47 protein-coding genes and 4 pseudogenes (1 of these 51 running past the window's edge) are annotated in these 57,671 nt (G+C 59.9%); 18 read left to right on the top strand and 33 right to left on the bottom strand.

Going from position 1 to position 57,671, the window contains the following annotated elements; genetic code table 11:
* Both C2E25_RS11130 and C2E25_RS11125 read right to left on the bottom strand, forming a co-directional pair.
* A protein-coding gene (locus tag C2E25_RS11130; protein ID WP_103115812.1) for a cytochrome c3 family protein crosses the window boundary here: on the bottom strand, positions 1 to 697 show its beginning. Its footprint begins 1,133 nt before the window's first position; 697 of the gene's 1,830 nt are visible here — the first part of the coding sequence; its start codon is at positions 695 to 697; its stop codon lies off the left edge, out of view.
* Between the two features lie 182 nt (positions 698 to 879).
* Positions 880 to 1,080, bottom strand: coding sequence for a hypothetical protein (locus C2E25_RS11125; protein ID WP_103115811.1), 201 nt, complete (start codon positions 1,078 to 1,080; stop codon positions 880 to 882).
* A gap of 152 nt (positions 1,081 to 1,232) precedes the next feature.
* Here C2E25_RS11125 and C2E25_RS11120 point away from each other — a divergent pair, with 152 nt between their 5' ends.
* Entirely contained in the window at positions 1,233 to 2,096 is an 864-nt protein-coding gene (locus tag C2E25_RS11120) for a DNA ligase (protein WP_103115810.1), read from the top strand.
* 41 nt (positions 2,097 to 2,137) lie between these two features.
* On the opposite strand, the gene C2E25_RS11115 is transcribed toward C2E25_RS11120, so the two are convergent.
* The 9 genes from C2E25_RS11115 to C2E25_RS11075 form a co-directional block, all read right to left on the bottom strand.
* Positions 2,138 to 3,550, bottom strand: coding sequence for a sigma-54 interaction domain-containing protein (locus tag C2E25_RS11115; protein ID WP_103115809.1), 1,413 nt, complete (start codon positions 3,548 to 3,550; stop codon positions 2,138 to 2,140).
* A gap of 240 nt (positions 3,551 to 3,790) precedes the next feature.
* Positions 3,791 to 4,510, bottom strand: coding sequence for an ABC transporter ATP-binding protein (locus C2E25_RS11110; RefSeq protein WP_103115808.1), 720 nt, complete (start codon positions 4,508 to 4,510; stop codon positions 3,791 to 3,793).
* The gene (locus C2E25_RS11105; protein ID WP_103115807.1) at positions 4,503 to 5,279 is read right to left on the bottom strand and encodes an ABC transporter ATP-binding protein; all 777 of its coding nucleotides are present in this window, start codon (positions 5,277 to 5,279) and stop codon (positions 4,503 to 4,505) included. The genes C2E25_RS11110 and C2E25_RS11105 overlap by 8 nt, the downstream gene beginning before the upstream one ends.
* Positions 5,269 to 6,225 carry a branched-chain amino acid ABC transporter permease gene (locus C2E25_RS11100; RefSeq protein WP_085011083.1) on the bottom strand — a complete coding sequence of 319 codons (957 nt, stop codon included), beginning with the start codon at positions 6,223 to 6,225 and terminating at the stop codon, positions 5,269 to 5,271. Before C2E25_RS11100 ends, C2E25_RS11105 begins: the two co-directional genes overlap by 11 nt.
* Positions 6,225 to 7,121: a branched-chain amino acid ABC transporter permease gene (locus tag C2E25_RS11095; protein WP_085011082.1), complete on the bottom strand. Its 897-nt coding sequence runs from the start codon at positions 7,119 to 7,121 to the stop codon at positions 6,225 to 6,227. Before C2E25_RS11095 ends, C2E25_RS11100 begins: the two co-directional genes overlap by 1 nt.
* Before the next feature lie 157 nt (positions 7,122 to 7,278).
* Complete coding sequence (locus C2E25_RS11090) at positions 7,279 to 8,406, bottom strand: branched-chain amino acid ABC transporter substrate-binding protein (protein WP_103115806.1); 1,128 nt, start codon at positions 8,404 to 8,406, stop codon at positions 7,279 to 7,281.
* A gap of 378 nt (positions 8,407 to 8,784) precedes the next feature.
* On the bottom strand, positions 8,785 to 9,693 hold the full coding sequence (locus C2E25_RS11085) for a proline dehydrogenase family protein (RefSeq protein WP_103115805.1): 909 nt from the start codon (positions 9,691 to 9,693) through the stop codon (positions 8,785 to 8,787).
* A gap of 185 nt (positions 9,694 to 9,878) precedes the next feature.
* A complete protein-coding gene (gene pruA, locus C2E25_RS11080) occupies positions 9,879 to 11,522 on the bottom strand; it encodes an L-glutamate gamma-semialdehyde dehydrogenase (protein WP_103115804.1) in 1,644 nt (547 codons plus the stop codon).
* A 358-nt stretch (positions 11,523 to 11,880) separates the two neighbouring features.
* Positions 11,881 to 13,302 (bottom strand): sigma-54 interaction domain-containing protein, encoded by a 1,422-nt coding sequence (locus C2E25_RS11075; protein ID WP_103115803.1) that lies wholly within the window; start codon positions 13,300 to 13,302, stop codon positions 11,881 to 11,883.
* A gap of 214 nt (positions 13,303 to 13,516) precedes the next feature.
* Between C2E25_RS11075 and C2E25_RS11070 the strand changes: the two genes are divergently transcribed.
* Positions 13,517 to 13,813, top strand: a complete 297-nt coding sequence (locus tag C2E25_RS11070; protein WP_103115802.1) for a hypothetical protein — start codon at positions 13,517 to 13,519, stop codon at positions 13,811 to 13,813.
* A 9-nt stretch (positions 13,814 to 13,822) separates the two neighbouring features.
* Here C2E25_RS11070 and proC read toward each other — a convergent pair whose 3' ends face one another.
* Positions 13,823 to 14,635 carry a pyrroline-5-carboxylate reductase gene (proC, locus tag C2E25_RS11065; RefSeq protein ID WP_103115801.1) on the bottom strand — a complete coding sequence of 271 codons (813 nt, stop codon included), beginning with the start codon at positions 14,633 to 14,635 and terminating at the stop codon, positions 13,823 to 13,825.
* 673 nt (positions 14,636 to 15,308) lie between these two features.
* Between proC and speE the strand changes: the two genes are divergently transcribed.
* Together speE and speA are read left to right on the top strand one after the other, a co-directional pair.
* On the top strand, positions 15,309 to 16,154 hold the full coding sequence (speE, locus tag C2E25_RS11060; RefSeq protein ID WP_103115800.1) for a polyamine aminopropyltransferase: 846 nt from the start codon (positions 15,309 to 15,311) through the stop codon (positions 16,152 to 16,154).
* A gap of 170 nt (positions 16,155 to 16,324) precedes the next feature.
* Complete coding sequence (speA, locus tag C2E25_RS11055) at positions 16,325 to 18,220, top strand: biosynthetic arginine decarboxylase (protein ID WP_103115799.1); 1,896 nt, start codon at positions 16,325 to 16,327, stop codon at positions 18,218 to 18,220.
* A gap of 83 nt (positions 18,221 to 18,303) precedes the next feature.
* Here the strand turns inward: speA and C2E25_RS11050 are convergent, their stop codons facing one another.
* From C2E25_RS11050 to C2E25_RS11035, 4 genes are all read right to left on the bottom strand, one after another.
* Positions 18,304 to 21,264 carry a hypothetical protein gene (locus tag C2E25_RS11050; RefSeq protein ID WP_103115798.1) on the bottom strand — a complete coding sequence of 987 codons (2,961 nt, stop codon included), beginning with the start codon at positions 21,262 to 21,264 and terminating at the stop codon, positions 18,304 to 18,306.
* 36 nt (positions 21,265 to 21,300) lie between these two features.
* Positions 21,301 to 22,125: a cytochrome C gene (locus C2E25_RS11045; RefSeq protein WP_103115797.1), complete on the bottom strand. Its 825-nt coding sequence runs from the start codon at positions 22,123 to 22,125 to the stop codon at positions 21,301 to 21,303.
* A gap of 16 nt (positions 22,126 to 22,141) precedes the next feature.
* A complete protein-coding gene (locus C2E25_RS11040; protein WP_146032951.1) occupies positions 22,142 to 23,350 on the bottom strand; it encodes a hypothetical protein in 1,209 nt (402 codons plus the stop codon).
* A gap of 520 nt (positions 23,351 to 23,870) precedes the next feature.
* Complete coding sequence (locus C2E25_RS11035; RefSeq protein WP_103115795.1) at positions 23,871 to 24,788, bottom strand: ExeA family protein; 918 nt, start codon at positions 24,786 to 24,788, stop codon at positions 23,871 to 23,873.
* A 140-nt stretch (positions 24,789 to 24,928) separates the two neighbouring features.
* On the opposite strand from C2E25_RS11035, the gene C2E25_RS11030 reads away from it, so the two are divergent.
* Positions 24,929 to 25,243, top strand: coding sequence for a cytochrome b5 domain-containing protein (locus tag C2E25_RS11030; protein WP_199177418.1), 315 nt, complete (start codon positions 24,929 to 24,931; stop codon positions 25,241 to 25,243).
* 21 nt (positions 25,244 to 25,264) lie between these two features.
* Here the strand turns inward: C2E25_RS11030 and C2E25_RS11025 are convergent, their stop codons facing one another.
* Positions 25,265 to 27,304 (bottom strand): GGDEF and EAL domain-containing protein, encoded by a 2,040-nt coding sequence (locus tag C2E25_RS11025; RefSeq protein ID WP_158247221.1) that lies wholly within the window; start codon positions 27,302 to 27,304, stop codon positions 25,265 to 25,267.
* Positions 27,305 to 27,415: 111 nt separating this feature from the next.
* Complete coding sequence (locus C2E25_RS11020; RefSeq protein WP_103115792.1) at positions 27,416 to 29,464, bottom strand: ATP-dependent helicase; 2,049 nt, start codon at positions 29,462 to 29,464, stop codon at positions 27,416 to 27,418.
* A 205-nt stretch (positions 29,465 to 29,669) separates the two neighbouring features.
* Here C2E25_RS11020 and C2E25_RS17975 point away from each other — a divergent pair, with 205 nt between their 5' ends.
* From C2E25_RS17975 to C2E25_RS11000, 5 genes are all read left to right on the top strand, one after another.
* Entirely contained in the window at positions 29,670 to 29,798 is a 129-nt protein-coding gene (locus tag C2E25_RS17975; RefSeq protein ID WP_269845107.1) for a hypothetical protein, read from the top strand.
* 287 nt (positions 29,799 to 30,085) lie between these two features.
* Positions 30,086 to 31,105, top strand: coding sequence for an amino acid ABC transporter substrate-binding protein (locus C2E25_RS11015; RefSeq protein ID WP_103115791.1), 1,020 nt, complete (start codon positions 30,086 to 30,088; stop codon positions 31,103 to 31,105).
* Positions 31,106 to 31,215: 110 nt separating this feature from the next.
* Positions 31,216 to 32,409, top strand: a complete 1,194-nt coding sequence (locus C2E25_RS11010) for an amino acid ABC transporter permease (protein WP_103115790.1) — start codon at positions 31,216 to 31,218, stop codon at positions 32,407 to 32,409.
* A 4-nt stretch (positions 32,410 to 32,413) separates the two neighbouring features.
* The gene (locus tag C2E25_RS11005; RefSeq protein ID WP_103115789.1) at positions 32,414 to 33,505 is read left to right on the top strand and encodes an amino acid ABC transporter permease; all 1,092 of its coding nucleotides are present in this window, start codon (positions 32,414 to 32,416) and stop codon (positions 33,503 to 33,505) included.
* Positions 33,506 to 33,525: 20 nt separating this feature from the next.
* Positions 33,526 to 34,296 (top strand): amino acid ABC transporter ATP-binding protein, encoded by a 771-nt coding sequence (locus C2E25_RS11000; protein WP_103115788.1) that lies wholly within the window; start codon positions 33,526 to 33,528, stop codon positions 34,294 to 34,296.
* Between the two features lie 150 nt (positions 34,297 to 34,446).
* Here the strand turns inward: C2E25_RS11000 and C2E25_RS10995 are convergent, their stop codons facing one another.
* From C2E25_RS10995 to C2E25_RS10960, 8 genes are all read right to left on the bottom strand, one after another.
* Positions 34,447 to 36,438, bottom strand: a complete 1,992-nt coding sequence (locus tag C2E25_RS10995) for a molybdopterin-containing oxidoreductase family protein (protein WP_103115787.1) — start codon at positions 36,436 to 36,438, stop codon at positions 34,447 to 34,449.
* 2 nt (positions 36,439 to 36,440) lie between these two features.
* Positions 36,441 to 36,788 carry a translation initiation factor Sui1 gene (locus tag C2E25_RS10990; RefSeq protein WP_103115786.1) on the bottom strand — a complete coding sequence of 116 codons (348 nt, stop codon included), beginning with the start codon at positions 36,786 to 36,788 and terminating at the stop codon, positions 36,441 to 36,443.
* Between the two features lie 25 nt (positions 36,789 to 36,813).
* Positions 36,814 to 37,974, bottom strand: a complete 1,161-nt coding sequence (locus C2E25_RS10985; protein WP_420094631.1) for a Wadjet anti-phage system protein JetD domain-containing protein — start codon at positions 37,972 to 37,974, stop codon at positions 36,814 to 36,816.
* A gap of 4 nt (positions 37,975 to 37,978) precedes the next feature.
* Positions 37,979 to 41,353: an ATP-binding protein gene (locus C2E25_RS10980; protein WP_103115784.1), complete on the bottom strand. Its 3,375-nt coding sequence runs from the start codon at positions 41,351 to 41,353 to the stop codon at positions 37,979 to 37,981.
* Positions 41,340 to 42,032, bottom strand: a complete 693-nt coding sequence (locus C2E25_RS10975) for a DUF4194 domain-containing protein (protein ID WP_103115783.1) — start codon at positions 42,030 to 42,032, stop codon at positions 41,340 to 41,342. The genes C2E25_RS10980 and C2E25_RS10975 overlap by 14 nt, the downstream gene beginning before the upstream one ends.
* Positions 42,019 to 43,479 (bottom strand): DUF3375 domain-containing protein, encoded by a 1,461-nt coding sequence (locus tag C2E25_RS10970; RefSeq protein WP_103115782.1) that lies wholly within the window; start codon positions 43,477 to 43,479, stop codon positions 42,019 to 42,021. Before C2E25_RS10970 ends, C2E25_RS10975 begins: the two co-directional genes overlap by 14 nt.
* A 104-nt stretch (positions 43,480 to 43,583) precedes the next feature.
* Complete coding sequence (locus C2E25_RS10965; protein ID WP_103115781.1) at positions 43,584 to 43,922, bottom strand: DUF86 domain-containing protein; 339 nt, start codon at positions 43,920 to 43,922, stop codon at positions 43,584 to 43,586.
* Positions 43,915 to 44,205, bottom strand: coding sequence for a nucleotidyltransferase family protein (locus C2E25_RS10960; RefSeq protein ID WP_103115780.1), 291 nt, complete (start codon positions 44,203 to 44,205; stop codon positions 43,915 to 43,917). The genes C2E25_RS10965 and C2E25_RS10960 overlap by 8 nt, the downstream gene beginning before the upstream one ends.
* A gap of 290 nt (positions 44,206 to 44,495) precedes the next feature.
* On the opposite strand from C2E25_RS10960, the gene C2E25_RS10955 reads away from it, so the two are divergent.
* The 4 genes from C2E25_RS10955 to C2E25_RS10940 are packed head-to-tail and all read left to right on the top strand — an operon-like array spanning position 44,496 to position 49,121.
* Positions 44,496 to 45,806, top strand: coding sequence for a TolC family protein (locus C2E25_RS10955; RefSeq protein WP_103115779.1), 1,311 nt, complete (start codon positions 44,496 to 44,498; stop codon positions 45,804 to 45,806).
* Positions 45,803 to 46,390: a TetR/AcrR family transcriptional regulator gene (locus tag C2E25_RS10950; RefSeq protein ID WP_103115778.1), complete on the top strand. Its 588-nt coding sequence runs from the start codon at positions 45,803 to 45,805 to the stop codon at positions 46,388 to 46,390. Before C2E25_RS10955 ends, C2E25_RS10950 begins: the two co-directional genes overlap by 4 nt.
* Positions 46,387 to 47,541: an HlyD family secretion protein gene (locus C2E25_RS10945; RefSeq protein WP_103115777.1), complete on the top strand. Its 1,155-nt coding sequence runs from the start codon at positions 46,387 to 46,389 to the stop codon at positions 47,539 to 47,541. The genes C2E25_RS10950 and C2E25_RS10945 overlap by 4 nt, the downstream gene beginning before the upstream one ends.
* 2 nt (positions 47,542 to 47,543) lie before the next feature.
* Positions 47,544 to 49,121: a DHA2 family efflux MFS transporter permease subunit gene (locus C2E25_RS10940; protein WP_103115776.1), complete on the top strand. Its 1,578-nt coding sequence runs from the start codon at positions 47,544 to 47,546 to the stop codon at positions 49,119 to 49,121.
* A gap of 7 nt (positions 49,122 to 49,128) precedes the next feature.
* On the opposite strand, the gene C2E25_RS10935 is transcribed toward C2E25_RS10940, so the two are convergent.
* The 4 genes and pseudogenes from C2E25_RS10935 to C2E25_RS10920 form a co-directional block, all read right to left on the bottom strand.
* Positions 49,129 to 49,767 carry a LysE family translocator gene (locus C2E25_RS10935; protein ID WP_103115775.1) on the bottom strand — a complete coding sequence of 213 codons (639 nt, stop codon included), beginning with the start codon at positions 49,765 to 49,767 and terminating at the stop codon, positions 49,129 to 49,131.
* A gap of 277 nt (positions 49,768 to 50,044) precedes the next feature.
* Positions 50,045 to 50,260, bottom strand: a pseudogene (locus tag C2E25_RS10930) (EamA family transporter); the annotation flags it as partial.
* Between the two features lie 4 nt (positions 50,261 to 50,264).
* A complete protein-coding gene (locus tag C2E25_RS10925) occupies positions 50,265 to 51,257 on the bottom strand; it encodes an IS1595 family transposase (protein ID WP_103115773.1) in 993 nt (330 codons plus the stop codon).
* 81 nt (positions 51,258 to 51,338) lie between these two features.
* Positions 51,339 to 52,067 (bottom strand): annotated as a pseudogene (locus C2E25_RS10920) (DMT family transporter); the annotation flags it as partial.
* A 160-nt stretch (positions 52,068 to 52,227) separates the two neighbouring features.
* Here C2E25_RS10920 and C2E25_RS10915 point away from each other — a divergent pair.
* Entirely contained in the window at positions 52,228 to 53,073 is an 846-nt protein-coding gene (locus tag C2E25_RS10915; protein ID WP_103115772.1) for a methylated-DNA--[protein]-cysteine S-methyltransferase, read from the top strand.
* Between the two features lie 80 nt (positions 53,074 to 53,153).
* Here C2E25_RS10915 and C2E25_RS18135 read toward each other — a convergent pair.
* The 3 genes and pseudogenes from C2E25_RS18135 to C2E25_RS10905 all read right to left on the bottom strand — a co-directional run.
* A pseudogene (locus C2E25_RS18135) lies at positions 53,154 to 53,315 on the bottom strand (EamA family transporter); the annotation flags it as partial.
* A gap of 79 nt (positions 53,316 to 53,394) precedes the next feature.
* A pseudogene (locus tag C2E25_RS18130) lies at positions 53,395 to 53,580 on the bottom strand (EamA family transporter); the annotation flags it as partial.
* Positions 53,581 to 53,612: 32 nt separating this feature from the next.
* A complete protein-coding gene (locus tag C2E25_RS10905; protein WP_103115771.1) occupies positions 53,613 to 54,602 on the bottom strand; it encodes a nucleoside recognition domain-containing protein in 990 nt (329 codons plus the stop codon).
* A 372-nt stretch (positions 54,603 to 54,974) separates the two neighbouring features.
* Between C2E25_RS10905 and C2E25_RS10900 the strand changes: the two genes are divergently transcribed.
* The 3 genes from C2E25_RS10900 to C2E25_RS10890 all read left to right on the top strand — a co-directional run bounded on the left by C2E25_RS10900 (position 54,975) and on the right by C2E25_RS10890 (position 57,507).
* Positions 54,975 to 56,246: a DEAD/DEAH box helicase gene (locus C2E25_RS10900; protein WP_103115770.1), complete on the top strand. Its 1,272-nt coding sequence runs from the start codon at positions 54,975 to 54,977 to the stop codon at positions 56,244 to 56,246.
* 354 nt (positions 56,247 to 56,600) lie between these two features.
* On the top strand, positions 56,601 to 57,005 hold the full coding sequence (locus C2E25_RS10895) for a hypothetical protein (protein ID WP_103115769.1): 405 nt from the start codon (positions 56,601 to 56,603) through the stop codon (positions 57,003 to 57,005).
* Positions 57,006 to 57,030: 25 nt separating this feature from the next.
* A complete protein-coding gene (locus C2E25_RS10890; protein ID WP_103115768.1) occupies positions 57,031 to 57,507 on the top strand; it encodes a YaiI/YqxD family protein in 477 nt (158 codons plus the stop codon).
* Positions 57,508 to 57,671: the final 164 nt, after the last annotated feature.

Below are 57,671 nucleotides of genomic sequence, written 5' to 3'. Positions count from 1 at the left end.
GGTGCGCGGTGTGGCAATCGGCGCAACCGGCCGCCCGGCGGGTGCTGCCGAGCCGGTAACTCTTGCCGTGATGGCTTGAGAGATAGCTGGCAACCACACCGAGCCGGACCCCGTTCCTGGTCATTTTTTCTTTATCTGCATGGCAGGGGATGCAGGTGTCAACATTGAAAGCCTGGGCCTGTTCGGGAGAGAAAGGGGAAACCGCTCTTACGTCGTGCAGACCGTGGCAGTCATGACAGGAGGCCGAATCGGCATTGCCGCGCGCGACGGCCCGTCCGTGAACCGACTGCCGATAATCCTCCCGGTCATGACAGCCGAGGCACAGCTCGACCGCTTTTTCCTTGTTCTCCCGCCAGGCATGGAGACCATGAACCGGGGCATGACACTCGCTGCAGCCGACTCCGGCAGCCTGATGCACACCGGATGCGTAAGCCTGCGCGATGTCCTTGTGACAACGGTTGCAATCGACCGTCGGACGATAATCAGCAGCAACGGGATGACTCTCCCCTCCGGCAGGAAAGCGATGACAGCTGGTGCAGCCATTGGGACCATGCACCGAAGCCGGAAAGTCCAACCGGAAACAGTTTTCAGAATGACAATCGAGGCAGGATTCAGACGCGGATGCCGGGACGGCCGACAACAGGAAGACGATGAAGAGCCCTGCCCATGGAAGCCATGGACAATGGATTGAGTTCATATCCTCTCCCCTTTCTTCGTGAACTGGCCACAAAAAAATTGTTGAAAATGCAACATTATTAATCTTTTATCATTTCTCCTGCTATTATCCAGAAATCGAACAACCAAGTGAGAGGGGAAGCAGGTTGAAAAAAAACAACCACCGGCGGGTGGTCATTGCATTGAAATGAAAAAGTATTGATATTACTGGAAGAATTTCGCCGCGATATACGCGGTAACCGGGTAAGCGATAATGACGGCGGTAATCAGGGCAACGATACCGAGAACCAGGAGCAGCAGCCCGAGCCAGACATTCTTGAGTACACCGAAAAAACCTGTCCAGTGCTGATGGAGAGAAGCGGAATCCCAATGATGGTCGTGCATCCAATGCGTTACGGATCTCATAAGCCCATCCCCTTTCATTTATTTACTTTCGTTAATGTTCTATAATTTTTAGCCAAAAAGTCAATTTGTTTCCGCATAAAAAATGTTACAATCACAACAACCAAACAGACTGTTCTACGGTTTTATGCCGTCAATCAGAACACCACCACGTCATGGAGGACGAAATGAGAGAAATGCGGAAGGAATCGCTACGGATCTGCCTATTGTTGACCTGTGTACTATTATTTGTGACAGACGTCCTGGCAGCGGAACCGATGCTGCCGCAGATCGACGACGGGACGGTCGCTGTGACCGGCTGGCTGATGAGTGAAAAACTTGACGGAGTGCGCGGCCGCTGGGATGGACACCGCCTGCTGTCGAAACACGGGACCGTCCTGCATCCCTCCCGGGAGTTCGTTCAGGGTCTGCCGCCCTTCCCGGTCGAAGGTGAGATCTGGGGCGGGCGCGACAGCTTCGAGCGGACAGCGGCCGTGGTCCGGCGGCAGCGACCCGACAACGACTGGCTCAAGCTCAAGTTCGCCATCTTTGACGTTCCGGAAGCTCCCGGCGGGTTCACCGAACGTATCGCCGCGGCCGTCGCGTGGTTCGCGGCTCACCCGACCCCCTACGCCTTCGTCATCCCGCAACAGACACTGCGCGACCGGGCGCAGCTGCGACAGGAGCTGCAGCGAATCGAAAAGCTCGGCGGCGAAGGGCTGATTGTCCGCAGGCCGGACGCGCCTTATGTCTCCGGCCGCAGCCCGGACATCCTCAAGGTCAAGAGTTACCGGGACGCCGAGGCGACGGTGATCGCCCGGCTGCCGGGAAAAGGCCGCAATGAAGGACGGCTCGGGGCACTGCTGGTCCGCCTGGAGGATGGGACAGAGTTCAGAATCGGCAGCGGCTTCAGCGACGCCGAGCGGGACAATCCACCGCCGGTCGGCGCGGTCATCACCTTCAAGTACTACGGGTTCTTCAAGTCCGGCGTTCCCCGCTTTCCCTCTTTTCTCCGTATTCGGGCGGATCAAGGGCTGTAATAAATCTGTTTACATCTCCGCGTCTCCACCCGAGGTGGATTTCACCCCCGTCCGAAGCGCGTCTTGATACCGTACTTCTCCAGTTTGCGGGCCACGCTCGACTGGCTGAGACCGAGCGCCGCGCCGATACTCTGCTGGTTCGGCAGGCGTTTCGCCGTCTCCAGCAGCACCTGCCGCTCGACACTGGCGCGAATCTGCGCCATGCTCATCTCGGCCGGCCAGCTGCCGAAACGGGCCGCGTCCTCCTCGCCCGCCCCGGCGATCACCGTCTGCGGAAGGTCGTTGACATCGATCAGCTCGGTGTCGGACATCACCACCAGCCGCTCGCAGATGTTCATCAGTTCCCGCACGTTGCCGGGATAGGAATAGGCGCACAGCAGGTCGAGAGCGGCGACGGTCAAGCGGCGGGGAACCGAGCTGCGATCAGCGAAGTGGTCGATACAGGTGCGGATAAGGGGGACCAGGCATTCCTGCCGCTCGCGCAGCGGGGGAACGGTCAGGGGAATGACGCTCAGCCGGTAGTAGAGATCGAGACGGAACGTACCGGCCGCGACCATCTGCTGCAGATCACGATGGGTGGCGGCAAGGATACGGACATCGAGCCGGCGGCTGCGGGTGCTGCCGAGGCGGGTCACCTGGCCGTCCTCCAGAAAGCGCAGCAGCTTGACCTGTGAGGCGGGCGGCAGCTCGGCGACCTCGTCGAGAAAAAGGATGCCGCCGTCGGCCTGCTCAAGATAACCCGGCCGGCTGCCGGCGGCGCCGGTGAAAGCGCCCTTCTCGCAACCGAACAACTCCGCTTCGATCAGGGTTTCAGGAATGGCGCCGCAGTTGAGTTTGATGATCGGCCTGTCGGCGCGGGCCGAATGCTGGTGGATCAAGTCGGCAATCAACCCCTTGCCGACCCCCGATTCACCGAGGATGAGGACGGTCGAATCGACCTCGCTGACTTTCAGCGCCTGGCGCAGGGCCCTGGCCATACAGGGGCTGCGGGCGATGATCGGCAGGGATTCGAGCTGTTGCTGCTGTAGTTCAACCACCTGCCGGCGAAAGCGGTCACCGAGCGCCTGCTGCTCTTCCAGTTGCCGCTGCAGACGATCAATCTCGGTGATATCACGTTCGCTGACCACCACCCGGATCAACTCCCCGGCGTCATCGAAAACCGGGGTGGCGGTCGAGATCAGCTTGCGGCCGAAACGGTTCTCCTGCAGCAGGCTGACCTGCTCACGTTTTTCAATCGCCTCCAGCGCCGCCGACGGCAGGATCACCAACCCCTCGGCGGCGACATCCATATAATCACGACCGACCAGCTGCTCGGCCGTGGCCTGGTTGATCCGCTCGGAGGCCGGGTTGACGCGCAGGATCACCCCCTGCCCGTCGCAGACGAACAGCCCGTCGGACGAGGAGTCGATAATCGCGTCATGCTCCCAGGTCAGTTCCTGAATCGAGCGGTCCATGGGCCCTCACAAGATCTCTGCCGCCAAGTCGCCAAGGGCGCCAAGAACACCAAGAAAACCCTTACCGGAGAGACGCTGAACAGGAGAGTCCGCAGAGAAACCCCGATGAGTTTATTTAGTCAAAGCGACACCAGAAGATTATCGCTCATCAAGAAGCAATAAGAATATCTCTCCGTCTCTGCGTTAAATTGCCTTTGCCTTTCTTGGCGCACTTGGCGGCTTGGCGGCCCAAAACCTGCCCTAATGCTTCTTCCCCAGGTACGCCTCCTGCACCTTGGGCGAGGCGAGCAGTTCTTCCGAAGTGCCGGCCAGAGCGATCTTGCCGACGTCGAGCACGTAGCCGCGGTCGGCGAGCTTGAGGGCCGCCTTGGCGTTCTGTTCGACCAGCAGCACCGTCACCCCCTTGCGAGAGATCTCCTTGATCTGCTGGAAGATCGCCTTGACCAGGATCGGCGCGATACCGAGGGAGGGCTCATCAAGCAGCAGCATTTCCGGATTACACATCAGCGCCCGACCGATGGCCAGCATCTGCTGCTCACCACCGGAGAGGGTGCCGGCGAGCTGCTTCTTGCGCTCCTTCAGGCGGGGGAAGAGTTCATAAACCCAGTCCAGGGTGTTGCGATCAACTTTCGAGCGGGTAAAGGCGCCAAGCAGCAGGTTCTCCTCAACGGTGAGGATACCGAACACCCGTCGGCCTTCGGGGGAATGACTGATGCCGAGCTTGACGATCTTGTGGGCGGGCAGGCTGGTCAGCTCATGCCCCTTGAACCTGATCGACCCGCTCTTCGCCTTGAGCAGCCGGCTGATGGTGCGCATGGTGGTGGTCTTGCCGGCGCCGTTGGCGCCGAGGATGGTGACGATCTCACCCTTGCGGACCTGCAGCGAGATCCCCTTGATCGCTGCGATGCTGCCGTAGGAAACCTCGAGGTCCTTGATTTCAAACAGGATATCGTCACTCATCGTCGTCCTCGCTTCCCAGGTATGCCTCGATGACGGCGGGATTCTGCTGGATGTCCGCCGGGGTTCCCTCGGCGATCTTCCTGCCGAAGTTGATCACCGTCAGGTAATCGGTAACCTCCATCACCATGTCCATGTCATGCTCGATCAGCAGTACGGTAACCCCCTTGTCACGGATCTTGAAAATAGTTTCCAGCAGCTCAAGGGTTTCCTTGTCATTCAGGCCCGCGGCCGGCTCGTCAAGAATCAGCAACGTCGGATCGACCGCCATCGCCCGCGCCATCTCGATACGGCGCTGAATTCCGTAGGGCAGGCTACCGGTCGGCGTGGCGGCGTATTGGCCGAGGTTGAAGAAATCGAGCTGTTCTTCAACCTTGCGCCAGTTCTCCAGTTCATCCCGCTTCGACCAGGGGGTATGGACGATACCGTGCCACCACTTCTGGCTGCTCTTGATGTGGCGGCCGCTCATGATGTTCTCGGCAACCGACATCTGGCTGAACAGGCGAATGGTCTGGAAGGTGCGGACAATGCCGCGATCGACGATCTGGTAGGGGGTCAGGCCGCGGATTTCTTCACCGCGCCACTGCACCGAGCCCTCTTCCGACTTGTAAATACCGGTGATGCAGTTGAAGACCGTGGTCTTGCCGGCGCCGTTGGGGCCGATGATGCCGTAAATCTGCCCCGATTCAACCTTGAAGCTCAGATCATCGACGGCGACCAGGCCCCCGAAGCGCTTGGTGACATTGCTCAGGATCAGCTCATTACGCGCCATGGGAACCATCCTTGATCAGAAACTTGGGAATTTTACCGAAGGTCGCCGGAACGATGCCGCGCGGCCGCAGGATCATCGACAAGATCATCGCGAAACCGAAGATGAAGAAGCGCCAGGTGGCGAACTCGCGAAAAATCTCCGGCAGCACGAACATGACGAAGACCCCGAGCAGCACGCCGGGAACCGAGGAACCGCCGACGATGACGATACTGAAAAAGAGTACCGACTGGATGAAGTCAAAGGCCTCCGGGCTGACCGCGGAGTACTGGGTGGCGTAGACAGTCCCGGCCAGACCGGCGATACCGGCGCCGAGGCCGAAAGCGAAAATCTTGTAGACCCGGGTATTGATGCCGATGCTCTCTGCTGCCAGCTGGTCCTCGCGCAGGTAGTGCAGGGCCCGGCCGGCCTTGCTCTTCTCCAGGTTGTGCATCACCCACAGGGTCGCCAGCAGCACGGCGAAGGCGAAGTAGTAGACCGCGACCTGACTGGTCAGCTGCCAGCCGAACAGGCTCATGGAATCAAGACCGAAGATGCCGTTCGGTCCGCCGGTGATGCCGCCGAGGTTGTTCTGCAGCACCTGGACGAAGACGATGTTGAAGCCGATGGTGGTCACCAGCAGGTAGTCGCCGCGCAGGTGGACAATGGGACCGGCGAGGATGATGCCGAACAGCGCCGGCAGCAGGATCGCCAGCGGAATGGTCGCCAGCAGCGACCAGCCGAACTGGTGATTGAGAATCGCCGTGGTGTAGGCTCCCATGCCGAAGAAGAGCGCCTGGCCCATGTTGAACATGCCGCTCTTGCCGAGCACGATATCCTGGGAGAGGGCGACCACGGAGAAGATCAGGAAGGTGATCGCCACCGCCTGCCAGCGTGAATTGAGCAGGTGCGGCAGCACCGCCATCACCCCGAGGAAAAGGGGGTATCCAAGTCGTTGCAGCTGTTTCATCAGACTTTCTCCGCAACCCGCTCGCCGAGAATCCCGGTCGGGCGGACAATCAGGATCACGATCAGCAGGATAAAGGTGAAGGCGTCGGCCCAGGTACTGGACACATAGCCGGCGATGAAGGCGTTGAACAGGCCGAGCAGCATACCGCCGAGCATCGCACCGGGAATGTTGCCGATACCGCCGATAATCGCCGCGACGAAGGCGTAGAGGCCGTACTGCCAGCCCATGTTGAAGGTGATGCCGCGGTAATAGAGACCGATGAACAGGCCGCCGACGGCGCCCAGCGAGGAGCCGATGATAAAGATCAGGGCGATGATGCGGTTGACGTTGATCCCCATCAGCCGGGCGGCATCCTGATCGATGGAAGACGCGCGGATCGCCGCCCCGATACGGGTTTTTTCAACGAACAGGTAAAGGGCGACCATCAGCACCAGCGACAGCACCAGAATGATGACCTGAATCAGGCTGATCACCACGCCACCGAAATCCCAGTAGACCTGCGGCACCAGTTCGGGAAAGATGCGCATCCGCGGCCCCCAGATCAGCATGATGCCGTTCTGGATCACCAGCGAGGCGCCGAGCGCCGAAACCACCGCCGAAAGGCGCGGCGCTTCGCGCAGCGGGCGATAGGCAACCCGCTCAAGAATAATGCCGATACAGGCCATGCAGACCGCCGACAACAGGAAAATGGCAATCACCGCCGGCAGTGAGGTCGCCTGCCCCATCACCTGGGTGTAGATGGTCAGGCCGACGAAGGCCGAGGCCGCGACCATGTCGCCGTGGGCGAAATTGATCAGCCGCATGACCCCGTAGACCATGGTGTAGCCGAGCGCCACCAGGGCGAACATGCTGCCGATGGTCAGGCCGTTGGCCAGCTGTTGCAGGAAAATATCCATGAAACCTCTCTCCTACTGGATAAAGCGAAATTCTTGTTCTGCCTTGCAGACGCCAGGAAAGGACGTAATGGTCCCGCTCTCGCGTCTGAGGGGCAGATGCGGGAAGGGAGGAACAGGAGGGGGAGTTCTCCCCCCCTCCTGCCTCGTTCAGACCATGTTACTTGACGTATTCGTAGGAGTAGCTGCCGTCGGCCTTGACCATCTTGACGACATAGGAACCGCCCTTGCGGTTGCCGTCCTTGGCGAAGGCGATCGGGCCGGTGATCCCCGGCAGGGGCTCTTTCAGGTTGTGCAGGTAGTCAGCGGCCTTCCGGGTATCGAAGCTCTTGTTCGCTTCCATGGCATGAATGATGGCGCGCATGCCGTCAATGTTCATCAGACCCCAGATGGAAGCCGGCATCATGCCGTACTTCTTCTGGTAATCGGCGATGAAGGACTTGGCGATATCGTAGGGGAGGACGTCCGGCGACGGCACGTTGATGATGTAGGCACCCTTGGCGGCGGAACCGGCCAGCTTGACGAAATCGGGATTGTCGTTGGCGTCACCGCCGATAAAATCGGCCTTGATACCGAGCGCCACCTGCTGGGAGCGAATCTGCCCGCCGTCCGAGTAGTAACCGGCGAAGAAGATCACATCCGGATTCTTGGCCTTGATGCTGGTCAGGACCGGAGTGAAATTCTGCGAGTCGGCCTTGATCTTGTCACGGGAGACGACGTTGCCGCCGAGCTTCTTGATTGCCGCTTCGGTAGCATTGGCCAGGCCGTCGGCGTAGGTCGAGAAATCGGACAGCACGACGATGCGCTTGTACTTCTTGACGTTGACCATGTAGTTGGCGGCGAATTCGGCCTCGGCGCTGTTCGGGAAGGAGTTGCGCAGGAAGGTCCAGTAGCCCTTCGCGGTCAGGCTGTCGGCGGTGCCGTCCGAGGTCTGCAGCACGCCGGCGTTGAAGTAGGTCTTCTGCGCGGCTTCGGCGCAGGTCGAAGTGTAGGAACCGATAACCATCTTGACGCCCTGGTTGACCAGGTCCTTGGCACAGATGGCGGCGGCCATGGCGGTGCCCTGATCGTCGCAGACAATCACTTCGATCTTCTTGCCCAGCACGCCACCCTTGGCGTTGATCTGTTCGGCCAGCAGCCTTACGCCGTTCTCGATTCCCTGGCCCTCATTGGCATAGCTGCCGGTGATCGGGGCCTGAACACCGACCTTGAGGGTGTCGGCGAGGGCGGGGGCAGCCACGAGACAGAAAGCCGCGGCGGCCAGCATCAGTTTGCTCAGTTTGTGCATTGTCTACCTCCACATAAAAAAGGGTTGGATGGTGACGGATCTCGATCCGCCACCCTTCGAGGGTTGAACCGCGCGCCGGTTCGAGCCGGCAATTTCATTAAATCAAACAACGGTTTGACAGATACTACACATTCCGGACGCTATTTCCAAGGTTCTGATTTTACCCCTTAACCACGGCACAAAACCTATTTGGGCCGCCAAGGCACCAAGACGCCAAGAAAAACCTTTAACGGAGAGACGCTGAGAAGGAGAGGCCGCCGAGAAAGGCATGAGACTGTTAGGGGGCTTTACAAGCCAAAAGATTTTCTCTCCCTCTCTGCTCCTCTGCGCCTCTCCGTTGAAAGCGATTTCCCCCTTCTCGGCAGCATGCCTGCTCTTTCAGATTTTCCGAATGCCCAGCATCTGCCGCAGGGCATGCTCGGCAATGCTCGGGTTCTCCTTCAGCCGCCGGCGTGAATAGGGCAGCCAAGATTCCCCGTAGGGGACGTAGACCCGCATCCGGTGACCGGCGTCGACAATGATCCGCCGTAATTCCTCATCCACCCCGAGCAGCATCTGAAACTCGTAGCGATCCGTTTCCAGGCCATGTTTTTCGATCAGCCGCAGAGCCTCGAACACCAGCTTTTCATCATGAGTGGCGATGCCGACGTAGCCCCCCGCCGCGAAGATCCGTTCCAGGCAGCGAGTGTAGTTGCGGTTGATGACATAGGGATCCTTCCAGGCCGCGGTGCGCGGCTCGTTGTAGATCCCCTTGCAGAGCCGGAAGTTCATCGGCGCGTCACTCAGCGCGATGATATCTGCCGGGGTGCGCCGCAGGTAGGACTGCAGCACCACGCCGACATGGCCGGGAAATTCCTCCCGCAGGGTGCGATAGAAGTCGAGGGTCGCGTCGGTGCAGGAGATATCCTCCATGTCGATGCGCACGAAACTGTTGAGGTCCGCGGCACGGGCGACGATCTCGCGGATATTGGCCAGCGCCTGGTCGCGGTCGAGCAGCAGGCCCATCTGGGTCGGCTTGAGCGACAGGTTGGCATCCAGGCCTTCGGCATCGATGGTCTGCAGAATTCGCAGGCATTCTTCCTTGAAACCGCGGGCCTGGTCAAGGTTGGTGATGAACTCGCCGAGGACGTCGATGGTCGCCATGATGCCCTGGCCGTTCAGCTCGCGGGCCACCCGCACGGCATCGTCAAGTTGCTCGCCGGCGATATAGCCGCGGGCGAAAAACCCGACCAGCGGCCCCGGAATATGCATGATGGTCTTGCTGACCAGCAGGTTAAAAAGAGACATGAGAAAAACCTGTAAAATCGGCTAAAGGCTATAAAGTCGGGCTAAGGGCAAAGGGCTAAGGGCAAAGGGCTAAGGGCAAAGGGCTAAGGGCCAAGGGCTAAAGCGTTTATCTTTCGCCTTTAGCCTTTCGCCGCTTCTTATTGTTTTAGCCTTTCGCCGCTCTTGCAGTTTCCCTCAGCCGCCTTTTATTCACTTTCCATAAACGGATAGTCCGGCCGGCTCGGCGGCACAAAGGTTTCCTTGATGGTGCGCGGCGAAACCCAGCGGATCAGGTTGAGGATGCTGCCGGCCTTGTCGTTGGTACCCGAAGCCCGGCCGCCGCCGAACGGCTGCTGACCGACCACCGCCCCGGTCGGCTTGTCGTTGATGTAGAAATTGCCGGCGGCGTTCTCCAGCTTCTCAAGCGCCAGGCTGGTCGCGGTACGCTGCTGCGAGAAGATCGCCCCGGTCAACGCGTAGGGCGAGGTGCGGTCACAGAGTTCGAGGGTCTGCTCATACTCGGCGTCAGGATAGACATAGATGGTCAGCACCGGGCCGAAAATCTCTTCGACCATGGTGGTGAAGTCGGGTTTGGCCGCCAGGATCACCGTCGGCTCGATGAAATAGCCCTTGCTGTCGTCGTAACCGCCGCCGGCGATGATGGCGGCATCGGCGGAGTCTTTGGCCAGATCGATGTAACGGGTGATGGTATCGAAGGCCGAACGGTCGATAACGGCGTTGACCAGGTTGCGAAAATCCCTGACATCACCCATTTTGATGCGGTCGATCTCCTCCTTGAGACGGCGCTCCACCTCGGGCCAGAGAGAGGCCGGGATATAGGCGCGCGAAGCGGCGGAACATTTCTGACCCTGGTACTCGAAGGCGCCGCGCACCAGGGCAGTGACCAGCCCGTCGACATCGGCCGAGGCGTGGGCGAAGACGAAATCCTTGCCGCCGGTTTCGCCGACGATGCGCGGATAGGACTTGTAACCGGCGATATTCTCGCCCACCTTGCGCCACATCGACTGGAAGACCGCGGTCGAACCGGTGAAATGAATGCCGGCCAGGTTCTCGTCGGCCAGGCAGACATCGCCGACGTCGGCGCCGCGGCCGGGAACGAAGTTGATCACCCCGTCCGGCAGTCCCGCCTCCTGCAGGATCTTCATGAACAGCCAGGGGGTGTAGACGCAGCTTGAAGCCGGTTTCCAGACCGCCACGTTGCCCATGATCACCGGGGCGGTCGGCAGGTTGCCGGCGATGGCGGTGAAATTGAAGGGGGTCACGGCGAAGACGAAACCCTCCAGCGGCCGATGCTGAACCATGTTCCACAGCCCGCGGGCGTTGATCATCGGCTGCTCTTCGTAGATCTGCTGGGCGTAGTAAACGTTGAAACGGAGGAAGTCAATCAACTCACAGGCGGCATCGATCTCCGCCTGGAAGGCGTTCTTGCTGGTCGAGAGCATCGACCCGGCGTTGATCTGGTAACGGTATTTGGTCGCCAGCAGGTCGGCGGCCTTGAGAAAGATCGCCGCCCGTTCTTCCCAGCGCATCCGCTGCCAACCTTCGCGGGCCTGAAGGGCGGCGGCGATCGCCTGCTTCACCTCTTCAGGACCGGCCTGGTGGTACTCGGCCAGCTGGTGACCGTGATCATGGGGCATGACCACCTTGCCCATGCGTCCGGTACGCACTTCACGTCCGCCGATGAGCAGCGGAATTTCGATCTTCTGAGCCGACATCTCCTCAAGGGCCTGTTTCAGACCGGCCCGCTCGGGGCTGCCGGGAGCGTAGTTGTAGACCGGTTCATTTTCGGGAACCGGAACCCTGATCACCGCGTTGTTGTACAGATGCATTTTGTCACCTCGATGGATGTGAGTTCTTTCGGGACAGACAGAATTCTCTGTCCCGGGCCAACAGCAAGGCGGATGCCAAATAGCGTTTTGCCCACCCAAACAGGTTGCAATCAACCTGCCCCTGCCGGGATCTACGCAAAAATCAGTTTAGCACTGTTTTTCAGCAGCTTAAGCAGGTCGAAAGATTAATATCGTCCGCTCCGGACGCGAAAAGGGAATATCCGGACAATGTCAAGTTAAAATCGTGGTTTAGATAAAAAATACGTTTTTTGAAAAAAAGCGCGGGGAACGGCCGGCCGAGACGGTTGACCGACAGAAGGAGATCATATTTTTATTCAATTATGAATAGCGGCCCGAATCAGGACAGGCCGTACCTTTTCAATTTGCGCGCCACGGTCGGCTGGCTGACGCGCAGCGCGGCAGCGATCTTGGCCTGGCTGCGATACCGGCGGGCTGTCCGTCCCAGCACCTCGCGCTCGGTGCTCTGCACGATCTGGTCAAGACTCATCTGAGCCGGCCAGACGAAGTCACCCTGGTCGGGCAGCGGTCCGCGTTCCTGCAGCACCGCCGGCAGATCCGGCAGATCAATCAGGTCGGTCTCGGTCATCACCACCAGTCGCTCGCAGATGTTCATCAGCTCCCGCACATTGCCGGGATAGTCATAAGTCTGCAGCCGATCCAGAGCGGCGGCGGTCAGTCGCTTGTGAATGCCGAACTTGGTGCCGAAATGGTCGAGATAGTGACGTACCAGCGGCAGGATGCAGTCGCCGCGCTCGCGCAGGGAGGGGACGTGCAGGGGAATGACGTTGAGCCGATAGAAAAGGTCGAAACGAAAACGCCCCTCGTCGACCATCTGCTCCAGGTTGCGGTGAGTGGCGGCGAGGATGCGTACATCGGCGTGCAGCGGGCGGGTGCCGCCGAGGCGGGTGATGCGGCCGTCTTCGAGAAAACGCAGCAGCTTCACCTGGGAAGCGAGGGGCAGCTCGGCGATCTCGTCGAGGAACAGGATGCCGCCATGCGCCAGTTCGAAATGACCCGCCTTGCCGCTGCTGCTGGCTCCGGTGAAGGCCCCCTTCTCATAACCGAACAGCTCCGATTCGATCAGGGTTTCAGGAATGGCCCCGCAATTGAGCTTGATCAGAGGCTTCTCGGCACGGCTCGAATGCTGGTGGATGAGGTCGGCGATCAACCCCTTGCCGACCCCCGACTCACCGGAGATCAGCACCGAGGAATCGGCCCGGGCAACCTTCAGCGCCTGGCGCAGGGTCTTGACGAAACAGGGGGACTTGGCAATCAACGGCTGGTTGCGCAGCTCGAACTGCTGCATCTGCAGCATCTGCTCGCGGTAACCGTCTCCCATCGCCTGCTGGTCTTCAAGCTGACGCTGCAGCTGTTCGGTCTCGGTGATGTCGCGTTCACTGACCACCACCCGGATCAGCTCCCCCCGATCATCGAAAACCGGGGTACCGGTCGATATCAGCTTGCGGCCGTTGTGGTTGGTCTGCAGCAGGCTGACCACCCGACGCTCCTGCAGAGCTTCAAGAGCCGCCGAACGATCGACAAATCCCTGTTCCAGCAGCTCCTGCATCCGGCGCCCGACCACTTCATCAGCGGTGATATTGTTGATCCGCTCCGATGCCGGGTTGACGCGGATCACCCGCGCCTCGGCATCGCAGATCCAGAGTCCGTCGGACGAGGAATCAATGATGGCGTCGAGTTCACTGACGATCTCCCGCAACCGCCGCTTTGAACGCTTGCGTTCCATATTGCTGTCAACCATTGGCGACCTCCCCGAACCGGCTATCAACCCGACGAACGCGAATTATACAATTATGCATTGCTTTATTCAATCTTGTATTGAATTTTTCCCCCACGTATGTCGAAACTAGGAAGAAGCGGTTGCAACCGTTGAACTGACATGGAGATTGAATCGACAAGTCTCTGACCGGAGCTGGACTGAAACCGGAACCGGCAGAATGAAAGGGGCGACAACAATGGGGCCAGACCCGATCCAGGCATTGGTCGAAGAAAATGAAAAGCTGCAAGTCGGCAAAACCGTAGCGGTCAACTGGATCGACGCGCAGGGAGCGCATCACGGACGCGGTCGCATCACCGCCGTAAAACCGAAGCGGGTCCGCATTTCCCTGCAACAGCAACACGACCACAACCGCCGAATTGTTCCCGGACGCGTTATCGAGGTGCCGCGCATCACCGATACCGAATACTGGAGCTCGGAAAACTGCGTCACACTGGAACGCCCCGGAAACAAGAAGGGGTTTCCGGGGCGCTGAACAGCGGCATCAGGCCTGACCCAGTTCCTTCGACCGGCGGGTCGCCACCCCGACCGCGTCCATCAGGCTGGCCCGCAGGCTGCGTTCCTCAAGCACCCGCACCGCGGCGATGGTGGTCCCGCCGGGAGAACAGACCTTTTCCCGCAGCAGCGCCGGATGTTCGCCGCTCTCCTTGACCAGCTTGGCGGCACCGTACACCGTCTGCACGGCCAGTTCCTGGGCGACATCGAGCCGCAGCCCTTCCTGCACCCCACCGGCCGCCAGGGCCTCGATAAAGGTATAGACAAAGGCCGGTCCTGAACCGGAGAGGCCGGTGACGGCGTCGAGCTGGCTCTCGCTGACCTGCACCACCGTTCCGACGGCGCGAAACAGTTCACAGGCCAGATCGATGTCTCCCGCTTCGGCATATTCACCGGCACAGACCGCGGCGGCTCCGGCCCCGACCAGGGCCGGGGTATTCGGCATCGCCCGCACCACTCGCGGCGCGCCGCCGAGCAGGTTCTCCAGGGTATGGGTATGAACCCCGGCGAGGATTGAGATCAACAGGGTGTCCCGACCGAAAGCACCTTCCAGGTCTGCAAGTACTTCACGCACGATCTGCGGCTTGATCGCCAGCACCACGATGTCGTTGTCCCGAACCAGGTCGAGATTCCCGGCGACACTGCCGACCCCGTAACTCTCTTCAAGATGTTCACGCCGACTGGCAAACGGCTCATAAAAAGTGATATTTTTCTTCTTGGCCCCGGCGTCAAGCAGACCCTTGATGAAGGCCTCGGCCATATTGCCGCCGCCGATGAAGCCGATTTTTTTATCCTTGGTCATGAAGTCCTCTCCCGAATCAGATGTAAATGCTCCTGAATCGGTGAGTTCCTGTTGGATGGAGAGTGCAAGTGCTTGGTCTGAATGGGATTTCCAAAAATCTGAAGCGCACCCATAGGTTCGCTGGTGCTTTTTGGGAAGCTCAGGCAGATCAATGACTTGTGCTATCCTCCGACAAGGGATTCACTGATTCAGGATGCTGCCAGTAAATCGGCAACCGCCGGAATTGTCAAGGAAAGTTGCGCAAGGAGCGAATCCCGTTGACACCCGGGGGAGCGAACGCTATAAGGCAAGGCAAAATCGTTTCGCCGCCAGGACGCCAGGGACGCCAAGAGAGTCAACATCTTAACGCGGAGATGCAGAGAGGAAGAGGCGCGGAGAAAACCTCAAATCTGTTTTTCGGTACTAACCTGAATCAGTGAGTTCCTGTTGGATGGAGAGTGCAAGTGCTTGGTCTGAATGAGATTTCCAAAAATCTGAAGCGCACCCATAGGTTCGCTGGTGATTTTTGGGAAGCTCAGGCAGATCAATGACTTGTGCTGTCCGCCAACAAGGGACCCACTGATTCAGGTACTAAATCAAAAAGCTTGGTTTTTCTCTCCATCTCTGCTTCTCAGCGGCTCTCCGTTGGAATGATTTTCTTGGCGTCTTGGCGGCATTCCTTCCAGGAGCCCCCATGGACATGTGGTATACCGAAAAGCACAGCAAGGACGTCGGCATCACCCTGCGGGTGAACAGGACACTCTTCTCCGGCAAAAGCGAATTTCAGCAGATCGACATCGTCGACACCCCCGAATACGGCCGCATGATGCTGCTCGACGGGCTGGTGATGTGTACCGAACGGGACGAGTTCGTCTACCACGACATGATCGCCCACCCGGCGCTGTTCGTCCATCCCGACCCGAAGCAGGTGCTGGTGATCGGCGGCGGCGACGGCGGCAGCATCCGCGAAATCGTCCGCCATCCCGCGGTCGAACTGGCCACCCTGTGCGAAATCGACGGGCTGGTGGTGCGCAAGTCGGTGGAGCATCTGCCCACCTTGGCCAGCGCCATCGACGGCAGCCACCCGAAGGTCAAACTGCATATCGACGATGGTCTCGCCTACATCCGTGAACACCAGAACGCGTTTGATGTCATCCTGGTCGACTCCACCGACCCGATCGGTCCGGCGGTCGGCCTGTTCGAAGAGGATTTCTACCGGCTGGTCTTCGGGGCGCTCAAAGAGGACGGCATCATGGTGGCGCAGAGCGAATCCCCCTTCTACCACGCGGAAATACAGCGGGACATGTTCCGCAACCTGCGCGCCGTCTTCCCGATCGTCGAGATGTACCAGGCCTTCATCCCGACCTACCCGTCGGGACTGTGGAGCTTCGCCTTTGCCAGCAAGAAATACCACCCGGTGCGGGATTTCGACCGTGAGCGGGCCGCGAAACGGGATTTCCACACCAAATACTATAACGAAGACCTGCACCTCGGCGCCTTCATGCTGCCGACCTTCGCGCGGGAGAATATTGAAGAATAGGATTATCGGGCCGCCAAGTCGCCAAGAACGCCAAGAGGGTCAAGGGGCTCACTGATTCAGGTTAAAGCTTGGCTTTTCTCTCCATCTCAGCTTCTCAGCGACTCTCCGTTAAAAAGGTTTTCCTGGAGGCCTTGGCGGCATCAACAGGCTTTCTTCTACCGGAGCAGCACATGAGCACCTGGACCACTGACGATTCCGCCGAACTCTACGGCATCCGCCGCTGGGGCAACGGCTATTTCGATGTCTCCGCCCAGGGAGAGTTGACGGTCCGTGTTCCGACTGCCGACGGCAGCGTCCAGGTGGCGCTGGCCGAAATCCTCGACGGCGTCCGCCAACGTGACCTGCGACTGCCGCTGCTGCTGCGGATTGAAAACCTGCTCGACGCCCAGATCACGCGGCTCAATGAAGCTTTCCGCGACGCCATCGCCGAACACGATTACCCCGGCAGCTACCGGGGGGTCTTCCCGATCAAGGTCAACCAGCAGCGCCAGGTGATCGAGGAAATCACCCGCTTCGGCGCCCCCTACCGGCACGGTCTGGAAGCCGGCAGCAAGGCGGAGCTGATGATCGCCCTTGCCAACCTGCCGGCCGACGGCAGCCTGATCATCTGCAACGGTTACAAGGACCGGAAATTCATCGACCTCGGCCTGCGTGCCCGCCAGCTCGGTTTCCACTGTATCTTCGTCATCGAGACCCCGGCGGAGCTGCCGGTCATCCTCGCGCGCAGTCGCGCGCTCGGCATCGAGCCGCTGCTCGGCGTACGGGTCAAACTCTCCACCACCGTCGGCGGGCACTGGAACCTGACCAGCGGCGAGCGCAGCATCTTCGGCCTCTCCATCAGCCAGTTGATCGAGGTTGTCGACCAGTTGCGCGAAGCGGAGATGCTCAAGACCCTGCGCCTGCTGCACTGCCACCTCGGCTCGCAGATCCCGCAGCTCGACGACATCCGCTCGGCGGCGGCAGAGGCCTGCCGCTTTTACCAGGAGCTGATGAACGAGGGGGCGGCGATGGAGATGATCGATTTCGGCGGCGGACTGGCGGTCGATTACCTCGGCACCGGCTCCAGCGACAGCCAGTCCCGCGACTACAGCCTGGCAGACTATGCCGCGGCGCTGGTGGAAACGGTCATGACAAACCTGGCCGGCCTGGACCGGCCGCCGACCATCATCACCGAATCGGGCCGGGAAACAGTCGCTTACTACTCCCTGCTGCTGTTCAACATCTTCGACGTCACCCGTTTCGATCCCGCCACAGAAGGCCTCATTCCCGGTCCGGAGGCCCATCCCCTGCTGCGGAAAATGGCGTCCCGGCTGGAACGAATCGGAGCCGAGACGCCTCAGCAGAATTACCGGGAGATCGTCGCCTGCCGCGACCGGCTACATGAGCTTTTCACCGCCGGACAGCTCTCCCTGCGCGATCGCGCCCGGGCCCAGGAACTGCTGCTGGCCGCCGGTCGGCGCCTGCTGCGCCAATCTCCCGGGCAGCAGCTCCCCGCCGACCTGCAGACCCTGCGCGAGGATCTGGCCGCCATCTACTACGGCAATCTGAGTGTTTTCCAGTCCCTGCCGGACCACTGGGCGATCGGCCAGCTCTTCCCGGTGGCGCCGATCCGGCGTCTCGCCGAAAAACCGCAATGCCATGCGGTCATCGCCGACATCACCTGCGACAGCGACGGCCGCATCAGCCGCTTCATCGCCGACCGGGGTACCCGCGCCACCCTGCCACTGCACGAACTCGCTCCGGGCGAGGACTACGTGCTCGCCACCTTTCTGGTCGGCGCCTACCAGGAAACCCTCGGCGACCTGCACAACCTGTTCGGCGACACCGACATCGCCAGCGTCCGGATCGAAGCGGACGGTGGCTTCGTCATCACCCGGGAAGACCGGGGCGACAGTGTTGCCGACCTGCTCGGCTATGTCCAGTACGACGCCCGCGAACTCAAAGCCCGGTTCCGGGCCACCGCCGAGCAGGCGGTCCGCGAGAACCGCATCAACCTGCCGCAACGACAGGAAATCCTCGCCTGTTTCAACGCCGGACTTGACGGTTACAGTTATTTCGAGACCTGAAACAAACCGCGCAACGCAAAAAAAAGGGCCGCTGCGATCACCGCAGCGGCCCTTTTCATTTGACCCTTCACCCGAAGATCAAACTACGGGCGAACATAACCACGGGCGACGATATCCGTACCCAAGTCTTCCATCGAGTCGATCAGCAACTGGGCGATGTAGTCCGGATGGTGGATATAGCCGTGCGGTTCCTTGATACTGAAGGTGTAGTTGTAGGCCGCACGGATCATCGTGGTGTCGAAGGCCGTGTAGGCATTCGAGAAGGCGTTTTCCCCCGGATCAACCACACCGTTGCCGTTGGTATCGTTGAACCAGTAGGGATAGGTGGCGTCATCGTAGACCACCGGCACGTTCAGACCGGCCGGGTTGGCGGCGTAGGTCATGATGTCGGTCAGCAGATCGGCTTCGAGGGCACGAATCTCATCCTTGAGGGATTCGGTTATATTGCCGTTGCCGTTGTAGTCGGTGGTATTGAGCGGGCTGCGGATGCCGCTGAACTTGAAGTTGCCGGCATCGACATTCGGGTAGGCCGGCTGTGACGGATCAATGCCATGACAAGCGAGACAATCGTTGATCGCCGGCTTGACCAGTTGATGGGTCGATTTGCCGTTGCCGCTCATGTGACAGGCGGTACAGGTCACAAAGGCCCCCATCACACCGCCGAAGTTGTTCTGTCCGGCGTAGGTCTTGGCGGCATATTCGTAACCGCCCTGGGCATCAGTGCCGAACATCACCGCGGCAGCCGCCAGGTAATGCGGATTGACGCTGCCGAAATTGCTTCCGGGAACATAAGCGTCCACGTCAGCCTTCGACTTGCGACCCATGTGGCAGGCCATGCACATATTGCTGTCATTGTTCAGCGTCAGGGCCGCCCCGCTCGGGAAAACGACATTGGCCAGGGCGGTGTAGGTTGCCAAGTCATCATAGAGCATATCGGTGCTGCCCAGGTTGCCGTTGCCCATCTCGGGATCCTGGCCGTTGACATGGCAGGTGCCGCAGGAAAGAACCTGGCCGATCGGCGCGGCGGCGTCAACGGTGCCGTCCAGAGCCCAGTCCCGGAAGCCGACCTTGCTGTGACACTTGGCGCAGCTGGTCGGAATGGCCCCGTCGGCGTTCCAGTGGTTGAACGGGTCATCGGCGTAGTTGGCGTGGCCGGTCGCGGCCCAGCCGATGTACTCGAGGTTGGGGTCGCGCAGGGTTTCATCGAGATGACCGTCGGTCCCTTTCGGGAATTTCTCATCAAACTCGGCCTGCAGGGCATCGAGGGCCGCATCGTCGGCCGCGGTGTGACAACTGGTGCAGCCGTTGGGGACACCCGCCGAAGGCGATGTCGATTTGGAAGCCGCCGGCTCGATCACCTCGAAGGTGTGCGCGTGGATATCATACTTGAGCGCCGACTTGGCGGTTTTCGGCATATGGCACTTGGAGCAGCGACTGACACCGCCACTTGTACCGTCGACCTTGGTCGGATCATAGTAATGCTGGGTATGGTCGGTCACCGCCTTCTTGACCGCATCCATCTGATCGTTGAAGGCGCCGTTGGGGGTCATGTTGGCGACATCTTCCTTGGTCAGGTTGACAAAGGGCCCCGGCATCCCGGCATGGCAGGAAAGACAAAGGGTGTCATTGTCATTGGCGGTCGTCATCTTGACGCCGTCATCCACGCGATTGGTCACGACCTGGTGAGCGCCGGGATCGGAATTGTTGTGCATATCATGACAGGTGTAACAACGGGGCACATCGGGATCCGAACCGGTCGGAGAATGGGGGCCCTGCAGAATATCGATATATTGCTGATGATGCTTGACCGACGCCTGGAAATCACCGCTGGAGGGCTCTCCACCCCAGTACTGGCTGGTAAAGCTTCCGGCACCTGAGCCGTCACCGCTGTCAAAGCTGTAGAAGGTCGACAGGTCATCCAGTCCGGGACGGAATTTCATCAGGTTTCCGTCGGCGTCAAGCTTGGCCGGGAACGGCGCCTGTGCCGGGGCATCAGCGAATTCGTTGAAAGTGTCGATCGACTTGCCACGGATGTGGCACTGGCCGCAGACCATGTTGGCCTCAACGGGAGTCAGATCGGCGGGGTTGATAATGTAGGCCGGATTCTGGGTGCTGGCGTGGGCGCTGCCGGCGCCGTGGCAGGCCTCACAACCGACGTTGATCTCATCCATGCTGCCGTCGCCGTCGAAATCGACGGCACCGTTGATATCATCCACCGCGTCGGCGATCTCCTCACCGGCGCCGTTCTTGGCCAGTTGATAGCCGGTGAAATGACAACCGGCACAGTTGCCGTCGAAGGAGTCCTTCGAAGTCGGGGTCGCCAGGGCGTTGTTGGCCAGATCATACCAGCGTTGCCCGTTGTAATTGACCCATTTGACAGTCAGATCGGTTCCCCACTTGTCATTGTATTGCAACGGAGAAATGTGCTTGCTGGCACCAATGCCGGTCAGAACATAACGCTGCTTGTAGTTGCGCTCGCCGCCATAGGTAAACATGATCTTGTAGGTGGCGGTACCTGTTCCGGCCAGATTGGTGAACTGGACGTAATACTCGCTGCCGTTCTTACTGATCTGGGCCGCGTACTTCAGGGAGTAGGTTCCGCTTGTCGCCGGCAGGGCACCCATGCTGCCGGTCGCCCCCAGTCCGAGCTCATAATGGGTCTTCCAGGAACTGCCGTCGCTGTAGTAGGCAACAAACTCCCCATCCGGGGTCCCGGCGTCATTCAACCCACCGGAAGCCGTACCCAGTGAAAGCAGCAAGCCTTTGTTGATGGTCCCGGCGTAGAAACTTTCGGTATTGGCCTGGGCGGCAGAAAAATCCATCGGTGCCCGCAGCACCGCCTTGTGCAGGGTGTGCCCCCAGTTGGACTTGTCATTGTGACAGGAAAGACACCGGGTCGAACCGACGAAAGAGGCCGTCGCAATAACCTGGTTGGGAGTCTGCACGGTGCTTCCACCGCCGCCGGAATCACGGTTGCTGCCGCAGCCCCAGAGGGGCGCGATCACCAATGTTGCCGCTAAGAATGCGATCAGTTTTCTTGACATAAATCCTCCTGAATCCTTTAGGTTGGAGAAATTCGACTAATGGCACCGACGGCAGGTCTTGCCGCTGCCGGCGCGATCCAGACGTCCCTTGATATCACCCCAATCCGCGGGATGGGGATTGACTCTCAGCCCCGTGCGGGCACTGTGACACTGCAGGCAGATATCACCGTCCGGGTGACAGGCCTGGCAGGTCGCCAGGTTCTTGCGTGCCTCGCGGGAGTGGCTGCCGCTCCAGTCATGCGACGGCAGCACCGAGTTCGGATGGCAGGTCTGGCACTGGCTCTGATCGTAAAAACGGTGTTCCGGGCCCGAAGGACTGGTTTTCAGGTCGCTCCAGGCACGGCGATGGGACTTGAAGGCCAGATCAGCGCGGTTGAAGGTATTATGACAATCAGCACAGAAGCTGGTTTCATGACAGCTGCTGCAGAGCTGCGGATCGGTGCGGGCGGCGATCGGGTGACTGACCTGGAAATCGCTGCGATGCACATTGGCCAGATTGTTGCCGAACGAGCCCTGCTCGTCAGCGCGGCCGGCGTTGGTATGGCATTCGAAACAAAAGTCCTGTTCGTGGCACTGCGAGCAGTTGATGGCAGACCCCTTGGCCTCGGCACGATGCTGAAAAGCCCAGAGCGGACCGTGGCTGGCCAGACTCGGGTAATCAACCCCTTTGGCGAAATCGGCATCGTGGCACTGTTCACAGACCTTCTTGGCGGGAACAATGCTCTGGGCATCTGAAACATGGCAGGTCGAACAGGATGCACCGTCAACATAACCGTCATGCTCGCTATGGTTGAAGGTGACAGCCCAGGCCGGGGCACTGGCGACCAGGACAATACAGAGTGTCAACAGGATGCGAACCATATGCTTGCTCCTTTACTCAAAAGAGGTAATTCAGGCGCAAACGGCCCCGAAAATACTTATCCCACAGGTCGCTCTTGACCGTTTCGAGTTTTCCCTGAAGATTGATCTTCTCGGTCAGGTAGGCGGTCGCGTCGACCCAGTAACGCTGGCTGGTGGTGTCATCCTCATCGTTGTACTGATCACCGAGAAAGCCGATCTGCCGTTCAAGTACGTCGATATGAGCGCCGACACCGGCCTCGAACCGGGGATGGAAAAGATAGGCGACCCGGATCTTGATCCCCATAAGATCCTGCCCCTCATCATCCAGCCGGTATGTGCCGACCAGGTAACCGGAAAGCTTCGCGACCCGCTGCATCTCCAGCCCGGCCTCAAAGACATCGGCATCACTGGTGCTCTGGTAGAATTCATGGGTATAGCGGCCGTAGGCGTTCAGGCCGGTTCGGATCAGATAGTTGAATTCGAGCAGGGCCTCTTCGTATTCGTCGACGGCAAAGACCGAGTAGATCGAGGTCGAAGAGAAGACCGGCAGCGAGTAGAGATATTCGGCCCGCAACGACCATCTGGAATCCCGGTAATACTTGGCGCCGAGCAGAAAATAGGTGACTTCGTCGGTCAGCCAGCTGTACTGGGTCTCGCTGTAGAAGCGCATCAGGTTGGGCAGGTTGTAGTCGAGATCAAGACCGAACAGCTCGTAGCCGAGCTCTTCATCCTCCCATTTCTGCAGGTAAGAAAATCCCGCCGCGAGGTTCTTGATCAAGCGGTCGGAAGAGACCTCTCCGCCGACGATCCAGTCTCCGGTACTGTAGTTGTCGTCGAACTTGACGTCCCCGCCACCGAAGAAAGCGAGATCGACCGGCCCCAGGTTGTTGTAGTTGAGGTAGAGCCCGTCCATCACCGATGCCCCGGCGCTGGTGGAAATGAACTGCCGTCCCAGCTTGAGGTCGAGATTGGTGACCAGGTTCCGTTTTTCGAGGTACCCGTAATAGAACTCGGAATCGACGTCCGCCTCATCGGAGGGATCGTCCGCCAGGCGGCCGTAGCCCCTGAAAGCCCAGCCCGTATCGGCGATATCGGTGGCATTGAACAACAGGTACTGGTAGATCGGGGTGGCCGTATCCTCATCGGCATTGTCATACCATTCGAATTCGGTACTCGCGCGCCCACTGATCCGGGTCGCGGCCGAAGCCTGGCAGACCATGCCGACCAGCAGCACAGCTGCCAGCAAGGCCAAGATCCTTGAGCAATTCTTCATAGCGCCTCCTTACCAGAAAGTTTGGTGCGAACGGCCATACGGACAACATTGCCCATAAAACCGGTAAACCCTGTCAGATGAGATCCGGCCCGGCGACAAGATCCGCGTCCTTTCAATTTTTTTACTGGGAATCCCGGGAAATCCGGCATCCTCCCGATTACGACGGTGGCAGTCGTCGAAAAAAAACCAAAATGGTTCTATTTAATAATTATTTCCTAACAATCACCGGTACTTCTTTTACCGCAGATTTCAAAATTTGCAAGCCGATTGAAAAAATTTTTCCGCCTGATCTTCCCCCCGAACCATGCGTTGTTATTGCCCTCTTTCAATACAATCGGCAGCGCGTTGAAAAAGTTAAGTTTTTTTCTTGAATATCCGGAGTCGTTTTTACGGTAAACAGCTGGGAAAATGCAGTGGAGAGACCGGCCGATCAGCCCTCAGGCAGGTTCCAGGAAAGGAGCAGGCAGGGGAAATGAAACGGGCAGCGCCCCGGTCACAGATTGTTCTTCAACAGCACAACAATCAGGACCAGTTCCACCAGGGTGACCAGGGCGATACCCCAGAAGAGACTGGGGGAGAGTTTCCACTGGAAGGGGTTCTGTACTTCGGAGGTGTCCCGGACGGCCGCAATGACATGTCGACGGTCAACGGTACGGTCATTCTGACGGAAGCAGTCCAGCAGGGCCTTGTGGCAGAGAATATTGACCAGCCGAGGAACTCCCTTACTGGCCCGGGCCACGGCATCCATGGCCGGGGAGGTGAACAGGGCGCCGTCACGTCGTCCGGCGATCAGCACCCGGTGTTTGATATAGTCATGGACCCCGTCCCGGTTTAACGGGACCAGGTGATGCGCGAAGCTGATGCGCTGCCGCAACTGGCGCAGCATCGTCTGCTCCAGGCGCACGTCAAGTTCGGGCTGGGCGAACAGAACGATCTGCAGCAGCTTCCGTTTTTCGGTTTCAAGATTGCTGAGCAGCCGCAGCGCCTCAAGGCTGACATCCGACATCGCCTGGGCCTCGTCGATGCAGACCACGACTTTCCGGCCCTCCCGATTGAGTTCCAGGGCCCGCTGCTGAATCAACTTCTGCAGGTCATGCATGGTGGCACCCGCGGGAACCGCCCCGGCGACGATCTCCTCGGCGATCGCCCGATGCAGTTCAACCGGACCGAGCAGCGGGTTCGGCAGATAGGCGGTCTGATGGGTCGGGCGCAGGTTCTCCAGCAGCTTGCGACAGAGCAGGGTCTTGCCGGTGCCGACTTCACCGGTTATCTTGATAATGCCTTCGCCGGACTCAAGGGCCGTGACGAGAACATCCAGGGCACGTTGATGTCCGGGACAACCGTAGTAGAAATCAGGGTCGGGAGTCAGGGAAAAGGGGGCTTCGTCCAGGCCGAAATATTTCAGATACATGGTCGTTTTCAGATCAGGGACAGGGAGACCGCTTCCCGGGACGGCCTCAACAAAAAAGACAGTTCCCCATTTCTACCTGAATTTCAGAGCAATTGCCAGTAAGTTGTTGAAAAAACGGTTCAGCATAAATGAGAGAATCTATGACCAGAGATGAATTGCGACAGTGCGACGGACGGGACGGGCGCAGGGCCTGTTTTGCCGTCAACGGCAAGGTTTACGATGTCAGCGACAGCCCGTTGTGGGCGAACGGCGATCACCGGGGCGCCCATCAGGCGGGCAGCGACCTGACCGAAGAACTCAGGAGCGCCCCGCATGTCCGCAGTGTGATCGAACGCTTTCCGGTGATCGGCGAACTGGAAACGACGAACGCCCCGCGAGGATCCTCGGGACGCTGGATCGTACTGGCCGGCGGGATTCTGGCGGCGGGCGTCGTCATCCTGTTGCTGTTGAAATAATCCTGAGCAAAAACAGGACCCTCAGCCGGTCCCGGACCTGTTCCCGGCTTCCCGGAGCAGGTAGGCGGCAAAATCCTCGGCCGCCATCGGCTTGCCGAAGTAAAAACCCTGGATCTCCTCACAACCCCGTTCACGCAGAAATTCGAGCTGTCCCTCTGTCTCGACTCCCTCGGCGATGGTCGCCAGGTTGAGACTCTGCGCCATGGCGATGATGGCACCGGCAATGGCGGCATCGTCACCACCCCCCTCAAGATCCATCACGAAGGAACGATCAATTTTCACCCGATCGATAGGGAAATGCTTCAGGTAGCTGAGAGATGAATAACCGGTACCGAAATCGTCGATCGCCAGATGGACGCCGAGACCACGCAGCTTCTGCAACATCTCGGCCGTCCCGCGAGCGTCATCCATCAACATACTTTCCGTCAGTTCCAACTCAACCAGGTCCGGATCGACACCGGTCCGGTCCAGAATTTCGGCAATCTTGTCGACCAGATGCTTGTCTTTGAACTGGCGACCAGAAAGATTGATGCCGATGCGAATCGGCGGCAAACCCTGCAACTGCCAGGCGACACTCTGGCGGCAGGCCTCTTCCAGCACCCAGGCGCCGATCGGCAGAATCAGGCCGGTTTCCTCGGCCAATGGAATGAACTTCATCGGCGGCACCAGCCCGAGGTAGGGATGCTGCCAGCGGCACAGGGCCTCGGCACCGACCGGGTGCCCGTCGGACGTTCTCACCTGCGGCTGGTAATGCAGAAACAACTCACCCCGCTCAAGAGCATGACGCAGGCCGGTTTCCAGAACCAGCTTCTCCACCGCACCGGCATTGGTCTCCAACGAAAAACGCTGCCAGGTGTTGCGCCCCTGTTCTTTGGCCTGGTACATGGCGAACTCGGCGTTCTTCAACAGGGCATCCTCGTCCTGTCCGTCATGCGGATAAAATGCCAGGCCGATACTGACAGTGCAGAAAACCTCCTGCCCGTCAATATCGAACGCATCCGATAACGATTCCAGGGTCCGCTTCACCACCACGTGCGCCTCATCCTCAATATTCAATCGCGGCAAAACCACGACAAACTCGTCACCACCGACCCGAGCCACCAGATCATGACGGCGCAGACAATCCGCCAGCCGCAACCCGACCGCCTTGAGCAGCTTGTCGCCGACATTGTGGCCGAGAGTATCGTTGATGCCCTTGAAGCGATCCAGGTCAAGGAACATCACCGCGATCGAACAGCTGTCGCGCCCCGCCCGTTCGATGTCCTGGCGCAGGCGCTCCTGAAAAAGGAGTCGGTTGGGCAGTCCGGTCAACTTGTCGTAATTGGAAAGCTGCCGGATTTCATCCGCCGAACGGCACTTGTCGCTGACATCGCGCAGAATATAAACCACCCGACTGATGGCCCCGGTGGTGTCGCGCAACGGTGAGGCGATAGTCTCGAAAACCTCCTCATCCCCGTCAGAAGAAGTATGCAGATGATCGGTACATACCGTCTTCCCGGTGCGCAGCACCTCCCGCAACGCGCAATGATGCTCGCTGAGACTGCAGGGCGTCGGCGAATGGTGGGTCACCTCATGACAGGTGCTGCCGATCAGGTCGCTAACGGCGGAACCGGCAAATTTTTCATGGAAAGCCCGGTTGGCGCCCAGGATACAAAACGTTTCGACATCGAGCAGGCAGACCGGATCGGGCAGGCTGTCAAAGATCGCCGGGCAAAGATCCGTCTCCCTGTCGCCGTCTCCGTTCCGGCCGGGGAAGAGTACCAGCCACAGCGACCTGCCTTCCATATCCAGACGGCCGAGCAGAACCCGCTGCCGTCGTCCGCAGGGGCCGATGACCGAATCCTCCCGGACCGGCTCGGGGGCAACCACCTGCAGCACCGGCTGCAACCAGGGGAGGTTGTCTCCCGGGTGGATATCAAAGGAATGACGACTGGACAACGTGGACGAGTAACACTGTCGGAACAGGTGGTTGACAGCGATGACTTCGGCCGCGGCATCGGCCAGCAGGGCCGGCAGCGGCAGGCTCTGGAAAAACAGACTGTCCTCAGGTTTCGGCAACATGGCCGCCTCGTGGAAAAAGTTGGGGTGTTCATCCACCCGGAAACTCTTTCAACTCTTCGACCCGATACGCTCAGTTCTTAACCTGAATCAGTGAGCACAGCGATTGCAGGCTCACTCTCCCAGCAGGGATTGAATCCCACTGAAAAAATGACCGGCCTGTTGCTGCTGCTCCGCTTCACTGGCCTGACGCGGCACCGAAGAACTGCGCGCCTGCAGCAGGTCCTCGGGAATCTCGGCGAGGAAACGGCTCGGCTCGCGCTTGAGAGCCTTGCCGTATTTTTTTCGTTCCTCGGCACGGGTCAGCACCAGCTGCCGCCGCGCCCGGGTGATACCGACATAAAAGAGCCGCCGCTCTTCCTCGATCGGAGCGGTGGCCTCACCTCCGTCGGCCGCGGCCTCGAGAGAATTCTTGTGCGGCAGGTATTCCTCTTCCATCCCGACCAGGAAAACCATCGGGAACTCGAGTCCCTTGCTGCTGTGCAGACTCATCAGGGTGACAACATCCTCTTCGTCAGCGTCCTTGTCATCCTGCTGCTCATCATCGAGCAGGGAGACTTTTTCCAGAAACCCGGCGAGGGTCGGTTCCGCTTCGCGCTGCTGATAGGAAGCCAGGGCGTTGATCACGTCCTGCAGAAACTCGCGCCGTCGTTCCGCCTTGATCCGGTCATCGGTCGAACGGTTGATCTCCCCGTCCAGGTCGAGTTCCCTGAAGAGCTCGGCGACCGAGGCGGTCAGATCAAGGCTGTCGCGCAGCCGGTACCGCCAAGTTTCGATCAGGCGCACGAAAAGCGCCAGAGAAGCCCGCACCTGATCACTCAGATCGACACCCGACGGATCGCGCAGCACCTCCCACAGGGAACAGTCGCGGTCGCTTGAGCGTTGAATCAGGCGGTCGGCACTGGTGGCACCGATGCCGCGTTTCGGATAGTTGAGGATACGCAGCAGGTTGACTTCATCGAAAGGGTTGAGCAGTACCTTCAGGTAGGCGACGGCATCCTTGACCTCCTTGCGGTCGTAGAACTGCTGGCCGCCGACCAGCCGATAGGGGATATCCAGGTAGCGCAACTGCTCCTCGAAAGCCCGCGACTGAATGTTGGTGCGGTAAAGAATGGCAAAATGCTTCCATGGCCGGCCCCGGTAGTGTTCGACCTGAAGACGCTCGGCCACCTGCAGGGCCTCATCCTCCTCATCGCGGCAGACGATCATCTCCAGCGGCTCACCGGCCCCGTCACCGGTCCAGAGTTTTTTCACCTTGCGCCGGGTATTGCACCGGATCACCGCGTTGGCGGCAGCCAGAATATTGCCGGTCGAGCGATAGTTCTGTTCCAGGCGGATGGTCCGGGTCCCGGGAAAGTCCTTTTCAAAATCGAGGATATTGCCGAGATCGGCGCCGCGCCAACCGTAGATCGACTGATCATCATCACCGACCACGCAGAGATTGCCATGCGCCGCCAGCTGCCGCAGCAGCTGGTACTGAGCGGCGTTGGTGTCCTGGTATTCGTCCACCAGCAGGTAGCGGTAACACTGCCGACAGGCTTCCAGCGCCTCGGGATGATCCCTGAACAACCTGGCGGTCAACATGATCAGGTCATCGAAATCAACCGCGTTGTAGGCCTTGAGGGCCTTCTGGTAAATGGGATAGACCGTCGCTGCCGCCAGCTGATACTCATCACCATGGAACGGGGCGAAGTCCTCCGGAGCAATCAGCCGGTTCTTGGCGTCGGAAATGATCCAGAGAACGCGGGCGGCGTCGATCCTCCGATCGCCGCTGTTGACATGCCGGTCGATAAGATCCTTGATCAGCCGGACCTGATCGGCGGCGGCATAGATGGAAAAGTTTCTTTTGTAGCCGAGCCGATCGATATGTTGCTTGAGAATCTGCACGCAGAGGGAGTGGAAGGTGGAAATGGTCATGGCCGCGGTACGCTTGCGGCCGATCAGACCGGCAACCCGTTCGCGCATCTCACGCGCCGCCTTGTTGGTGAAGGTCATGGCGAGGATATGCCCCGGATGAATGTCTCGCTCAAGCACCAGGTAGGCGATCCGGTAGGTGATGACGCGGGTCTTGCCGGACCCGGCACCGGCCAGCAGCAGCAGGGGACCATCGCCGTGTTCAACAGCGGCATACTGTTCAGGATTGAGGGTATGGAAATCGATCAAGGGAACCTCTTGAAAAAACAAACCTGAACCGGCGAAATATTCACGGATTCAGGACAAAAACAGCCCTCTTCCAGAACTGGACGGGCCTTCGGTTGACACGCTGTGCGGTGTTGAAAAATAACATGAAACCGATTGTCGAAACAAGCTCCCGGTCGTCCTTCTTTTGACTTGATTTCCGACGCCGGTTTCGCTAGATTACCTGCCCATGTTGATACGTCTGCTGGTTGTTGTCATCGGCCTGGTCTGGGCCTCGTTGCTGCTGGTCTCCTGGGGGGGCAATCCCTCTGTTCCCGAGTCGTCCATCCAGACCACGACTCTGGAGAACCGCGGCTGACGCGACCTCTGTTTCCCTCCCCCTCTCTGCCCTGAACACGACCTTCGCCCCGGTTGCAGTTTCTGTTTGACAGCACCGCAGTCCCTGCCTTATTTTACAAAACACTGTTTGCCGAAATTGAATCCCGGTTTGGTATTGCCAATATTCCACCGCTAACGTCCAGAAAATGCAACCGTTTCGGGTACTTCGACTTTTCATTTGCCGAAAAGCGGTTAACATCGGTTATTGATGGCCGGGTCAACCCGGTTGTTTTCTCAACCCCCCAACGACAACAGAGGAGGAAACGGATGAAACTGGCAAAAATCATGGCACTGGTGATGTGTCTATCACTGCTGAGCGCGGGCCTCGCCTTTGCCGGCAAGGATCTCGACGCGGTGAAGAAAAAAGGCTTTATTCAGGCCGGCGTCAACGGCGGCGTGTTCGGCTTCGGCATGCCGGATGAAAAAGGGGTCTGGAAGGGCCTGGACGTCGACACCGCCCGGGCCATCGCCGCGGCGATCTTCGGCGATGCCGGCAAGGTCAAGTTCACCCCCCTGACCGCCCAGCAGCGCTTCACCGCCCTGCAGTCGGGCGAGATCGACGTCCTGACCCGTAACGCCACCCGCACCCTGACCCGCGAAACCCAGCTCGGACTGAACTTCGTCCATGTCAACTACTACGACGGTCAGGGCTTCCTGGTTCCCAAGAAGCTCGGCGTCAAAAGCGCCAAAGAGCTTGACGGCGCCACCGTCTGCGTCCTGCCCGGCACCACCACCGAGCAGAATGCCGCCGACTTCTTCCGCTCCCACAACATGAAATGGAAGCCGGTCGTCATCGAAAACACCACCGAGCTGGCCAAGACCTTCTTCGCCGGACGTTGCGACGTGCTGACCTCGGATGCCTCCCAGCTGGCCGGTACCCGCGCCGTGGCCCCGAATCCGAAGGACTACGTGATCCTGCCGGAAATCATCTCCAAGGAGCCGCTGGCACCCTGTGTTCGCCACGGCGACGACCAGTTCCGCGATATCGTCGACTTCGCCGTGCTGGCGATGATCAATGCCGAAGAGCTAGGCATCACCTCCAAGAATGTTGACCAGATGCTCAAGAGCAAGAACCCCGCGATCAAGCGTTTCCTCGGCGTCATCCCCGGCAACGGCAAGGCTCTGGGACTGGATGAGAAGTGGGCCTACAACATCATCAAGCAGGTCGGCAATTACGGCGAGGTTTTCGATCGCAACGTCGGCCCCAAAACCACCCTCGGCCTCGAGCGCGGTCTCAATGCCCTCTGGACCAACGGCGGCCTGATGTATTCACCGCCGTTCAAATAACCATTGCAGAACCGGGGGAGCCGTCCATAAGGTCGGCTCCCCCCTTTTCCATTCACATCGGTGCAATGTGCGCCGATTCAGCCTCAACCCATGACTCGAAAAATTGAAACGTGAGCAACGAACCCAAGGCAACACCTGACATCACGTCAAGTACCGTCCCCTTCTGGCGCAACCCGGAAAAACGCGGTATTATTTTCCAAATCGCCGTCCTGCTGCTGGTACTCGGCATCGGTTACGTGCTGTTCAGCAACACCCAGGCCAACCTGAAACGTCAGTCGATCGCCACCGGCTTCGGCTTTCTGCACAACGAGGCCGGTTTTGAAATCGGCGAATCGGTGATTGACTACTCGGCCGCCGACACCTATGCCAGGGCCTTGCTGGCGGGTGCCCTGAACACCCTCAAGGTCTCCTTCATCGGCATCATTCTGACCACCCTCCTGGGGGTGATCGTCGGTATCGCCCGTCTCTCGCACAACTGGCTGGTTTCGCGCCTGGCGGGGGGGTTTATCGAGGTGATGCAGAACATCCCGGTGCTGCTGCAACTGTTTTTCTGGTACTCCATCTTCTACGAGGCGTTTCCGGCTCCGCGCCAGGCACTCAACCCGCTGCCGGGAGTGTTTCTCTGCAACCGCGGCCTGATTTTTGCCGTCCCGGAAGCACACCCCGCCCATACCCCGATGCTGTGGGCTCTGGCGGCGGCCGTTGTGATCTGGTGGCTTCTTGCCCGCTGGGCACGAAAACGACAGGATCTCACCGGCCAGATCTTTCCGGTGGTACGCAGCGGCTTCGGTCTCTGCCTGCTGTTGCCGGCGCTGGTGTGGCTGGCCTACGGGGCGCCGACGGCACTGGATATCCCGGTCCTGCGCGGCTTCAATTTCCTCGGCGGGATGGCGGTCACCCCCGAATTCAGTGCCCTGCTGATCGGCCTGGTCCTGTACACCTCGGCCTTCGTCGCCGAAATCGTCCGCGCCGGTATTCAGTCGGTCAACCGGGGACAGATCGAGGCGGCGATGTCGATCGGCCTTCGTTCCGGGCAGGTACTGCACCTGGTGGTGCTGCCGCAGGCGCTGCGGGTGATCATTCCGCCCCTGACCAGCCAGATGCTCAACCTGACCAAGAACAGTTCCCTGGCCATCGCCATCGGCTTCGCCGACTTCGTCTCTGTCGCCAACACCACTATCAACCAGACCGGGCAGGCGATCGAAGGGGTCGCCCTGATCATGGCTGTCTATCTCTTTTTCAGCCTGTCGACCTCATTTTTCATGAACTGGTACAACAAAAAAATGGCCATTGTGGAGAGGTGAGAAAATGACCGACAAAAACGCCTCGACCAGCCGTAAATATCTCAAGCCGCCGGTCACCGAAGTGGGTGTCCTCGGCTGGCTCCGGGAAAACCTGTTCAACAACTGGTTCAACTCGCTGCTGACCATCCTGACCATCTACAGCCTCTTCCTGGTGATCCCGCCGCTGATCAAGTGGGCCTTTGTTGACAGTCTCTGGTTCAGCGATGCCGCCGCCTGCCGCGATATCGACGGCGCCTGCTGGTCGATCATCCCGGCCAACGCTCGTTTTATCTTCTTCGGTTTCTTCCCCGAAGATCAGCAGTGGCGCCCGCTGACAGCGATGATTCTGCTGCTGGCGCTGGTCCTCTATTCCCAGAACCGCCGCAGCTGGAACAAGCTGCTGTTCCCGATCTGGACCGCCGGCCTGTTTGTCATGGGCTGGCTGATGCATGGAGGACTCGGCCTGCCGGTGGTTGAAACCGCCAAGTGGAGCGGTCTGCCGCTGACCCTGATGCTCTCCCTGTTCGGCATGGTCGGCGCCTACCCGCTCGGCGTTCTGCTCGCCCTGGGAAGGCAATCGAGACTGCCGGCCATCAAATCACTGTGCGTGGTCTATATCGAGCTGATCCGCGGCGTGCCGCTGATCTCGATGCTGTTCATGTCCTCGATCATGTTTCCCCTGTTCCTTCCTGAGGGGATCACCATCGACAAGGTGCTGCGCGCCCAGGTGGCGATCATCATCTTCACCGCCGCCTATATCGCCGAGGTGGTCCGCGGCGGCCTGCAGGCGATCACCAAAGGACAGTATGAGGCAGCCGACTCCCTCGGCCTCAACTACGGCCAGGCGATGCGCCTGATCATCCTGCCGCAGGCACTGAAGATCGTCATTCCGCCGACCGTCGGTATCCTGATCTCCGCATTCAAGGACACCTCGCTGGTCGTCATCATCGCCCTCTACGATGTGCTGAAAACCACCAAGGTCACCCTCTCCAATCCGAAATGGATGGGTTATTCCAGCGAGGCCTATCTCTTCCTGGCGGTCCTCTATTTCATCTTCTGCTACGCCATGTCGAACTACAGCCGTAAACTTGAAAAGGCCCTGCACACCGGCCGCTGACCCGAGCAACGAGATTTGCCATGACTGATACAACCGCACAAAAAACCGACGCGACCATCGACCAGCCGATTATCGAACTGATCGGCATGCACAAATGGTACGGGGACTTTCATGTTCTATCCGACATCAACCTGAAGGTTGCCCGCCGTGAACGGATCGTCATCTGCGGCCCGTCCGGGTCGGGAAAATCAACCATGATCCGCTGCATCAACCGCCTGGAGGAACATCAGCGCGGCCGGATCATCGTCGACGGCATTGAATTGACCAATGACATCAAGAATATTGAAAAGGTTCGCACCGAGGTCGGCATGGTCTTCCAGCACTTCAACCTCTTCCCCCACCTGACCATCCTTGAAAACCTGACCCTGGGACCGATCTGGGTGCGCAAGGAACCGAAGAAGGAAGCTGAGGAGACGGCGATGATGTTCCTGGAAAAGGTCAAGATCGCCGAACAGGCCAAGAAATACCCGGGGCAGCTCTCCGGCGGCCAGCAGCAGCGTGTCGCCATCGCCCGCAGCCTGTGCATGAGACCGAACGTGATGCTGTTCGACGAGCCGACCAGCGCCCTTGACCCGGAGATGGTCAAGGAGGTTCTCGACGTCATGATCGACCTCGCCGACGAGGGCATGACGATGCTGGTGGTCACCCATGAAATGGGCTTCGCCAAGAGCGTCGCCGACCGGGTGATGTTCATGGATGAGGGCCAGATTGTCGAGGAGAACACCCCGCATGAATTCTTCGACAACCCGCAGAACGAGCGCACCAAGCTGTTTTTGAGCCAGATCCTGTAAACCCGCGGCCGCGGATTCATCCCGCCCGCCCCGGCAAACCGGAAACAACTGAACCCCGATTAAAAAAACGACGCCCCCGGCCTTTTGCTCCGGGGGCGTCGTCAGGCAGAGCTGAGTGAATCTCCGGGCACAGCGCCAATCGCACGCTCCTCAACCACCACGGATATCAACCCGGTTGTCATAGAAGGTGCTGCCGCCACCGAGATCGGTGAGACGCTGTGAAGTGAGGGCGTTGACGGTGCGTTCACCGGGAGCGAACTCGCGCCACCAGACCCCTTCGGCCACTGCCAGTCCGGGTGGCACCCGCTCATCCAGCCGCAGGGCAAAATCGACTTCACCCTGCTTGTTCCAGACCACCACCGGCTGCCCATCCGCCAGCCCGCGCCGTTCGGCCTCTGCGGGATGCACCCGGATGAACATCTGCAGCTCACGCAGTTCCTCGCGCTCGAAGAAGGTGGAATTAAGGGTTTTCAGCGCCGGTGCGGTGACCAATTGCAGCGGCAGTTCATCGCGGTACGGCTCCAGGTAGCACGGCAGGGGATCCCGCAGTCGCGGATTGAGAATCTCTATTTTTCCCGACGGCGTATGAAAGCGGCCCGCGCGCGGCGGGGAAAGAACCACCGGCCGGCCTTCCTGAAGCGCCTGTCGGTCGACCCCGGCCCACCAGTCGTTCGATTCGGCCAGCAGCTCAGCGATCAGCTCCTCGTCATCCCGGTAGAAGATATCCTCTCTGTAGTCCATGGCCGCCGCCAGCAGCCGAATCACCTCGCGGTTCGATTTACTCTTCCCGACCGGCGGAATCACGGGGAAGGTGCGCTGCACGCAGTAGCTGCCGTAGGAGCGAAACAGGTCGCCGTATTCGAGGGAACTGGTCGCCGGCAGCAGAATGTCGGCATAACGGGCGCTGTCGGTCAGAAAACGCTCATGCACCACGCAGAACAGGTCCTCGCGTGAAAGCCCCGCAAGCACCCGGTTCTGGTCGGGCGCCACCACCGCCGGGTTGGAATGGCTGATGTAGAGGCTCTTGACCGGCGGATCATCCAGCCGTGTCAGGGCATCGCCGAGCCGACTCATATTGATGCTGCGCGGCTGCCCCTGCAGCAATTCCGGGCCGGTGATCTTTTCCATCGGCAAGGCGGCCCCGGTACTGGTGCCGACAAAACAACCGCCGCCCCGTTCCCAGGCCCCGGTCAGAGCCGGGAGAACGACAATACTGCGCACCGTCATGGCACTGTTGCTGTAGTGCGCCAGCCCGCCGCCGAGGCTGATGAAGGGGGCCTTTGCCGCGGCGAAGGCATGGGCCATCTGTTCAAGCCGCTGCGGCGCAAGACCGGTCAAACGACTGACCCGTTCGGGGGAATAGTCGGGCAGGACGGAGGCGCGCAGCTCGGCAAAACCCTGAACCTTTTCGCGCAGGAACACCTCGCTGCAGAGACCATCGCGCGCCAGCAGGTGCATCAGTCCCAGCGCCAGGGCGCCGTCGCTGCCCGGCCTGACGCAGAAAACCTCGTCGGCCACCCCGCTGCTTGCGTTGCGGTAGAGATCGATCATCCAGACCCGGGCGCCCTGTTTTTTCGCCTGTTTGACCAACTGCAGGAAATGCAGGTTGGTGGCCGCGGCGTTGCTGCTCCAGAGGATCACCAGGTCGCTGTCAAGGACCCGGTCCGGAGCTGGAGCCGGGGTATCGCCCATCACCGCCCGCCAGCCTTCATCCTTGGCCGGGGTGCAGATGCCTCGCTCCAGCCTTGAGGCGCCCATGCGGTTGAAGAAAGGTATCAGGGCGTTGCGCTGCAGAACGCCCATGGTGCCGGCATAGGAATAGGGAAGAATCGCCTCGGCTCCCGACGTGGCGATAATCGTCCGCCACTGTTCGGCAATCCGTTCAATCGCCTCGTCCCAGCCGATCGGCCGGAAACGGCCGGAACCTTTCGGCCCACAACGCAACAACGGTTCGGTCAGCCGCCGCGGCGAATGCACCGTGCGTTCATAATGCTGCATCTTGGCGCAGAGGATGCCGCGGGTAAAGGGATGTTCGGGATCGCCCTTGACGCTGACAACGCGGCCGTCTTCGACCTCGACCAGCAGGCCGCAGGCGTCGGGACAGTCGTAGGGACAGACGGAGCGATGGATGGTTCCGGCCATGGTCAACCTCCCGCCTTTCCGGCCTGGTAGCCACGTTTCTTCAGTTCCTCCACCAGCAGATCGCGTTGGTCGGTCTGGAGCTCGATGATCCCCTCCCTGACTGTGCCACCGCAGCCGCAACACTGCTTCAACTCTTTAGCCAGCGCCTTCAACTCTTTTTCCGCCAGCGGCAGTCCGGTAATCAGACTGACACCCTTCCCCTTGCGCCCTTTGGTCTGCCGCGCCACCCGCACCCGGCCGTCGCCGACCGGCTCTCCGCTCGCGCGGCAAACGCATTTCTGCAACGTCTTGCCGCATTTCGGGCAACGGCTGCCGATTTCATCAGAATAAACCAGACGGTGGTTGTTCATGTCATCCAATCCTTGACCAAGAAAACTATTCTTCGCCAACCGTAAGTGCATAAATTTTGTCCCAAGCGCTGTCCCAGGCGATACGCTCCTGCTCCAGACGGACATTCTGCCCCCACTCATGATTTTTCAGTCCCCGGTACAGAGACTGCTCCGGCAAGGTTAAACAGGATATCTCGGGCGCGGCATGCGGGCGTTCTTCCTTGACCCACAAATCCCGATTGCGCAACAGGGTCTGCCGATCCATCAATAGCGATTGCAGCTGCGGCAGGTATCGGCGGGCGCGACCGAGGATCGCCAGTCCGTGGGTGTCAATATCCCCCCAGTAAAAACAGGCGGCTCCCTCAAGCCACGGCAGACCCCCGAGATCATCGACCCCGTAGCCAAGTCCCATGATGACCACCGCTCCGGGGAGGTCGGAAAACGCCAACCCGGTCTGCAGATTTTCGACGATAAAAACCGTCTGCGGAGCAAAATTCAGCTGTGCCAGTTGCTTGGCAGGGGCGGAGATATCCTCCAGCCCGCCAACCCTGCGGCGCAATTCCGGATCCAACAGGCGCAGGCGAAGCAGGCGCGGGGGCCTCCGCAGGCCGGTGAGGGTAAAAAAGTCACTCTCTTCCGAGGCCTGCTGCCGCACAACGGCAAGCAGATTGCCGAGTAACGAACCACGCGCTTCTAACCACTTGCTGTCGATCCCTGCCAGGGGGATCTGACGGGGATAGAGTTGCGTTTCCGGATGGTCAATCAGCCAAGCCAGCATAGAAAGCAGGCGCCGGAAATCTCCCTCGGCATAATCGGCCAGGACAGAAAAATACCGCGGCAACACAGAACCGAGCTGGGGCCAGCGTTCAGTCATCACCACATGGCGACAGCGGGCCCGTTGCCAGCGTTCACTCTCGTCAACCCAGGTGGCCACTTCCTGCGGGTTGTCGAGAACCAGGCGTTCCGGCAGGCGCTGGTTACCGAGAACCCGCCAGCGGCGCTCGATCCACAGCAACTGGCCGACACCGCGCCAGTCCTGCCAGGCCCGAATCCAACCCCGGACCCGCTCGGGATTCTCCAATCCTTCCTTTTCCGTCGGCCGCCCAAGCGCAATCGACATGGGCCAGACCGACCCTGCATCAGCAGGTTCCTCCGCCAGCCAGTTTTTCTGCTGGGCCTTGAAACGACGCTGGAGCAACGCCCTCACATCCTCAGGAAACTTCACGCTGAACCTCGACCGACTCCCGTTCGGGAAGCTGCAGGCGCTTTTGCCTCCGATCGTATTCGATAAGCAACACCCCAGAGATCTGCCGCTCTCGGATATCTATGAAACAGGCCCCACCGATGAAAGGTTCCAGTGTCATAACCGATTTCAATGGTGTGGCGACTATCATCTGAAAACCGAAATTGGCAAAAATATTCATTGCCAGAGCGGTAAATTCATTGTCGGCCTTATCGAAGGCCTCGTCCAACACCACCGGAGCATACATCGGCACCCCGTTTTCATCTCCGCCCAACTGATATCGCAAAGCGGCAGCCAGGCAGGTCGTGGCCAGCTTCTGTCGCTGGCCACCCGACTTGCCCGTGCCACTGCGATAAACTTCGATCTCCACCCCGGACGCATCGATTTCCCGGCCGATAAATTCAACATGCAGACGCACATCGAGTACCAGTTGGCGCCACCTCTTGGCATCCGGCTCCTGACTGGCAAGGCGCTCAACAATACCCCGCAGGCTGGTAAAGCGTTGCTCGGCAGCCGCACGATCCTCATTCCAGGCATGTTTCAGCACCTGTTTTATCTCACGCTTGAACTCCCGCACTTCGACCAGTTGCCGATCCTGGGCATCGATATGCAGAAAACTGGAACGATCATCCTGCTGGTTGAAGGGAACCTTGACCAGGCTTTCGTTGACCAACTCCATACGTTCCAGAATCGCCTTGCGGGCATCGTTGAGGTAGGTCGACAACGCCGCCAGGTTCTGGTGACTCTGGTTTTGCAGCAGCTCGAAAAAGCGCTGCTCATGGGCTGGAAGACCATCGGTTTCCAAGCGGGTCAGCTTGGCGAAGAAATCCTCGGCGGCGGCCATGTCGGCATCCAGCCCTTCGGCCTCGGCCGACCATTGGTGGATGAATTCATCGAAGCGCTTTTCGATAAACTTCTCGGCTTCGGCCTTCACCTTATCAGCCTGGCTCAGATCTTCATGCAACCCCTTGAGAACCGTCTTGGTGTGGCGATCGAGATTGTCGAGCCTTAACGGTTCTTTGAGCAGGGCATAACGCTCGACCAAGCCTTCCTCCTGCCCGGGGGTCAGGACAACTCCTTCAAGTCCCTGCCGCAGCTCGATCAACTTCTGCTCATTGTCGCGCCGCTCATTTTCCAACCGGTCCAGACGCCCCAGGGTCGCGCGCAAAGCCTCATCCGTAGCTTCAAGTTTCTGTTGCTGCCCTTCGATCTGCCTGGCAAGATCCTGCAAAGCGTGATCCTGTGACAGCATCCCGGCAATCTTGCCGGCGAGCCGTTCGATGCGCCGGGTCAATGAAAGGGCATCGATATCCTGCCACTGCAGGTTCACCAGGGTCTGGCAGTGCCGCATCCGCTCGCTGTGCGCTGTTTCGGCGTCATCCAACTGCGCCAGGCGGTCATTCAGTGTGGCAAGCTGTCCGGCCACCTGGCGCGCCCGCTCCTGAAACAGGGCCAGTTTCGCTCGATTGTCGAAGCCGAGCACCCAGCGGCCGGAGTCATCCACCGGGTGCCGATCATCCTTTTCATGCCGGGTGCGATTGTGCTTGACCTGCCCTTCGCGGGTCAGGGCCCGTTCCTCCCGGCGGAATTCCTGCAGCGAATCGACACAGGCATAATCGAACCGGCGGCGCAACTCGTGACTCAGCCATTCCCTCTGGGGGCAATCCTTGACCTGCAGTTTAAGCACCAGGGAGGCCTGGGCCAGGGGACGTTGCTGCCCAGCCCCGATGCGCCCACAACGATAATAAACCAGACGTTGGCCCAAATGCCGGGTATTGAGGTGGTTGCTCAGGGCCGCGTAGTGCCGTTCTTCGACCAGCAGAGAGAGAGCGAAGCCATGCAGCACTCTTTCGATGGCGCCCCGCCAGTCAGCCTGGTCCGGTTTCACCTCCAGAAGTTCCCCGACAAAGGGGAGCGCGCCTTCGGCGATGCCCAGCGCCTCACAGACCTCGCGGCGCAAGGCCAGCATTCGGGCCGGGATGTTGGAAGGCTGCCGCTCCAGAGCCTGAATCTCTTCGCGAACCTGTGCAAAATCGGTTTTGAGCCGTTGCTTTTCAACCACCAGTTCATCACGTTGACCACGCAATGTCCGACTGTCGATCTCCCAGCTCTCCAAGGTCCGGCGGGCCTGGCCGACCTGTTCGGCAAACGGGGCCGGTGCCTCGGCCAGTTGCCAGCCCAGCTTGCGACAGGCCTCTTCCGCGCTGCCACGGTGCCGCAACCGGGCATTACGTTGGCTTTCCAGCTCCGTCTGCTCCTGCCGCCAGGCCTCCAGTTGCCCGCCACCGCTGTCACGGTGACGCTGTTCCAGTTCGCGCAGGCTGCCACGTTCCTCCTCCAAGCGGGCGCGCAACTGCCCTTCCTCACCGCGCAGGCCCTCCTCTTCCACCCGGAGTTGGACCAGGCGTTCGTTCAACAGTCTCTGCCGCTGCAGTTCACAATAGGGATCGAGACCCAGCCGCAGATCTTCCAGCCGTCCAATCTCTGTGCGCAGGGTCTGGTGTTGCTGGTAGCGGTCGCGGGCAGGAGACAGGGTCTCGACCTGTTGCCGCGCGGTCACAACCGCCTGGTGGGCGGCGCTCAGCTCATCGAACTCACTGACCAGTCGTTCGGCAACGGTGAATGTGGCCGGCTTGTCGAGCATGAATTCACGCAGGAAGCTGTTGAGGTCACCGAGATTTTTGGCTGACTGGGTTTTGTGCAGCAGGCGCAGCGCCATCTCGTTCTCAATACCGAACAGGCGACAAAAGCGCTCACAATAGGGGCGGAACTCGCCACGAATGAACACCCCGGGGAAGGCCTGCTTCAATTTCCGCACATCGAAATTGCTCTGTCCGAAGAATTCCAGTTCCCGCAGGTCTAAATTCTGCTCATGAATCAGATACTGTCGCCGCACGTCGCTGTTGCCGTTGGCATTGCCACGTAGCCACATCAGCTGATTCAAGACCACCATATGCCCATCCGAACGCCGATAACTGAGCGCCAGCGCCGACCATGTGGTGCCACGACGCAGAAATCGTGTCGCAATTTCGCCGCTGCTTTCTTCCTTCTGTTCGGCCCAGGCACCGCGGATATAACTGACCAGGTTACGGTCCCGCCCGGTCTTGTCGGCTTCACGCGCGGCGGCGTTGAAATCGATCCAGCGCGGCGGCACCAGCAGGGTCGAGATGGCATCGAGCAGGGTCGATTTACCGGACCCGGAACGACCGACAAACAGAAAGCCATCCTCGGCTATCGGGATGTCATGCAGGCCGGAAAAGGTCCCCCAGTTGTAGACCTGAAGGCGACAGAGACGATATTGCTCGCGGGCAAAAAACAACCCGCTGGGTTCAGCCTGACTCATGTGAAATCTCCGATTGGACAGTTGATGTCGGCAGAGTGTTCAACGTCTCACTGGTCATGCGCTGATAGGTCGCCCGCAAGGCCTGAATCTCCTCGGCGGAGAAGAGCAGCTTCAGGGTCGGAGAGATTTCAAAGCGATCTTCGCTGGCCCTAATCTTACGCAAAAGGCTCAGCTTTTTGATCTTCTCAATTGAAGCATGCACCCGTTTCTCAAACCCGGCCTGATCGGTACTGCCGACCCGCCGATAGACCGACAGGGCTTCATTCAGTTCCCCTACCGAAACCACTGCGCGTTCCCCCTGGGCCGCCGATTGGGTCAGCCGCTGGCGCAGGTGGAGCAGCAGCAGGGAGTCGATCAGCGTCAACTGGGCACGGCGCAGCAGGATCGGCACCTCCAACTCACCGGTATCGGCCTGGCGGATAAAGGCGACCTGCTGTTCACGATCAATGACCAGATCGAGAAACAGATCGGCGAGACGGCGCCGTATCAACGTCTCATCACGGACCAGAACCGGCCAGAGCTTCGAATGGCGCCGGCCCTCGAGGGCCGGCCCGATAAGCAACTGGACCAAAACCCGCCGCGTCTCCAGTGCCAGCTCACCGCAGTCTCCCGGATAGAGGGCCGTCTCGGTTGCCGGCTCGGTCAGCTCCACCGTAGCCGGTTCTTCATTGCAGTCCATCACACTGCTCCTTGAGGAAGTAATATTTGGGGATCTGTGCAGCCCGCGTAACCCCGTCATCCCCTGTCCAGACCACCTGCTCCGTCTCCTTACCATCCATCCCGTGGCGGCTGGCAAGAGCCAGCAGACCGACCACGCTACCAAGCCCCTGGCTGGCCGGAAAAGACCTCAGAACTTCGGCAATGGTGACCTGGGTGCAATTCTCCAGACAGGCCAGGATATCGGCTTTCAGGCTGCGGAAATCGATCTCCGATTGGGCGACCAGTTCGCTGACCGTATCCAGGTCAATCGGCGCAGCCTCTCCATCACCCATAGGTTCTGCCTCGGCCTGCAGGCTGGGGTCGTGCAGTACCAGCTGGGAGAATGAACGCAAACGACAGCTGGTCAACTCCAGGATGTAATGCAGATCCTCGGTCGCTTTGACCTCCTCCTTGAGGAGCAGGGCCGCCTGCTGGGCCTTCTGCAGCAACTGGTTGATACGCCGTTGTTCAAGAAACTCTCGGCTTTGGACAAAGTGCTTGAGGCTGCGGGCAAAAGTCTGCAGCACCTCATGGACTGAGCCGCCCTGCTCCAGCAGATTGCGGGTCAGGCGCAACAGAAAGCGGCGTTCTTCAAACTGGAGTTCGCCGACAAAACCGCGCGACAAAACACTGTCGAGGGCCTCTTCGAGGGTGGCGGACTGCTCCGGATCGGTCAACAGGCGCCAGAAAGCGGAAAAACTGCGTCCGGCGTCGCTCTCGGCAATCAGGTCAATGCCGGCAAAGAGAGAATCGAGGACATCGCCGCGATGGCCGTCACTGTCCATGATGCATTCACGCAGTTCCCGGTTCAGTTGCTCAAACTGGTCCCGCACGCGACGGAAATCACCGGTCAGATCCTCCGCCAGAGCAATAATTTCACGTGTCCGTTCCACAGCCACCGGCCGTGGCAGAACCTTCATCCGGCCTTGTTGGATCGACTCGATTTCCTGTTCGATGCGTTCCTGTTCAGCGATCAGGTGGTCGATGCGGCGATACTTATCGCGATCGGTTTCTTCGGCCAGCCCCACCAGAGATTGAATCACCAGCGACAGACGGCTCTCAGTCGCCGCCGAATGCGGTTTGATCTGTCCCTGCAGAAAACGGATGGCATCAACGGAGGCGGTAGAGAGTTCATATTCCTCCTCGCTCGACCCGCTGGGGTAACGTCGTTCAAGATAGCCATCACGCAACCAGCCGGCGATATAGGCCTGTGCGGTCTGGGGAAAATCATCACCACGGTTACGCAACTCTTCCAACTCCCGGTCCAGTCGTTCGATCAACAGCGACGCCGGCAGACTGCGTTCCTTTTCGTACAGCAGCGTCTGCAGCAGGCCGATAATGACCGGGCCGTTGTCTGCCGCCAACAGGCGCCAGAGCGGCTGTTGGCGCATACGACGATAGCTGGCGATGGTTTTCTGAGCGGTCAAAATCTCCCTCACGAGTGGGCATCAGGCCCCGTACCTACATACATAATCTATTTAGGCACGCGACAGAAAAGGTCACAGCAATAGCACGCTGGATGGATTGAACCTCAGGAAATCAGTTTTTTCAGCAGGGGCGGCAATCCTGGAAGACGGTCCTGAACGACATTCCACACGGTGCGCAGATCGACACCCATGTAATCGTGTATCAGGACATCGCGCAGACCTGCCATACTTTTCCAGGGAATCTCGGGAGAGACCTGACGAATGGCTTCGGGAATGTGTTTGGCAGCTTCCCCCATGACCTCCAGGCTGCGCAGGACAGCATTAATGGTTTTTCTGTCAGAAGAGAAGGTTTGAAAATCGAACCCGGTGGTAAATTCTTCGATTTCCTCAAGGCACTGAAGAATGTCGATGAGGTAATCAGTAACCTCCCTTCCCTCAGACATACTCGACCTCGGAAAGGATCCTTTTGCCAATCTCCGGCTTAAGGGCAGATTCCATCACCAGATCGACCTCTTTCCCCAAGTGATCTTCAAGGAAATTTTTTAACTCAAGAAAATGGAAGAGATCAATTTCTCGACGGAAGGAAACCAGTAGATCGATATCGCTCCCTGCAGTTTCCTCTTCTCGGACAAAGGAGCCGAAAAGTCCGAGTTTACCAACCGCAAAGCGCTCTTCAAGTTCCGGCTTGTTCTCGCGAATATATTGAAATATCTCTCGTTTCCCCATGTTTTGTTCTTATCACAAATCTGTCTGGGCTGCAAAGAAGAACGAGGCGGCAGGACAATGTCACTCATCAATGAGCAACAGGTTGCATGGTTTGGTCTCCTTGGCATGGACTCTGTCTGACAAGACTATCGGGGGACGAATTGTCAGCAACGAGATTTTTCCCTTTTCTCCACCGCCTATTCATTTCGTGGAAGGCGAACCCTGCAATTCATGGAGTTTCCCCTTGACGTCGTTGCTTCCGCGACTTATTTTATCGAACGTTCGTTTTAATTCATTGTCCGAGGTCAACCATGCGCCCATCAATTCTTGTCCTCCTGTTTCTCTGTTTCGGAACGGCAACGGCCCAGGCCCGTCCCCTTGACCTGACGACTGCCCGACAGCTGGCCCTGCAGAACCAGAGTGCCATCAAACAGCGACAGGAAACCCTGCGCAGCCGGCAGTACCAGGCCCGCGCCGCAAGCGCCGACCGTCTGCCCCGGCTCGACTTCAAGGCCACCGGCAACTATTTGCGCGATCAGCCCATTGAACGGTTCGACGGTCTGGAGTTTCCAGTCAACGACCGCAGCATCTATCACTACGAGCTTGACCTGATCCAGCCGCTGTTCACCGGTTACGCCCTCAGCGCCCGGCAGAACCTGGCCAGGCTTGAGGTCGACCTGGCTGATTTCGACCTGCGGCAGGCCCGCAGTGACCTGCTGCTGGAAACCAGCCTGCGCTATCTCGATCTGCTGGAGGCCCGCGACCAACTGCGGCTGGCCGACGAGGAACATGACCAACTGCAGGAACATCTGCAGGATGCCCGCGCGCTGTTCGACCAGGGGCTGATTCCGCGCAATGATCTGCTCAAGGCGGAAGTCGCCCTCGCCCAGGCGGAGTTGCGGCGTAAAAAGATCGCCGGAGAGCAGCGGCTAGCCAAAAGTCGGCTGGCACTGCTGATCGGCCTCCCCCGCCGGGAATCTCTTCAGTTGAGCGCGCCGAACATCCCGCCGCCTCCCCGCCTGGAGCTTGAAGAGCTTGAAGCCGGGGCACTGCAGAAACGGCCGGAAATCAATGCGGCACGACGCGCAATCGCCATGGCCGGGGAACGCCTCAGGCTGGAACAGAGCCGTTTCTATCCCCGCGTCAGCCTGGTCGGCAGCTATCAGCGCGACGGCACCGACATCGCGACCAACGACAACCCCTACCGCAACCGGGACAATGCCAGTATCGGCCTGCAACTGGACTGGAACCTGTTCGCCGCGGGCGCCGACCGCTCCCGCGCCATTGCCGCCCGTCACCAGATCAGCGCCGGCGAACAGGCGCTCAAGACCCTGCAGGACCAGATCCGGCTGGAAGTCGAAGCGGCTCTCGAGCAACTCGAAGTCGCGCGACAGAACCAGACCACGGCCGAGGCGGCTCTCAGACAGGCGCGGGAGAATCACCGTCTCTCGACCCTGCAATTCCGTGAAAATCTGATCTCCACCAGCGACCTGCTCGACGCCCGCACTCTTCTAACCCGGGCCGAAACCGATCTGCAGTCGGCCCATTACGACTATCTGCGCGCCCTCGCCCTGTTGCGACATGCGCGGGGAGATGACGCCGTTTCGGGAGGGACATCATGAGCAGACGAGCCAACCTGAGCCGCGATGCCATTCTCGACCGCGCCATCCCCCTGTTTGCCGAATCCGGCTACAACGGGGTCAGCATGCGGGATATCGCCCGCAGTTGCGGGCAGAGCAGCGCCAGCCTCTACCATCATTTTCCAGACAAACAGGCCCTCTACCTGGCAGCCATGAAACAGGCCTTTGCTGACCGTACGGCCCAGCTGCTGACCCTGCTGCGGGAGGACGGTCCCGCCGACCGGCGACTGCGAAACCTGGTCGAGACGCTGTGCCGGCAACTGACAGAGGATCGCACCTTTCAGCGGCTGCTGCAGCGCGAATTGCTCGACGGCGACCGGCAGCGACTGCAGTTGACCGCCGAATCGGTCTTCAGCGAAGTGACCCGCGAGCTGCAACGGCTCTGTCGTGAGCTTGCACCGCAGTTCGATCCCTTTCTTTTGGCCGGTTCGATTATCGGCCTGGTGATGCAACATTTTCAAAATGCCGGCCTCAGGCGTTTTCTACCCGGATTTCAACTGCAGCACGACAATCCGGTCGTCATTGCCGAACATATCGTCGCCCTGCTCCCTGGAGGAAAACCATGACCGAAAAAAAACCGCCGTTGAATCGGCGCCGCCTCTCGCAAATCGTGCTGCTGGCGATGGTGATCATCCTGCTCGCCGGGCTGGCCCGCTTCATCCATCATCGCCTTAATTTTGCCGTCACCAATGCCGTTTTTGTCGCCAGCGACAGCCTCACCGAGATCGGCTTCGACCGCATCAGCGGAACCCTGCTTGAGTTGAAGAAAAAGGAGGGGGAGGTGATTCACAAAGGGGAGCTGCTGGCCCGTATCGACCCCACCCCCTACCAGCTGGAAGTGGAGCGGCTGCAGGCGGAGTTGAACACCGCCGATCGACAACGCGCCGCCCTGCAGCTCAAACGTCGGCGGCTCGGTAAAGAACTGAACCTTCAGGTGCAGATGGCGGCTGCCGACATCGAGCGGCTGCAGCATGAACAGCAGGCGCAACAGGCCCGTAGTGACAGCCTGAAAATGCTCATCGAACAACTCCAGCGCGATCGACAACGTTATCGCAATCTGCTCAAGCAGCAGGTCATCGCCCGTCATCGGCTCGAATCCCTGGAAACTGAACTCGACAGCAAGCAGGCCGAACTGCGTGCCATTGAAAGTGGCAAACAGGCTCTCGACCCGGCCATAACCACCGCTCGGCTTAAACGTCGGCTGGCCCGGGCGCAATTGAAGCAACTGGACGAACTCGATCAGCAGCTGAAAGGCGCAGAACAGAATGTCAGGCGGCTGCAGGCCAGGCTGGACAAGGCCCGGCGGGATCTGCGCAACACCAGCCTGTTCAGCCCCATCGAAGGCCGGGTCGCCAAACGCCTGGTCACCCCCAACAGCCAGGTCTCCCCCGGCCGGCCGGTCTACGCCCTGGTCAATCCCGCCGAACTCTACCTCAATGCGCTGCTGGAGGAAAACAAGCTGGAAGGGGTCCAACCCGGCGCCGAGGTCAGCATCAGCATGGACGCCTACCCTGACCTGCACTGGCAGGGCGAGGTCGAACAGATCCTGCCGGCATCGGCGGCGACCTTCGCCCTTGCCCCGCGGGATATTTCCGCCGGGGAATTCACCAAGGTCGCGCAACGCATCCCGGTCCGCATCCGCATTACCGGGGGGCCGCGGGAACTGTTGCGGGTGGGACTGGGCGGCGAGATCGAAATCCGCCGGCAAAAAGGCTGAGAATGAACGCTCCGACAGAAATCTACCGCGAGATTTCGACCGGTTACCGGGTGGTGCTGACGCTGATCGTCATGGTCGGCTCCTTCATGGCAATCCTCGACACCACCGTGGTCGACGTGGTGGTGCCGAAGATGATGGGACCGCTGGCGACCGATCTTTACGGCGTGCAGTGGGTGATCACCGCCTACATGACGGCGGCGGCGGTCGGCCTGTTGCTGACTCACAGCCTCGGCGCGGTGCTGGGTCTCAAGCGCCTGTTCCTGATCGGGCTGGTGGTCTTTACCGGCGCCAGTTTCTTCTGCGGTCTGGCGGGCACTCTGGGTGAGATGATCGGCGCCCGGGTGCTGCAGGGCCTCGGCGAGGCGTTGATCATGGCCTCGGCCCAGACCATCCTGTTCCTGATCTACCCTCCTGAGAAGCGCGGACTGGCGATGGGTATCTACGCCATGGGCGTCAGCTTTGCCCCGTCCCTCGGGCCGACCGTCGGCGGCTGGATCACCGAACATCTCAACTGGCGCTGGGTCTTCTTCATCAATCTGCCGACCGGGGCCCTGAACCTGCTGGCCGGAGCGATGCTGCTGCCCAAACTGCCCGGCCACACCAGACGACTCGAATTCAATTTCCTCAGTTACCTGCTACTCGGCGGCTTCACCGTCAGCCTGCTGGTGCTGCTCTCCAAGGGACAGCAGCTCGGCTGGGGGCAGTCGACCCTGATCGGTGTTCTCGGCTACGCCAGCGCCATCCTGCTGCTGCTCTACCTGGCCAACGAACTGCGGGCGAAAAAGCCGCTGATCGACGTCGCCATCTTCCGTGACCGGGTCTACAGCCTGTCGATGGGCTTCTATTTCCTTGTCCTCGGCCTGTCGATCTACCAGATCTTCTACCTGCTGCCGCTGTATTATGAAAACCTCAAGCGACTGAGCACCTTCGACACCGGGCTGCACATGCTCGCCTTCGCCATTTTCATCGCCATTTTCTCACCACTGGCCGGCATCCTCAGCGACCGTTACGGGCCGCAGAAAGTGTTGCTGTGCAGTACCGCGCTCTACCTGGTCACCAGCTACTGGCTGCTTCCTTCTCTCAATTACTACACCCCGGCCGCCCGGGCAGCGCTGTTGACCATCCCCCTGGGAATCAGTCTCGGCGCCTTCTTCGCGCCGCTGTCGGCCCTGGCGTTGCGCAACCTCGGGCCGCGCACCGCCCAGGGAGTCAGCCTGATGCACTACCTGCGGTTCGTCGGCGGCTCCCTCGGCACCGCCATCGCCACCAACACCCTGGAGAAGAGCACCGCTGTCCACTACGAGAACATCGCCCCGGTGCAGAATCTGCCGCACCTGCTGAACCAGTTCTCCAGCTGGGGACACCAATTGACAAGCAACATCAAGGTCGAACCCCGGGTCGCCGCGCGGTTGATGCTGAGCAAGGTCGAACAGCTGCAGGCGACCAGCTACGCCTTCCAAGACACCTTCCGCCACGGCTTCATCTTCGCCATTGCCGGGTCGAGTTTTCTGCTGTTGATTTTCTGGGTGTTGGCGCGCGAGAAACGCGCCGAGGTCGGGAGTCTGTCAGCCCGTCAATGACTTGCCGCTACTGATGCTCCACCGCCATGCGCAGGCCGAGGGCGACTAGCACCGTGCCGGTGAGGCCGTGGAACCACTGGCTGACCCGCGGACGCTGCAACCAACCCTTGACCTGCCGGACCATCAGCGCCAGCAGGCACTGCCAGAGCATGGCGATGGCAAAATGGCACCCGGCCAGAAAAAACGATTGCAGCAAGGCCGATCGGGCCGGGTCGATGAACTGCGGCAGGAAGGCCATGTAGAAAACCACCGCCTTGGGATTGAGCAGGTTGGAGAGGAAGCCCTCGCGCAGGGAACGTCCGGCCGCGAAACCTTCCAGAGTCGCCATCCGGTCTTGCTCCAGTTCGAAGATTTCGCGCCGCAGGCCCTTGCGCAGGCTGGTCAGGCCCAGCCAGACCAGGTAGGCTCCGCCAGCCAATTTCAGCAGGCTGAAAGCCCAGACAACCTGCATCAGAATCACAGAGATCCCCACCGCCGAGATCCCGGCATGGAGGAAGAGCGACGAGCAGATGCCGAGGCTGCTGACCGCGCCGTCGCGCCAGCCGCCGCGGGCAGTGTTGCGGATGATCAGCATGGTATCGACCCCTGGAGTGAGGGTCAGGATGGTGATCGCGATCAGGGCGGCGGCGAGACTGAGATGGTCCATCAGGTTTTCCCTTTCCACTTGCAAACAGCTTGACGAGAGATACTCTGCAACAAGTCCTTCAGTTTAGCAACTCCTCCTGATGAAGCCCTGTCACCGCCGAACTTTTGAGGTAGACAGCGAGTTGCAAGGGATCGGGCACCTGGAAACAAAAAAAAACGCAGATTCCCCTTGCCCCGCTTACAGCTTCACACTTCAGGCTTCCTCCTCGCCCTCGGCATCAGCGAGGAAGAGGTACAGCAGATCCGCAAAAAATCATTCGAACCAGTCCCCTGCCCCTTCAGGATGCGGTCGAACCGGATAACCGGATTCGCGCCGCCAGCCGCCCGTCAATCCCCAGCAGGCCCAGCCCGATCAGCACCATGCCGGCGAAATCCGTAGCCGCGAACTGTTCCTCGAGGAAGAGCGCACCAAGGAGGATGGCGCTGACCGGGATCAACAGGGTCACCAGTAGCAGGTTGGTAGCGCCGGCGGTGGCGAGCAGGCGGAAATAAACGGTTCTATCCACCAAACAAAGGTTGTGGAACGGCGATGCCGCCGTAAATAGTCCGTCTTAGCTGTGTGCCAACCGCATATTGGAGCAGGTTGTCGAACTGTTCAAGTACCGGTTTGGCTTGCATAATGATCTTTGACAATCCGTTTCGCTGTACCCTCTCCACGGGGTCACGATTATTCCACCGGAAGACAACTTCGCCAAGGTAGCGTGGCAGGTGCTGGCGACTGATGTAATGGAAGACGCCTTGCTTGGCCCTCTCTAGGGTTGCGTTGAAAGATTCAGCCGTATTGACATGGGCGTTACCCCTAGCGAACTCCTTGATACCATGATGGACGCTTTCGTGACTGGCGAAGTCCTTCCCAATAGCGATATAGGTCTGAAGCTGGTCTGTCATAAGTTGAGCGTCTGACGCGACAACCTTCCTGATATGCGGCGCCAGGGTTGCGTAACTGTCATTGTCGACAACGCTTGCCCGAGCGAACCCTTTGCGACTGACCGCTACATGAACACAGGACTTCCGGGTTCCTTTACCTCTGGGATGTTTCACTCCACGCTGAAACCTGGGCTTTCCGCCAAGGTATTTTTCGTCCAGTTCAACAATTCCAGACAGTTGCCCTATAGCATTTCCGTGCGCGGCCATCATGGCCCGAATGGCATGGCCGATTTTCCAGGCCGTTTTCTGATTAACTCCGATCCATTTGGCCAGGAATACGGATGATACGCCTTTGCTGGAATTGATCATGAAATACAGAGCCATCAGCCATGTTCGCAACGGCAACTTGGTGCCGTGTAAAGGTGTTTTGGTTGTCACGGTAAACTGGCCATGGCAACCGCCACACTCGTAAAGGCCGGGTCGGGCTGTGCGCCCTCTGATCGGCCAGGATTTCAGACAACCACAGTGCGGGCAAACTCTGCCATTGGGCCAGATTGCTTTTTCCAAAAACTTGCGGGCCACTGCCTCCGTGGGAAATCGTTTGCGAAACTGATTGAGATTCATGGATCATCCTCCTTTGGGGAGCATGATCCACTGATATTGTGTCAAATTACGTCACAGACCACCTTTGTTTGGTGGATAGAACCGGAAATAAATGATGTAGGCGAGCGCGGTCGAAACCAGCGCCAGGCCGAGAACCGCGCCCCACACCGGCGGTCCCGGCACGGCGAGCTGCCAGGGACGGTCGACCAGCAGCGCCAGCGGCAGTAGCAGGAGGGTCGAGGCGCTCACCTGCCCGGTGGCGGTCTGCAACGGCGTGATCCCCATGCGTCCGAAACGGCGGCCGAAGACCCCGGCGCAGGCGTAGGAGAGGGCCGCGCCGAGCACCGCCAGCTGCGGCAGCAACGCGCCGCCGAGTCCTTTCAGGCTCTCCGGGCCGATAATCACCGCCACGCCGGTAAGCCCGAGCAGAATGCCGGCCAGTTTGCCTCCGCTCAGCCGTTCATCGCGGGTCAGCAAGTGCGCCACCACCAGGGTAAAGAGCGGCGTGGTGGCGTTGAGAATCGAGGCCAGGCCGCTGGCGATCTGGGATTGCCCCCAGACGATCAGAGAAAAGGGGAGCATGTTGTTGAGCAGGCCCATCCCGAAGAAGGCCGCCCAGGTTCCGCCATCGCGTGGCATCCGCAAACCCATCCCGCGCAGGACGATATGCAACGCCAGCGCAGCCAGGCCGACCCGCAGCAGCACCAGGGTGAAGGGCGGCAGCGCCTTCACCGCCACACCGACAAAGAAGAACGACCCTCCCCAGAGGATGGAGAGGAGGATCAGCAACAGCCATTCCGTAGCCCTCATGCGCCGATTGATCTGGTTCATTTCTCAACTTCCTTTCATTTCGGCAACAGAATAATGCCAGGAGTAGCGGCCAGCCACCCGATTCTTGCGAAAGTCTGAAAAGCAAGAATCGGGTGGCCCATTTTCCTTCCCTTGTCTATCCTGACCGGACTCGGTTAAACTCCGACGAAGGAGAAGATCGATGGACCATCCTGATTATCAGCACATCGCGCAGGCCATCCGCTTCCTGGAAGATCATGCCTCCGAGCAACCCTCCCTCGAAACGGTGGCGGCCCATATCGGCTTCAGCCCCTTTCACTTTCAACGCCTGTTCAAGAGTTGGGCAGGGGTCAGCCCGAAACGGTTCCTGCAGTACCTGACCGTCGAGCATGCCAAGCAGATGCTGCGCGCCTCGGAGTCGGTGCTGGAGACGGCCTTCGAGGTCGGCCTGAGCGGGCCGGGGCGGCTGCACGACCTGTTCGTCAGCGTCGAGGCGGTCACCCCCGGCGAATACAAGAGCTTCGGCCGCGACCTGCAGCTGTTCTACGGCTTCCATTCCACCCCCTTCGGCGACTGCCTGCTCGCCGCCAGCACACGCGGCATCTGCGCCCTCTCCTTCGTCGAAGACGGCAGGCGGCAGGCAATCGAGGAACTGCGTTCAGAGTGGCGACAATCTGAACTAGCGGAGGATACGGAACGAACCGGGCTTCTGGTCGATAGGATTTTTGCAGCACCCGACAGGGAGCAGGACGAGCCGCTGCGGCTGCTGCTCAAGGGGACCAACTTCCAGCTCAAGGTCTGGGAGGCGCTGCTGAAGATTCCGGAAGGACGTGTCGTGAGCTACGGCACCCTGGCCCGGGCCGTCGGCCACCGGGGAGCGCACCGGGCGGTCGGCACCGCCGTGGGGCACAACCCGATCGCCTGCCTGATCCCCTGCCACCGCGTGCTGCGCAGCAGCGGCGGCATCGGCGGCTACCGCTGGGGCACGACCCGCAAGCGGGCGATGCTGGCGCGCGAGGCGGCGCTGACGCAAATCGCTCCGGCCTGAATCAGTCCTCCGCCGGAGCCAGCGGTACGGCCAGTTCCGGACCATCCTTCCTTCGCCCCAGGAAAATCGACAGCTCCAAAAACGATCATCCCGGCCAGCATCAGGGCGCAGCCGAACAGGCCGCGCAGAGAGAGGACTTCGCCCAGCAGCCACCAGCAGCCAATCGCCGCGAACACCCCTTCGAGACTCATGATGATCGCCGAGTGGGCGGGATGGGCGTCGCGCTGAGCGATGACCTGCAGGGGGGGAGCCGGCAAAGAGGGCCAACCCGGCCGGCAGCGCGCCCTTGAAGACCGGGATCCGCGCCACCGGCATCGGCGGCGGCTGGCGCTGGCCCAGCACTGCGATCAGCGGCAGCAGCGACAGGCTGCCGAGGGCAAAGCGCACCGCGTTGAAGGTGAAAGGACCGACATAGTCCATCCCGAGCCGCTGGGCAACGAAAGCCAGGCCCCAGATGGTGGCGGTGATCAGCAGCAGAATGTCGGCCTTCAGGATCCCCTGTCTCATATCGTCATCATCGGCAAAAAAATCGGTTCAGATCAAGGATTTTCGGATCCGGACAGGGCCGCCGCCCGCCCGAACAGGAAACGCTCCACCGTCCGACCCGGCATCCGGACGACAATCCGCGCCAGCAGCGTGGTCACCAGCAGCGCGAAGAGGAAGCGGCCGACCAGCAGGCCGGACCAGTGGCCGCCGAAAGCCATCACGAACAGGGTGTCTTCGATCAGGCTGTGGCAGATACACATGAAACAGAGGGAGAGGAAGACGTCCCCGGCTGAGACCTTTCCGGTCCGCACCTCCCTGAGAATCAGGGCACCACCGTAGGAGATCCCCAGCAGGCTTCCGGTGACGGTCATCGAGGTGGCGGAGCTGCCGATCCCCATCAGGCGCAGCAGCGGGGTCAGGGCCCTGGCCAGCAGCGGTGTGATGCCGGCCCGGTCGAGCAGCCGCAGACCGGCCAGCAGGACGGTAATAATCCAGAAAATCGACCACAGCGACTTGAGGCCGGTGAGGGCCCAGGTCCCCCAGTCTGCGGCGGGCGGGGTCAGCTGCAGAAAGACCACCTGTGCCGGTTGCTGCATCCCGGCGAAGCCATTGTAGACCAGGTTGAGCAGGACGCCATAGACCAGGGCAGCGGCCAGGCGCAGCACCAGGGTGAAGAGAAAACCGGCCCCGGCTTTCTGGGCGATACGCTGCTCGACGGGCAGCGAATGGGCGATCAGGATCATCGCGCCGAGGACCGTCGCCTGGGCGATGCTGAGGGGCACCGAAGGCAACAGCGTCAGCAGCGCCGCGGCAGCGGCGTAGATGTTGACCAGCAAGGCGGTCACCCAGACAAAGCCCATCTCGCCCGGCAGGCCGACCAGGGACATGACCGGGGCGACAATTTTACCCACCAGGTCAATGGCTCCGAATTCGACGGCGAGACGCACCAGGATCATCACCGGCACCATCACCTTGAGCAACTCAAGGTAAAGGGAACCGCTCTCCTGCAGGAGGGTTTTGAGTGTTCCCAAGAACTTTTTCATGTCATACCTCACGGGTTTTCAGAAAAGAACAGAATAATGGAAAAACCACAAAAAGTGACCAACCTTTGCAGACTCTATGGAAAATTCGTTCAAAATATGCTTTCCAACAGACGGATGAAAATGGTGGAACTGTCCACCCGGCAGCGGGGCACGCTTGACTTTTCACCACCATGCCTGATACTGTCTATCAAGTTTCGCGTCCTCAGAAGAAAAGGGCGGAGACACCAATACCGCTGTTCCAGGATTGAAAAGACGTCTCTTCAGGCTCCGGAATCATCCGGGGCTTTTTTCATTCCGGCCGTCATCGGCCGCGTCCCCTCTCCCGCAACAGTCCCCATCGGCCGCAAGTATCGGACCGCAAAAAAGGACCCTATGAATTTCAGCAGTTTCAATCTCCACCCGAAAATCAACGCCGGCATCACGGCAGCCGGCTACACGACTCCGACACCGATTCAGGCACAGGCCATTCCAAAAATCATGCGGCAGCGCGATGTCATGGGCCTGGCCCAGACCGGCACCGGGAAAACCGCGGCCTTCGGCCTGCCGATCCTGCATCGCCTGATGACGGGACCACGCGGCGGGGTTCGCGCCCTGGTCATTGCCCCGACCCGCGAACTGGCCGAGCAGATTCACGAATCACTCAGCCTGCTCGGCAACCAGAGCGGCCTGCGCAGCACCACCATCTACGGCGGTGTCGGCATCAACCCGCAGATCTCCCGACTGAAAAAGGGGGTTGATATCGTCGTCGCCTGCCCGGGACGCCTGCTCGATCACATTCAACAGGGCACCATCGACCTGCGCCGGTTGCAGATGCTGGTCCTCGACGAGGCGGACCAGATGTTCGACATGGGCTTTCTGCCCGACATCCGACGGATCATCAAGGCGCTGCCGGTCCAACGACAGACCCTGCTCTTCTCCGCCACCATGCCGAAAGAGATCCGCCACCTGGCCGAGGAAGTCCTCACCGACCCGGAACGGGTGCAGGTCGATATCGTCGCCCCGGCGGAAACGGTCAGTCATGCTCTCTACCCTGTGCCGCAGCATCTCAAGACCAACCTGCTGCTCAAACTGCTGCAGCAGACCGACACCGAATCGGTGCTGGTCTTCACCCGCACCAAGCATCGCGCCAAGCGCCTCGGCGAGAAACTCGGCAAAAGCGGCTACCGGGCCACCTCGCTGCAGGGTAACCTTTCCCAGAACAAACGCCAGGCGGCCCTCAACGGCTTTCGTGACGGCAGCGTCCAGATCCTGGTGGCCACCGATATCGCCGCCCGCGGTATTGACGTTTCACAGGTTTCACACGTCATCAACTTCGACATTCCCAACACCACTGAAGCCTATATCCACCGCATCGGCCGTACCGGCCGCGCCAGCCGCAGCGGCGACGCTTTCACTCTGATCACCGAGGAAGATCGGGCGATGGTGCGGGCGATCGAAAAGGTTCTCGACCAACAGGTCGAGCAACGCAGGCTAAAGGACTTCGACTACCGGCTTCCCGCGCCTGCCCGCAGCGGACAGAGCCCCCGGTCTCCGCAGGCGGCACGACCGCGTAAAGGCTCCCCGGCCGGCAACGGATCTCGTCCGCAACCGGCCCGCAGACGCCCACGGGGACGCACCGCGGAAAATCGTCGCGGGATCCTGTAACCCGCCCGGCAGGAGGCCGGCAGCGGATCCAATCCGGCCCTGCGGCTTCCCGCCAGATCCAGTTTTTTCCGCTGTCACGGTTTCCTTTGCCCGCGACAGGGTGTATGGTTGTAGGAGTATGTACGCAGGGATGTCCGGGCAACCGGGCAAAACGGCACAGGATCAACCATCCGCCTTCCTGAAACGCCTTCACAATCATGACAGCCCTCGCGCGCTTCCTTAGCCGCGAGAGCTGCTGCAAGCTGAAAAGGGCTGGATCATGCCCAGCCTTCAGGCAATCAAGCAGACGGACCCTGCCGGTACCGCGAGCCCGGCCCTTGCCTTCTGCTGCTCCCCCTACAAGGAAGGATGACCATGTCAGAGACTGCTCTATCACCAGGCGATCCGATTGAAGGCCGTTGCACCAAGTGCCGGAAAAACACCTCGCACACCATCATCATCATGGGTACGGAAGGACCGGAAAAAGTCCAATGCGGCACCTGCGACAGGCAGCACAAGTACCGCCCCCCCACGGCGCCCAGAAAGCCGGCGACACGAAAACCCGTCGACCCGAGGATTGCCGAACGCAAGGAATGGGAGGAGTTGCGTCCCAGCCTGGACAGTGCTGCGGCCAGGGACTACTCCATGGACGGCGAGTACCGGGTCAACAACCTGATCAACCACCCGCTCTTCGGCCTGGGCCTGGTTCAGCGAATCGCCGGCGCGCGCAAAGTCGATGTCCTGTTTGAAGATGGCCGAAAAACCATGCGCTGCAAATAAGCCGCCATCAGGACGGATTCTGAACATGCAGATCTGGGTCGATGCCGACGCTTGTCCGAAAAGCGTCAAGGAGATCCTCTACCGCGCCGCGGCAAGAACCGGGATCAGGCTGACCCTGGTGGCCAACCAACCCCTGAAGGTGCCGCCATCTCCGCACATTACCACCATACGAGTCGCGGCCGGGATGGATGTCGCGGACACGCACATCGCCGCCGAAGCCGAAGCGGGAGACCTGGTGGTTACCGCCGACATCCCGCTGGCGGCACAGTTGGTCGACAATCGGGTCCACGTTCTCGGACCGCGCGGTGAAGTGATCGACCGGGACAACATCCACGAACGGTTGAGCATGCGCAACCTGCTCGACGAGTTGCGCGGCAGCGGCATCGAGACCGGCGGCCCGCCGCCATTGAAAAAATCCGACCGCCAGGCCTTTGCCAACCGCCTCGACCAGCTCCTGGCCAGGGCGGTGTCACCGGCACCGGGAAACACCCATTCACCCTGACCTGAATCCGTGAGTTCCTGTTGGATGGAGAATGCAAGTGTTTGGCCGGGCTCACTGATTCAGTCGCGGTAGGGACACCGGTTACCCGGCGCCCCCCGCACAGATCCCAGCGTGCGGAACTACCGCACCGGGCTCCTGCCTCAGGTCAAACGCAGAGGCGTTGA

It is taken from the genome of Geothermobacter hydrogeniphilus (assembly GCF_002898515.1).
In the GTDB taxonomy this organism is placed as follows: Bacteria; Desulfobacterota; Desulfuromonadia; order Desulfuromonadales; family Geothermobacteraceae; genus Geothermobacter_A.
The sequence above is the reverse complement of the archived record's forward strand: the minus strand, read 5'-3'. Positions and strand labels throughout refer to the sequence as shown.

What these genes read in the sequence shown, in the direction of transcription:
- C2E25_RS11125 (WP_103115811.1), bottom strand. Translation starts at nt 1,080, where the DNA reads ATGAGATCCGTAACGCATTGGATGCACGACCATCATTGGGATTCCGCT.
- C2E25_RS17975 (WP_269845107.1), top strand. Translation starts at nt 29,670, where the DNA reads ATGTTGATACGTCTGCTGGTTGTTGTCATCGGCCTGGTCTGGGCCTCG.
- C2E25_RS10955 (WP_103115779.1), top strand. Translation starts at nt 44,496, where the DNA reads ATGCGCCCATCAATTCTTGTCCTCCTGTTTCTCTGTTTCGGAACGGCA.
- C2E25_RS10965 (WP_103115781.1), bottom strand. Translation starts at nt 43,922, where the DNA reads ATGTCTGAGGGAAGGGAGGTTACTGATTACCTCATCGACATTCTTCAG.
- C2E25_RS11015 (WP_103115791.1), top strand. Translation starts at nt 30,086, where the DNA reads ATGAAACTGGCAAAAATCATGGCACTGGTGATGTGTCTATCACTGCTG.
- C2E25_RS11035 (WP_103115795.1), bottom strand. Translation starts at nt 24,788, where the DNA reads ATGTATCTGAAATATTTCGGCCTGGACGAAGCCCCCTTTTCCCTGACT.
- C2E25_RS10990 (WP_103115786.1), bottom strand. Translation starts at nt 36,788, where the DNA reads ATGAACAACCACCGTCTGGTTTATTCTGATGAAATCGGCAGCCGTTGC.
- C2E25_RS10940 (WP_103115776.1), top strand. Translation starts at nt 47,544, where the DNA reads ATGAACGCTCCGACAGAAATCTACCGCGAGATTTCGACCGGTTACCGG.
- C2E25_RS11120 (WP_103115810.1), top strand. Translation starts at nt 1,233, where the DNA reads ATGGAGGACGAAATGAGAGAAATGCGGAAGGAATCGCTACGGATCTGC.
- C2E25_RS10980 (WP_103115784.1), bottom strand. Translation starts at nt 41,353, where the DNA reads ATGAGTCAGGCTGAACCCAGCGGGTTGTTTTTTGCCCGCGAGCAATAT.
- C2E25_RS10915 (WP_103115772.1), top strand. Translation starts at nt 52,228, where the DNA reads ATGGACCATCCTGATTATCAGCACATCGCGCAGGCCATCCGCTTCCTG.
- C2E25_RS10890 (WP_103115768.1), top strand. Translation starts at nt 57,031, where the DNA reads ATGCAGATCTGGGTCGATGCCGACGCTTGTCCGAAAAGCGTCAAGGAG.
- C2E25_RS11030 (WP_199177418.1), top strand. Translation starts at nt 24,929, where the DNA reads ATGACCAGAGATGAATTGCGACAGTGCGACGGACGGGACGGGCGCAGG.
- C2E25_RS10895 (WP_103115769.1), top strand. Translation starts at nt 56,601, where the DNA reads ATGTCAGAGACTGCTCTATCACCAGGCGATCCGATTGAAGGCCGTTGC.
- C2E25_RS11070 (WP_103115802.1), top strand. Translation starts at nt 13,517, where the DNA reads ATGGGGCCAGACCCGATCCAGGCATTGGTCGAAGAAAATGAAAAGCTG.
- C2E25_RS11105 (WP_103115807.1), bottom strand. Translation starts at nt 5,279, where the DNA reads ATGGCGCGTAATGAGCTGATCCTGAGCAATGTCACCAAGCGCTTCGGG.
- C2E25_RS11115 (WP_103115809.1), bottom strand. Translation starts at nt 3,550, where the DNA reads ATGGACCGCTCGATTCAGGAACTGACCTGGGAGCATGACGCGATTATC.
- C2E25_RS10925 (WP_103115773.1), bottom strand. Translation starts at nt 51,257, where the DNA reads ATGAATCTCAATCAGTTTCGCAAACGATTTCCCACGGAGGCAGTGGCC.
- C2E25_RS11075 (WP_103115803.1), bottom strand. Translation starts at nt 13,302, where the DNA reads ATGGTTGACAGCAATATGGAACGCAAGCGTTCAAAGCGGCGGTTGCGG.
- C2E25_RS10935 (WP_103115775.1), bottom strand. Translation starts at nt 49,767, where the DNA reads ATGGACCATCTCAGTCTCGCCGCCGCCCTGATCGCGATCACCATCCTG.
- C2E25_RS11050 (WP_103115798.1), bottom strand. Translation starts at nt 21,264, where the DNA reads ATGTCAAGAAAACTGATCGCATTCTTAGCGGCAACATTGGTGATCGCG.
- proC (WP_103115801.1), bottom strand. Translation starts at nt 14,635, where the DNA reads ATGACCAAGGATAAAAAAATCGGCTTCATCGGCGGCGGCAATATGGCC.
- C2E25_RS10905 (WP_103115771.1), bottom strand. Translation starts at nt 54,602, where the DNA reads ATGAAAAAGTTCTTGGGAACACTCAAAACCCTCCTGCAGGAGAGCGGT.
- C2E25_RS10900 (WP_103115770.1), top strand. Translation starts at nt 54,975, where the DNA reads ATGAATTTCAGCAGTTTCAATCTCCACCCGAAAATCAACGCCGGCATC.
- C2E25_RS11000 (WP_103115788.1), top strand. Translation starts at nt 33,526, where the DNA reads ATGACTGATACAACCGCACAAAAAACCGACGCGACCATCGACCAGCCG.
- C2E25_RS10945 (WP_103115777.1), top strand. Translation starts at nt 46,387, where the DNA reads ATGACCGAAAAAAAACCGCCGTTGAATCGGCGCCGCCTCTCGCAAATC.
- C2E25_RS11025 (WP_158247221.1), bottom strand. Translation starts at nt 27,304, where the DNA reads ATGTTGCCGAAACCTGAGGACAGTCTGTTTTTCCAGAGCCTGCCGCTG.
- C2E25_RS11090 (WP_103115806.1), bottom strand. Translation starts at nt 8,406, where the DNA reads ATGCACAAACTGAGCAAACTGATGCTGGCCGCCGCGGCTTTCTGTCTC.
- speE (WP_103115800.1), top strand. Translation starts at nt 15,309, where the DNA reads ATGGACATGTGGTATACCGAAAAGCACAGCAAGGACGTCGGCATCACC.
- C2E25_RS11085 (WP_103115805.1), bottom strand. Translation starts at nt 9,693, where the DNA reads ATGTCTCTTTTTAACCTGCTGGTCAGCAAGACCATCATGCATATTCCG.
- C2E25_RS11110 (WP_103115808.1), bottom strand. Translation starts at nt 4,510, where the DNA reads ATGAGTGACGATATCCTGTTTGAAATCAAGGACCTCGAGGTTTCCTAC.
- C2E25_RS10960 (WP_103115780.1), bottom strand. Translation starts at nt 44,205, where the DNA reads ATGGGGAAACGAGAGATATTTCAATATATTCGCGAGAACAAGCCGGAA.
- pruA (WP_103115804.1), bottom strand. Translation starts at nt 11,522, where the DNA reads ATGCATCTGTACAACAACGCGGTGATCAGGGTTCCGGTTCCCGAAAAT.
- C2E25_RS10950 (WP_103115778.1), top strand. Translation starts at nt 45,803, where the DNA reads ATGAGCAGACGAGCCAACCTGAGCCGCGATGCCATTCTCGACCGCGCC.
- C2E25_RS10975 (WP_103115783.1), bottom strand. Translation starts at nt 42,032, where the DNA reads ATGGACTGCAATGAAGAACCGGCTACGGTGGAGCTGACCGAGCCGGCA.
- C2E25_RS11100 (WP_085011083.1), bottom strand. Translation starts at nt 6,225, where the DNA reads ATGAAACAGCTGCAACGACTTGGATACCCCCTTTTCCTCGGGGTGATG.
- C2E25_RS10995 (WP_103115787.1), bottom strand. Translation starts at nt 36,438, where the DNA reads ATGGCCGGAACCATCCATCGCTCCGTCTGTCCCTACGACTGTCCCGAC.
- C2E25_RS11005 (WP_103115789.1), top strand. Translation starts at nt 32,414, where the DNA reads ATGACCGACAAAAACGCCTCGACCAGCCGTAAATATCTCAAGCCGCCG.
- speA (WP_103115799.1), top strand. Translation starts at nt 16,325, where the DNA reads ATGAGCACCTGGACCACTGACGATTCCGCCGAACTCTACGGCATCCGC.
- C2E25_RS11095 (WP_085011082.1), bottom strand. Translation starts at nt 7,121, where the DNA reads ATGGATATTTTCCTGCAACAGCTGGCCAACGGCCTGACCATCGGCAGC.
- C2E25_RS11045 (WP_103115797.1), bottom strand. Translation starts at nt 22,125, where the DNA reads ATGGTTCGCATCCTGTTGACACTCTGTATTGTCCTGGTCGCCAGTGCC.